Origin of the sequence: Vibrio sp. Evd11 (assembly GCF_900382755.1) — a bacterium.
GTDB classification, from domain to species: Bacteria; Pseudomonadota; Gammaproteobacteria; order Enterobacterales; family Vibrionaceae; genus Vibrio; species Vibrio lentus.
This window is the reverse complement of the sequence record NZ_OSDX01000012.1, coordinates 1-57671: the sequence shown is the minus strand read 5'-3', so window position 1 is coordinate 57671 and position 57671 is coordinate 1. Positions and strand designations below refer to the sequence as shown.

Annotated in this window: 43 protein-coding genes, 2 other RNA genes, 3 pseudogenes and 1 riboswitch (1 of these 49 running past the window's edge); of the genes and pseudogenes, 21 read left to right on the top strand and 27 right to left on the bottom strand. The window is 44.3% G+C overall.

Annotated features, from left to right (window positions below; all coding sequences use genetic code 11):
* Both argA and ED652_RS07600 read left to right on the top strand, forming a co-directional pair.
* Window positions 1-1093, top strand: partial view of an amino-acid N-acetyltransferase gene (gene argA / locus ED652_RS07610; RefSeq protein ID WP_122054156.1) — the 3' portion only. 245 nt of this gene lie to the left of the window's left edge; the window shows 1093 of its 1338 coding nt (coding positions 246-1338); its start codon lies off the left edge, out of view; the stop codon is at window positions 1091-1093.
* Window positions 1094-1375: 282 nt separating this feature from the next.
* Window positions 1376-1567: a hypothetical protein gene (locus ED652_RS07600; protein ID WP_004735192.1), complete on the top strand. Its 192-nt coding sequence runs from the start codon at window positions 1376-1378 to the stop codon at window positions 1565-1567.
* 79 nt (window positions 1568-1646) lie between these two features.
* Here ED652_RS07600 and recD read toward each other — a convergent pair whose 3' ends face one another.
* The 5 genes from recD to ED652_RS07580 form a co-directional block, all read right to left on the bottom strand.
* Window positions 1647-3824 (bottom strand): exodeoxyribonuclease V subunit alpha, encoded by a 2178-nt coding sequence (recD, locus tag ED652_RS07595; RefSeq protein WP_122054154.1) that lies wholly within the window; start codon window positions 3822-3824, stop codon window positions 1647-1649.
* On the bottom strand, window positions 3824-7498 hold the full coding sequence (recB, locus tag ED652_RS07590) for an exodeoxyribonuclease V subunit beta (RefSeq protein ID WP_122054152.1): 3675 nt from the start codon (window positions 7496-7498) through the stop codon (window positions 3824-3826). Before recB ends, recD begins: the two co-directional genes overlap by 1 nt.
* 241 nt (window positions 7499-7739) lie before the next feature.
* Window positions 7740-7901 carry a hypothetical protein gene (locus ED652_RS23730; protein ID WP_162929927.1) on the bottom strand — a complete coding sequence of 54 codons (162 nt, stop codon included), beginning with the start codon at window positions 7899-7901 and terminating at the stop codon, window positions 7740-7742.
* 6 nt (window positions 7902-7907) lie between these two features.
* Window positions 7908-11381, bottom strand: coding sequence for an exodeoxyribonuclease V subunit gamma (gene recC / locus ED652_RS07585; RefSeq protein ID WP_122054150.1), 3474 nt, complete (start codon window positions 11379-11381; stop codon window positions 7908-7910).
* 127 nt (window positions 11382-11508) lie between these two features.
* Complete coding sequence (locus tag ED652_RS07580; protein ID WP_065104980.1) at window positions 11509-12504, bottom strand: TDT family transporter; 996 nt, start codon at window positions 12502-12504, stop codon at window positions 11509-11511.
* Window positions 12505-12665: 161 nt separating this feature from the next.
* Between ED652_RS07580 and ED652_RS07575 the strand changes: the two genes are divergently transcribed.
* The 5 genes from ED652_RS07575 to ED652_RS07555 all read left to right on the top strand — a co-directional run bounded on the left by ED652_RS07575 (window position 12666) and on the right by ED652_RS07555 (window position 16927).
* Window positions 12666-13562: a LysR family transcriptional regulator gene (locus ED652_RS07575; protein ID WP_017110226.1), complete on the top strand. Its 897-nt coding sequence runs from the start codon at window positions 12666-12668 to the stop codon at window positions 13560-13562.
* 88 nt (window positions 13563-13650) lie between these two features.
* On the top strand, window positions 13651-13944 hold the full coding sequence (locus tag ED652_RS07570; protein WP_004735185.1) for a YebG family protein: 294 nt from the start codon (window positions 13651-13653) through the stop codon (window positions 13942-13944).
* 155 nt (window positions 13945-14099) lie between these two features.
* Window positions 14100-14184, top strand: a riboswitch (Fluoride riboswitch).
* A 194-nt stretch (window positions 14185-14378) separates the two neighbouring features.
* Window positions 14379-15071 carry an iron-sulfur cluster assembly scaffold protein gene (locus tag ED652_RS07565; RefSeq protein ID WP_065206889.1) on the top strand — a complete coding sequence of 231 codons (693 nt, stop codon included), beginning with the start codon at window positions 14379-14381 and terminating at the stop codon, window positions 15069-15071.
* A gap of 24 nt (window positions 15072-15095) precedes the next feature.
* Window positions 15096-16085 carry a GGGtGRT protein gene (locus ED652_RS07560; protein WP_017110228.1) on the top strand — a complete coding sequence of 330 codons (990 nt, stop codon included), beginning with the start codon at window positions 15096-15098 and terminating at the stop codon, window positions 16083-16085.
* 200 nt (window positions 16086-16285) lie between these two features.
* The gene (locus tag ED652_RS07555; RefSeq protein WP_017110229.1) at window positions 16286-16927 is read left to right on the top strand and encodes a MarC family protein; all 642 of its coding nucleotides are present in this window, start codon (window positions 16286-16288) and stop codon (window positions 16925-16927) included.
* A gap of 135 nt (window positions 16928-17062) precedes the next feature.
* On the opposite strand, the gene ED652_RS07550 is transcribed toward ED652_RS07555, so the two are convergent.
* Complete coding sequence (locus ED652_RS07550) at window positions 17063-19057, bottom strand: bifunctional UDP-sugar hydrolase/5'-nucleotidase (RefSeq protein ID WP_122054148.1); 1995 nt, start codon at window positions 19055-19057, stop codon at window positions 17063-17065.
* A gap of 504 nt (window positions 19058-19561) precedes the next feature.
* Between ED652_RS07550 and dapD the strand changes: the two genes are divergently transcribed.
* A complete protein-coding gene (gene dapD / locus ED652_RS07545; RefSeq protein ID WP_122054147.1) occupies window positions 19562-20593 on the top strand; it encodes a 2,3,4,5-tetrahydropyridine-2,6-dicarboxylate N-succinyltransferase in 1032 nt (343 codons plus the stop codon).
* 84 nt (window positions 20594-20677) lie between these two features.
* Here dapD and ED652_RS07540 read toward each other — a convergent pair.
* Together ED652_RS07540 and purL are read right to left on the bottom strand one after the other, a co-directional pair.
* Window positions 20678-21093 (bottom strand): annotated as a pseudogene (locus tag ED652_RS07540) (DUF3332 family protein).
* A gap of 272 nt (window positions 21094-21365) precedes the next feature.
* Window positions 21366-25280 (bottom strand): phosphoribosylformylglycinamidine synthase, encoded by a 3915-nt coding sequence (gene purL, locus ED652_RS07535; RefSeq protein WP_122054145.1) that lies wholly within the window; start codon window positions 25278-25280, stop codon window positions 21366-21368.
* A 329-nt stretch (window positions 25281-25609) separates the two neighbouring features.
* Here purL and mltF point away from each other — a divergent pair, with 329 nt between their 5' ends.
* On the top strand, window positions 25610-27178 hold the full coding sequence (gene mltF, locus ED652_RS07530; protein ID WP_122054143.1) for a membrane-bound lytic murein transglycosylase MltF: 1569 nt from the start codon (window positions 25610-25612) through the stop codon (window positions 27176-27178).
* A 303-nt stretch (window positions 27179-27481) separates the two neighbouring features.
* Entirely contained in the window at window positions 27482-27616 is a 135-nt protein-coding gene (locus ED652_RS24095) for a hypothetical protein (protein ID WP_017106613.1), read from the top strand.
* A 58-nt stretch (window positions 27617-27674) separates the two neighbouring features.
* Here ED652_RS24095 and tadA read toward each other — a convergent pair whose 3' ends face one another.
* The 7 genes from tadA to ED652_RS07495 all read right to left on the bottom strand — a co-directional run bounded on the left by tadA (window position 27675) and on the right by ED652_RS07495 (window position 34670).
* A complete protein-coding gene (tadA, locus tag ED652_RS07525) occupies window positions 27675-28295 on the bottom strand; it encodes a tRNA adenosine(34) deaminase TadA (protein WP_122054141.1) in 621 nt (206 codons plus the stop codon).
* An 81-nt stretch (window positions 28296-28376) separates the two neighbouring features.
* Window positions 28377-29666 (bottom strand): hemolysin family protein, encoded by a 1290-nt coding sequence (locus tag ED652_RS07520; protein ID WP_122054139.1) that lies wholly within the window; start codon window positions 29664-29666, stop codon window positions 28377-28379.
* Window positions 29667-29914: 248 nt separating this feature from the next.
* Window positions 29915-31477 carry an AbgT family transporter gene (locus ED652_RS07515; protein WP_050052903.1) on the bottom strand — a complete coding sequence of 521 codons (1563 nt, stop codon included), beginning with the start codon at window positions 31475-31477 and terminating at the stop codon, window positions 29915-29917.
* 297 nt (window positions 31478-31774) lie between these two features.
* Window positions 31775-32224 carry a prepilin-type N-terminal cleavage/methylation domain-containing protein gene (locus tag ED652_RS07510; RefSeq protein WP_122054137.1) on the bottom strand — a complete coding sequence of 150 codons (450 nt, stop codon included), beginning with the start codon at window positions 32222-32224 and terminating at the stop codon, window positions 31775-31777.
* Window positions 32214-33554: a hypothetical protein gene (locus ED652_RS07505; protein WP_122054135.1), complete on the bottom strand. Its 1341-nt coding sequence runs from the start codon at window positions 33552-33554 to the stop codon at window positions 32214-32216. The genes ED652_RS07510 and ED652_RS07505 overlap by 11 nt, the downstream gene beginning before the upstream one ends.
* Window positions 33551-34183: a PilW family protein gene (locus tag ED652_RS07500; protein WP_122054133.1), complete on the bottom strand. Its 633-nt coding sequence runs from the start codon at window positions 34181-34183 to the stop codon at window positions 33551-33553. The genes ED652_RS07505 and ED652_RS07500 overlap by 4 nt, the downstream gene beginning before the upstream one ends.
* Entirely contained in the window at window positions 34164-34670 is a 507-nt protein-coding gene (locus tag ED652_RS07495; protein WP_122054131.1) for a GspH/FimT family pseudopilin, read from the bottom strand. Before ED652_RS07495 ends, ED652_RS07500 begins: the two co-directional genes overlap by 20 nt.
* Window positions 34671-34721: 51 nt before the next feature.
* On the opposite strand from ED652_RS07495, the gene ED652_RS07490 reads away from it, so the two are divergent.
* On the top strand, window positions 34722-35204 hold the full coding sequence (locus ED652_RS07490; RefSeq protein ID WP_301951206.1) for a type IV pilin protein: 483 nt from the start codon (window positions 34722-34724) through the stop codon (window positions 35202-35204).
* Window positions 35205-35342: 138 nt separating this feature from the next.
* Here the strand turns inward: ED652_RS07490 and dnaJ are convergent, their stop codons facing one another.
* The 4 genes from dnaJ to grpE form a co-directional block, all read right to left on the bottom strand.
* Window positions 35343-36491 carry a molecular chaperone DnaJ gene (gene dnaJ / locus ED652_RS07485; protein ID WP_017106604.1) on the bottom strand — a complete coding sequence of 383 codons (1149 nt, stop codon included), beginning with the start codon at window positions 36489-36491 and terminating at the stop codon, window positions 35343-35345.
* Window positions 36492-36780: 289 nt separating this feature from the next.
* Window positions 36781-38694, bottom strand: coding sequence for a molecular chaperone DnaK (dnaK, locus tag ED652_RS07480; RefSeq protein WP_009848331.1), 1914 nt, complete (start codon window positions 38692-38694; stop codon window positions 36781-36783).
* A gap of 443 nt (window positions 38695-39137) precedes the next feature.
* Entirely contained in the window at window positions 39138-40412 is a 1275-nt protein-coding gene (locus ED652_RS07475; protein WP_017106603.1) for a dicarboxylate/amino acid:cation symporter, read from the bottom strand.
* 392 nt (window positions 40413-40804) lie between these two features.
* Window positions 40805-41386: a nucleotide exchange factor GrpE gene (gene grpE / locus ED652_RS07470; protein WP_065104990.1), complete on the bottom strand. Its 582-nt coding sequence runs from the start codon at window positions 41384-41386 to the stop codon at window positions 40805-40807.
* Between the two features lie 143 nt (window positions 41387-41529).
* Here grpE and nadK point away from each other — a divergent pair, with 143 nt between their 5' ends.
* The 3 genes from nadK to bamE all read left to right on the top strand — a co-directional run bounded on the left by nadK (window position 41530) and on the right by bamE (window position 44900).
* On the top strand, window positions 41530-42414 hold the full coding sequence (gene nadK / locus ED652_RS07465; RefSeq protein WP_017106601.1) for an NAD(+) kinase: 885 nt from the start codon (window positions 41530-41532) through the stop codon (window positions 42412-42414).
* 294 nt (window positions 42415-42708) lie between these two features.
* Window positions 42709-44373 carry a DNA repair protein RecN gene (recN, locus tag ED652_RS07460; RefSeq protein WP_017106600.1) on the top strand — a complete coding sequence of 555 codons (1665 nt, stop codon included), beginning with the start codon at window positions 42709-42711 and terminating at the stop codon, window positions 44371-44373.
* A 167-nt stretch (window positions 44374-44540) separates the two neighbouring features.
* Window positions 44541-44900, top strand: a complete 360-nt coding sequence (gene bamE / locus ED652_RS07455; protein WP_009848326.1) for an outer membrane protein assembly factor BamE — start codon at window positions 44541-44543, stop codon at window positions 44898-44900.
* A gap of 164 nt (window positions 44901-45064) precedes the next feature.
* On the opposite strand, the gene ED652_RS07450 is transcribed toward bamE, so the two are convergent.
* Entirely contained in the window at window positions 45065-45376 is a 312-nt protein-coding gene (locus tag ED652_RS07450; protein WP_004735158.1) for an RnfH family protein, read from the bottom strand.
* A 3-nt stretch (window positions 45377-45379) separates the two neighbouring features.
* Entirely contained in the window at window positions 45380-45808 is a 429-nt protein-coding gene (locus tag ED652_RS07445) for an SRPBCC family protein (RefSeq protein WP_004735157.1), read from the bottom strand.
* Window positions 45809-45927: 119 nt separating this feature from the next.
* Here ED652_RS07445 and smpB point away from each other — a divergent pair, with 119 nt between their 5' ends.
* The 3 genes from smpB (at window position 45928) to ssrA (ED652_RS07430) (ending at window position 47414) form a co-directional block, all read left to right on the top strand.
* Window positions 45928-46413 (top strand): SsrA-binding protein SmpB, encoded by a 486-nt coding sequence (gene smpB, locus ED652_RS07440; protein WP_122054127.1) that lies wholly within the window; start codon window positions 45928-45930, stop codon window positions 46411-46413.
* A 66-nt stretch (window positions 46414-46479) separates the two neighbouring features.
* Window positions 46480-46836: a transfer-messenger RNA gene (ssrA, locus tag ED652_RS07435) on the top strand.
* A gap of 211 nt (window positions 46837-47047) precedes the next feature.
* Window positions 47048-47414, top strand: a transfer-messenger RNA (tmRNA) gene (ssrA, locus tag ED652_RS07430).
* Between the two features lie 419 nt (window positions 47415-47833).
* Here the strand turns inward: ssrA (ED652_RS07430) and ED652_RS07425 are convergent.
* A complete protein-coding gene (locus ED652_RS07425; protein ID WP_162929928.1) occupies window positions 47834-48961 on the bottom strand; it encodes a hypothetical protein in 1128 nt (375 codons plus the stop codon).
* 66 nt (window positions 48962-49027) lie between these two features.
* Here ED652_RS07425 and ED652_RS07420 point away from each other — a divergent pair.
* The 4 genes from ED652_RS07420 to ED652_RS07400 all read left to right on the top strand — a co-directional run bounded on the left by ED652_RS07420 (window position 49028) and on the right by ED652_RS07400 (window position 53652).
* Window positions 49028-50178, top strand: a protein-coding gene (locus tag ED652_RS07420; protein ID WP_122054123.1) for an IS3 family transposase whose coding sequence is annotated in 2 segments (ribosomal slippage) — window positions 49028-49271 and window positions 49271-50178 — 1152 coding nt in all. Because the reading frame shifts where the segments join, the coding sequence is not laid out codon by codon here.
* Between the two features lie 721 nt (window positions 50179-50899).
* Window positions 50900-51685 (top strand): metallophosphoesterase, encoded by a 786-nt coding sequence (locus tag ED652_RS07410; protein ID WP_122054122.1) that lies wholly within the window; start codon window positions 50900-50902, stop codon window positions 51683-51685.
* A gap of 120 nt (window positions 51686-51805) precedes the next feature.
* Window positions 51806-53167, top strand: coding sequence for a type II toxin-antitoxin system HipA family toxin (locus ED652_RS07405; protein WP_122054120.1), 1362 nt, complete (start codon window positions 51806-51808; stop codon window positions 53165-53167).
* A complete protein-coding gene (locus ED652_RS07400) occupies window positions 53164-53652 on the top strand; it encodes a helix-turn-helix transcriptional regulator (RefSeq protein WP_122054118.1) in 489 nt (162 codons plus the stop codon). The genes ED652_RS07405 and ED652_RS07400 overlap by 4 nt, the downstream gene beginning before the upstream one ends.
* A 450-nt stretch (window positions 53653-54102) precedes the next feature.
* Here the strand turns inward: ED652_RS07400 and ED652_RS07395 are convergent.
* The 5 genes and pseudogenes from ED652_RS07395 to ED652_RS07375 form a co-directional block, all read right to left on the bottom strand.
* Window positions 54103-54399: pseudogene (locus ED652_RS07395) on the bottom strand (transposase); the annotation flags it as partial.
* 27 nt (window positions 54400-54426) lie between these two features.
* The gene (locus ED652_RS07390; protein WP_122054116.1) at window positions 54427-55977 is read right to left on the bottom strand and encodes an IS66 family transposase; all 1551 of its coding nucleotides are present in this window, start codon (window positions 55975-55977) and stop codon (window positions 54427-54429) included.
* Window positions 55978-56062: 85 nt separating this feature from the next.
* Window positions 56063-56407: an IS66 family insertion sequence element accessory protein TnpB gene (gene tnpB, locus ED652_RS07385; protein ID WP_122054114.1), complete on the bottom strand. Its 345-nt coding sequence runs from the start codon at window positions 56405-56407 to the stop codon at window positions 56063-56065.
* Window positions 56404-56703 (bottom strand): hypothetical protein, encoded by a 300-nt coding sequence (locus tag ED652_RS07380; RefSeq protein ID WP_122054112.1) that lies wholly within the window; start codon window positions 56701-56703, stop codon window positions 56404-56406. The genes tnpB and ED652_RS07380 overlap by 4 nt, the downstream gene beginning before the upstream one ends.
* Window positions 56704-56780: 77 nt before the next feature.
* Window positions 56781-57671, bottom strand: a pseudogene (locus ED652_RS07375) (IS66 family transposase); the annotation flags it as partial.

The following is a 57671-nucleotide window of genomic DNA, read 5'->3' as shown; positions in this document are numbered from 1 at the left end:
CAAGAATATTAGAGTCACCGATGAATACTCTCTGGGTGTTGCTATGCAGGCAGCCGGCCAGCTACAACTCGCCATAACAGCCCGCCTTTCAATGAGCTTGAACAACACCCCAATGGCAGGTACTCAACTCAATGTGATGAGTGGTAACTTCATTACCGCTCAACCGCTAGGTGTCGATGATGGTACCGATTATTGCCACAGTGGGCGCATTCGTCGAATCGATATCGAAGGGATTAATCGCACACTTGACCAAGGTTCCATCGTCCTTCTTGGGCCTATAGCTAGCTCCGTGACTGGCGAAAGCTTTAATCTGCTTTCTGAAGAAGTCGCAACTCAGGTTGCTATTCGTTTAAAGGCCGACAAGCTGATTGGTTTCTGCTCCGAACAAGGGGTAACAGATGAAAGCGGCAATGTACTCGCCGAACTCTTCCCTAAAGACGCCAAACAAATTCTAGAACGCTTAACGGAATCTCAAAAACCAGCCGAAGACATGAGCACAGGAACACTGCGCTTCTTGAAAGGTGCGATCTCAGCTTGTCGGGCCGGAGTCCCTCGTTGCCACCTAATCAGCTACAAAGTCGACGGCGCATTAATCCAAGAGCTGTTCTCTTTTGATGGTATTGGCACCCAAGTGGTTATGGCGAGTGCTGAGCAAGTAAGACAAGCTCAGATTGACGATATTGGTGGCATATTTGATCTCATTCGTCCTTTAGAAGAACAAGGCATCTTGGTTCGTCGTTCAAGAGAGCAATTAGAGCAGGAGATCCACCGCTTTACCATTATCGAAAAAGACGGACTGATCATCGGCTGTGCAGCGCTATACGCCTACCCGGAAGATCACATGGCAGAGATGGCCTGTGTTGCAATTCATCCTGATTATCGTGATGGGAATCGTGGCCAGTTATTACTGGATTACATGCGTCACCAATCTAAATCTCGTGATATCGACCAAATCTTTGTCCTGACGACACATAGCCTTCATTGGTTCCGTGAACAGGGCTTTTACGAGATAACAGTTGATGAATTACCGATGGAAAAGCAAGGGCTATACAACTATCAGAGAAACTCAAAGATCCTGGCGCTCAACGTATAAATAAAGTTTTGGAGCACAATCTCACTTCAAAAGAAAAATAATTGCAAATGTAATCGTTTTCTATATGAGATTTATTAACTATGCACTTTAACTCACAAGTAAAATTGTATAGAATTTGGTCGCTTTAACAAAATAACAAATGTTTTTATTGGAATTACCATCTCGGTTGTCATATCACATGCATTGAGGTGGTCACTGCACGGATTGCTATACCCGTTGACGGTCAGCACGCTAACATTAGCTCTGCTCGTTAATATAAACAGCAAAAAGAGCAACATTGATATGAGAACCATTGTTTGTAACTCGCTGCAAAGTTTTTGGGATATGGCTGATAACCAATTCTTAGAAGGGCTAGACGTACACTGCGTGTTCCCTGTTAGCGAGAATCTAAAAGAGTTTATTTTGAATTGCCAAGCAAAATACAAGATAAACCACATATCGTTTACTCGAGCGTTTTTAAGCAAAGAGTCTTAATAACGTTCAAAGCAACCAGGGATGGTTGCTTTGTGTTTATCTAACTTAAATTCAAGTCCTTTCTAGCGGTAATTAACAACTAGTTTGTTAAGCGACTGCCTAAACCACTCACTCGCTCTGTTTTCACCTTAATCCCACGCTTCAACACATTTATGTCGCTGAACATCATCAGTCGTTTCTTGGCACGTGTAATACCGGTATAGATAAGCTCTCGCGTTAGAATAGGGCTGAAATCCGGCGGCAGGATCATTAAGGTCAGATCAAATTCGCTGCCCTGAGATTTGTGTATCGTCATTGCATAAGCCGTTTCATGCTCAGGCACTCGGCTTGGTAGCACAGCTTTCACACTACCATCCGGCAACTCAAAGTAGACCTTCAATCTAGGTACAGAGTCAGAGTGGCTTGAGTCCGCTTCAAGCATACAGATACCAATATCACCATTGTATAACCCCAAGCCATGATCGTTACGCGTTACCATCACTGGTCGCCCGTGATACCAGAGTTCATCATTGTGCGGATTCACCAAGCGTCTTGCAGCAAGTGCCCTTTCGATTCTGTGGTTGAGGCCTTTAACACCAAAGTCACCTTCACGAATGGAACACAGCAATCGACACTGGCTGAACAGATCGAGAACCGATTTCGCTCTCGCTTCTTGAGTTTCTAACTCTTCTAGCGGCACATTCATTCGATTGAGATACGCACCATACTCATTAACCAAAGTTCGCAGCATCAAGTTATAGCTGTCACTCGACAGGGGATGATTTTCGATATCCTCAAACCCTTTCGCAAACACTTGATCGACCTGATTAGCAGAGCCGTTATTGATCGCTTTTGCCAACTGTCCGATACCGGAACGCGCATCGAAGCGGTAACTCTTCTGCAGCATACACAAACTATCTGCAATCGCAGGAGGGTTAACCGATCCTGTTTTGACTTGTCTTGGTTTAGCTATCGCATCAAAGCCTGTCATTTCCGCAATCAAGTTACCTTGCGCGCTGCTGTAACCGGCAGAATTGAATGAACAGATATCACCCAACACGGCGCCTGCCTCTACTGAAGCGAGTTGATCTTTATCGCCAAGCAAAATCAGCCTTGCGTGTTCGGGGAGTGCATCCACCAGCTTATACATCATGGATAAGTCGACCATCGATGCTTCATCCACCACCAAGATATCAAGGTGAAGTGGATTACGTCGATTGTGTCTAAACTCCGCTCGATTAGGAATCGCGCCAAGCAATCTGTGTAAAGTGCTCGATTCCGTTGGTATGTTGGCTTTTACTTCAGGTGCTAAAGGCAGTTGCTCAATCGCTTTACCAATCGACTCTGTTAAACGAGCCGCGGCTTTACCCGTTGGCGCAACTAGCTTAATCGTTGGTGTTTTGCCTTGGTTTAGTGATTGCTCGACCATCGCCGACAATAACTTGGTTACTGTGGTCGTTTTACCGGTACCCGGCCCACCAGAAATCACCGCGAAGCGACGACTTAACGCCACCGCTGCTGCGACCTTTTGCCAGTTCAAGCAAACAGATAAAGGCACCAAGCTGTCTAGAGCATCTAAATCAGTCACTTGTTTGGCTTGAACAATCGCTTGGTCTATCGCGCCCCAATCCAGAACATGTTCATCGACAATATCTAGATGGTCACACACCAGTTGTTGGCGTAATACCTGAGACGTTTGTTGGTTTGCTTCAGCCTTGGCTAAGGCATTAAACAGAAAATGATAACTGCGTGCGAATAACTGGTTGAGCGTTTCAGTGAGCGCTTTTTTCTGCTCCATGTTGAACTCGACTGGCTTACTTAAACGGTTTAACGTTTCAGCCAACACTACTTCATAGTTCCAATAACGCTGTAAGTAGACACGCTGTCCATCAAACATTAGCGGCTTAACACAGTCATTGGTTGTGCCAACGAGGTTAGATGATTGCAGAACAGTCACCCAGTCAATCCCCAACAATTTTTGATTCAGTTGCAATGCCGTCTCACCATACAAACCAATTAGCTGAGCAAGATCTGTCTCTTGAACAAGCTGAGTACAGATATGCCCCTTGCCTAATTCATGGCTCACCACCCCAGCTAGAAAGCCGATCTCTTGAGAGTGACTCGTCGCTTGCTGAGCAATAAAACGAGCAAACTGATAATCCAATTGGCGAATTGAGCCCTTGGCTGCAAGGAACTTGAGTACATCCATGATCTGCTCAGGGATAAGTGAAACTGGCTTTACAGCGTTAACTGTTTCCATTGTCGTGGTCGTTGTCATTATAGAAGCCCCATCTGTCCAGTTTCATTATCATTCAATTGTGCTGAACGTCTGTCTATCACTTTACCGTCAATCAATTGATCCATTTCATCGAGCAAAGCCAATGTAGGTTTAGCCGAGAAAATACCTTGTTGAGATTGGCCGTCCATTCCTCTTAAAAACAAGTAATAAACCCCACCAAAATGCTGCTCATAGCTGTAATCCGCAACGCGGCTGCGTAAGAAACGGTGCAATGCCAACGCATAGATTTGATATTGCAGATCGTAACGGTGGTCGGCCATCGCCGACTTCAGTGCTTCACCATGGTAGACAGCAACGTCATCACCTAGATGATTCGATTTCCAGTCGAGTACATAATATTTACCCTGATGCTCAAACACCAAATCGATGAAGCCTTTCAGCATGCCTTGCACGGTTTGGAAACCTAGGTCGCCCGCTTTAGCCGATAACGGATCGTGATATTGAATGGTTTGATTCAGCTCAGATGCGGCCAACACTTCGATCGGTAGTAAGAATTCCATCTCAACTAAGCGTTGCGTTGAGTCTTTCTCGCTTAGCTTTAAGTTCTTACCATCCAGCGCGGTGTTCAGCACCGTATCGACCAGTTGTTGAAGCACTGGTAACCACTCTAGTTCGTATTGCTCTGACTCTAACAAGTGAGTGATTACTTGCGTGTTATGTTCGCTGGTTGCTGGCTCAGTAAATTCAACATCCTCAAACAAGGTGTGCAAGAAAGTACCAGGGCGAGCGCCACGAGGGAACGTGAATATAGAACGTTCAGGTTCAATCAATTCCGACTCGTCTTGTTCATCAGCCGAGTCAATATCGAAACCAGACACCTCAATCGTCGCATCATGACTTGCACCGTGACTGCCTTGTTTGACTAATCCTGAGTAACTGGTGATACGCCAAGCTCGGTCAATTGAAGCTTTAAGTTCACTGGCATGTAAGTCTTCACTCACTTGTTCTGTTTGCACAAAAACTTGTTCGTGAGCGGTAGGCGTTTCAGACAGTAATACGCTTGAATTCTTACCCTCAATCGCTGCCAAAGCTTGATTCAACTCAGCAATACCTTGCTCCTGTCCATTTTGAACCAAGTAGCCCATCGCACTCAAATGCACACCCGTCGGCTCTTTGGTTGAACGCCCTTTACGTAGCGGAGCCATGCCAATGAAACAACCGTAAACGGCACGAGTAAGCGCCACGTAAATCAAACGTAAGTCTTCCGCCAATCGCTCTTTGTCGGCTTGCGCTAAGGCACTGTCGCTACCCGTAATATCAAGCACTGTGGTATCAGACTCGTGATCGTAGAACTTACCTTCACTCGCTTCACGATAACTCGCCACGAACGGCAGGAATACTAGGTCATATTCCAAACCTTTCGATTTATGAATAGTGACGATTTGAACTAAGTTTCTCTCTGATTCAAGGCGTTGAATGTCGTCTTCACTGCCACCTAAACCATTTTGCGCATCTGATATCGCTTCTGCTAGCCAACGTAACAAGCCATAGTCGCTGTCGAGCTCCTGCCTAGCTTGTTGCAACAGTTCGCCAATGTGCATCAAATCGGTAAGTGAGCGCTCACCATTTTCTTCTTCTAGTAAGCGCTCCGCGAGATGTCGCTTGCTAATAACGCTGCGCAGCATTGGTAGCACGCCACGCTGTAGCCACAACTTACGATATTCTCGGAATTCGTTAACGACGTTTTCCCAAACCACTTCATCGTTGTTGAGCTCATCCAATGAGGCCGCATCCAAAGCAAACAACTCTGAGGCTAAACTGGCGCGCAATGCACGGTCGTTTTCAGGTGTCAGCACCGCTTGTAGTAGGCGTTGAATATCTTGCGCGACCAAGCTGGTGAATACACTGTCTCGGTTAGATAAGTAGACACTAGCGATGCCTTGTTCGGATAGCGCGTTCTTAATCAGGCGACCTTCACTACCGGTTCGAACCAAGACAGCAATATCACCTGCATTCACAGCATGTTGTTTTTTACCGTTATCAAAATAAGCTTGCTCGTTTTGAGAAGCGGTCAGAATGGTTTGAATTTGACTCGCCGTCGCCTCAGCCATTGCCTTGTGATATTCGCCTTTCGGTAAGGGCTTATCTTCTGCATCCTGCAGCCAAAAGGTGAGCGCGTGCTGAGTTTGACCATTCATCACCCATTGGCGTTTGTCGGCCGATGGGCTGGCTGCTACGGGCAAAAATGGAATGTCTTGGTCGTAGATAAACGGGCTATCCGAATTCATAAACACTTGGTTTACCGCGCTGACCATATCAGCACTCGAACGCCAGTTAGTGCCTAACGTGTAGTGAGCACTAACTTGGTTTCTTGCCTTAATGTAGGTAAAGATATCCGCGCCACGGAAGCCATAGATCGCCTGCTTCGGGTCACCGATCATAAACAGGCCACATTGCGGATTATCGAGATAGATTCGGCTAAAAATACTGTATTGCAGCGGATCGGTATCTTGGAATTCATCAATCATCGCCACTGGGTATAAAGTGCGGATTCTCTCCACCAGCAGTGATTGCTCATCCACATCAATTGACGCGGATAACTGAGTCAGCAAATCATCAAACGATAGCCACTGCTTCTGCTGTTTCGCCTTGGCTAACATGGTTCGACAATGAGTAATCGCATGTGCCAACAATGGGGCTTTCAGATCTGCAGGGGAGTTTAAGAAGCTCTCAATAGCCTCGAAAACTACGTGCTGAGGTGCAGTGCCTTTTGGTGTTTTCTCGATTAATGTTGCTTGAGAGAACTTCTCTAATTTGTCTGGGAACTGGTAATCATGAGTGTCGCTCTGCGCCCATGCTGTGACGGCTTCTAACCAAGTCGGCAAAGACTTCTTGGTGTAGCTGCGCTTGTTCACATCTGAACCTGAAATCAAAGCCAAAAAGTCCGCTTCGGATTCGCACCACAACGCCTTAAGTTGCTTAACTTTATCTAGGTTTTGATTGTGCAGAGTTTGCAAGTCACCCGACATCGCATCTACTGTCAATTTCAGCGGAGATCCTGTCAGATAACGATTTACGTCTGCTAATAATGCAGCAGGCGAACCCCAAATATTTCGCACTTCGCCAGCCAGTTGAATTGGCAGCGGGTAAAACTGCTTACGCCAATAGTCAGCTACCACTTGCGCTTTCAGGTGACTTTCATCGGTCACAAATTCATTATCAAAACGGCTTCCAGACTCAAAGGCATTTTGAGTCAACATTCGCTGACAGAAACCGTGAATGGTGTAGACCGCGGCCTCATCCATTTGTCTTTCGGCATTAAGCAAAGTTTTCGCAGCACCAGCATGATCATCAATGGCTTGTAACAAAGGAGCAATCACTGGGTCGTCACTTTGCCCCCGAGCAAACGCAATGCGCGCATCATGGATTCGAGCACGGATACGATCTCGCAGCTCTGCCGTTGCCGCTTCAGTAAAGGTCACAACCAAAATTTGGTCTACGGTTAGCGGCTCTTGGTGTCGAGTGGCTTCAGTCAGCTCACCTTGTGGAGCGGCCGTGCCGTGCCCGAGCAGTAGGCGCAAGTACAAGCCAGCGATGGTAAATGTTTTACCCGTACCCGCTGATGCTTCAATTAAACGCGCGCCATGAAGTGGAAACGTCATGGTATCGAGTGTCTGTGGAGCGATTACCTGAACACTGCTTGTGGTCGTCATGCCTTACTGCCTTCTGATAAATGTGTTGTTACAAATGTGACCTAGCGTGGAAAACGTCATTCAATTTACGTCCTACGCTAATTTGTTAATAGTTAGTGCGATCTCTCTCACGGATCAATTCAGATCGCCTCGCTACTATGCGCCCACGAGTTCAGGAGCGCGTACGAGTTTTGTACTTTACGGCGTTACTTTGAACCACAGAATAATGGTCCCTCTGACCTGTGGCCGTACAGCGAACGCCCTACACTAATAATGATTTACTGGCGGCCACTTTATTTCCTGTACCTTGCTTTTCTTCACTTCGATTCCCTTCACCTTGAAAGCAAGCATCCCAAATGCTGACCAGCGACTCTCTTTCGTCTTCTATTGATTCAGCGCGTACGCCATTGATCTTGTCGATCACAGCCACTTACTCCTGATCTTCCAGATCGGCAGCAGCCAATCTTGCCGCCTGTAGCACAAGCGTTGAATACATACGCGACTCAGTAGCCAGTTCATCATCCCACTTAGACCAAATTCGAGAGATGTAAGTATCTCTGCCCTCGCCCGTAAAGGCGAAGCTATCATTAAAGGTATCAGCCATTTTCTTAAGTGACTTTTCTTCGTCATCGACCCATTTACCACGACTAAAGCCAGCCTCAACGCCAGCCAATGCGGTTTTCGGGAAGTAAGGTAGCGGTGCTGTCATGCCTTGATAAAACAGTCGCACTAATTCAGCCAACAAGCTCTTCGCTTGCTGCGCATCGCCGATAGGCTGTAGCGTTTGGTGAACCACGCCCTCTTTTCTGTCATAGCCAATAATATGGGTCGTTTTTTCGTGCCCCATCACAGCGCAGGATAGATGATCAATCCACGCAGCCAAGTAATCTTGAGAGCGTATTTTGCCGCTACGGAAACGAACTAGACCCGATTGATAGTTTTGAGTTAACCAACCCATCAAGCGAACAGGTTTACCTTCGCCTAACACATCAAATTCGATATTCACTTCGAGATCTTGTTGCGGTGATCCGCTCACAAATCGAATCTCTTTGGCCAAGTCTTCCGCTTGCACACGGTTGGTTTCAAATTCGATATCACCAAAGGCGCCAACCGGTAATCGGCCCTGTGCTTTTTGCTCAGAGACAAACAATCGAACGGCTTCGTCTGCGCCTTCAGGGTGGTCCAGTAACACTTGCAGCAAAGCATCCTTAAGTTGGAAACTCTCTAAACCATTAAGTACAAATGGCTCATCATCTTCCATCACAGGAAGTGGCGGCTCAAACACCACTTTTAGACGGCGATTAAAGAAGTACTGCACTGGCAAACGCCAAAAACGCTGTAATTCAACCAAATCGAGTTCTAACGGGTACGTCGCCCCCAACAAATAGTCATCTAAGGCGCGATTAAATTCACCACTGCGTTCACCGGAACGGTTAGCCGCAGGAAGCCACTCTTTGGCGTAACTCAGCACATGGCTTGCATCACCTTGAATAAACGCAGCAGGGCTGAACGGTGTCATGGTGTGTTCAAAGCTGATCGCTTGAGTCAGGTTGATGCCTGAATCATCACTTGGTAAGGCTTGGTCGTCACTCAAACAGTAGTTCTGTTGGCAGTATTCAATCAACTCTGAAACCAATACCGACGGCACTCGCTCAGTATTATCTTGAATCGAACGGCCGACATAGCTGATGTATAAACACTCTTGCGCCGACAACATCGCCTCTAAGAATAGGTAGCGGTCATCATCACGACGAGAACGATCACCCGGACGAGTGCGCCCGTTCATCAAATCAAAACCTTCTGGCGGCATTGAGCGAGGGTAAACACCATCATTCATGCCTAATAGACAAACGGTTTTGAACGGGATAGAACGCATCGGCATCAGGGTACAGAAGTTCACTTGCCCCGCTAAGAAACGCTGACTAATACGCGCACCCGATAACTTATTATTGAGATACTGGTAGATAATGCTTGGCGACAGCTCTTGTTCGTACAAGGCATCATCAAGTTGTTCATTCAGTTGCGAAAGTGCATCACGAATCGACTTAAGCACCACCTCGCCTTCCAGCTCAACCGCAAAGAAATCATCAATCATTTGCAGCAAGGTTTCACGCCACATATCGATAGATTGGGTTTCAGTTAAGCGTTGACGGTAATGGGCAATACGATCGATAAAGTGCGCTAACTTACCTGCAAGTTCGGCGTTAATGCCTTGAACTTCGTTATAAGCGGCAATCGGGGAGTGTTCAGTTTCAAATAAACCTGCAGAGTCCGACATCGCATAACCCAATAGCATGCGCTGAATGCCGAATAGCCAAGTATTTTGCTCGGTCGCAGGTAGATCAAATTCTGTCGCCGTTGAAGCATCGACACCCCAACGAATGCCCGCCTCTTCAACCCATTGCTTAGCTTGCTCGAATTGAAACTCGTCAATACCAAAGCGTGCCATCATCGCAGGAATTTCTAACAGCTCTAGCAACTCAGACGCTAGACAACGCGTGTTCGGTATCGCGACCAATTGCATGAAAGCGGTCAGAATTGGGCTTTCTTGGTCTGCGGTTCTATCAGAGATCGAGTAAGGGATATAACGCTCACCCGGAGCATTACCAAATACCGCCTGAATCGCTGGGCTATAAGCATTAATGTCAGACACCATTACGATGATATCGCGTGGTTTCAGTGTCGGGTCGGCATCAAACATCGCCAACAACTGATCATGAAGAACTTCCACCTCGCGCATTGGGCTGTGACAAGCGTGTACAGTTAACGAGCGATCGCCAAGCTCAACCACCTGTTTATGGTTGCTGGAATCCAAAACCTCATCATTGCGATGCTCTTCCAATTCAAGGATATCTCTTTGAATTTGATGCAATAAGCCATCTCGCTCTACATCAATAAAAAATTGATACTCCTCAGTATCTCCCTCAGAGAGCAAAAGTAAGTTATCTCGTCCTAATTTTCCCATCGAAGCTAATAAATTATTTCCAATGGCATTATCAATATGCAGTTCATCATGCACTTCATATTTCCCACCTTCCATTAAGGAAGACGAGCCAGCTGATGAGAGCATATTATTAGACAAAGCGAGCTTTTTACGTTGCTTAGCCTCAAATCTTGCTAAATCTTTGAGGCTTTTGATGTCTCCCCAATAAGGCTTACTTGGGTTAGTAAACATCAGATGCACATCAATCTGCTCACCCAGAGCTTTCAATGCATCCATGTAACGAGGAGGCAACGAAGAAATACCAAACACAAATAAGCGTTTAGGCAGATGTTGCAATTGGCCTTGTTGCTTGGCTAGCGCTTCAATGAAGTCGTGATACAAGTTCCCACGGTGGTATTTTGATTGGCCTTGAGACAAGGTTTGCTCATAGAGTGCTTGCCACAAAATCGGTTGCCAAGGGTGAGCTTGCTGCCCTTCATCATCGACCAACTCAGCAACGGGCTCTCCCGCTTCCCACATCGCCATCCATTCAGGCCGATACACCAAGTAACCATCGAAGATATCGGCAATTTTCTCGGCCAATTGATACAACTTAGAGTCATCTTCGTCGTTTTCAAGATAACGTTGCAGAGGTAAGAAATCAGGGTGGTCAAGCTTAGCCGGTAGCAAACTCATCAACTTCCACGTCATCGCTTCTTTGTTAAAAGCACTGCGTTTAGGTACATCAGGAAGCACTTGGGTAAACATATCCCAAATGAAGGTTGCTGGAAGAGGAAAGTCTATATTTGCTGCTACACCAAACTCTTTGGCGAGTTCCATCTTAAGCCATTGAGACATACCTGGGCTCTGAACCAAGATCTGCTCTTTTTCGAAAGGGTTGGCTAAAGGATCACTTTTGATTAAGTGAACGAGAAGGATTTTTAAAGTATCGACTTTATTGGAATGGTAAACAGTAAACAAAGTGCACTCACGCTAATCTTGCCACAATATAAAGCCAGATTAGCATAAGTGCCGAGTTTGGATTAGGAATATAAGCTTATGAAATACTGAAAACTTAAGGTCCGTTTATCTTTTGAACTATTGCTTCTTACAATCTACTGCCTACCGCACTTAGAACACGGTGAGGTTTGTAATTCATGTAATAACGAACCGCCACATAACCCACTACAAACGTTGCCACAATCAATTCTAGATACGCTAGGTTGAAGACTTGATCCACATAGTGAGTTTCCACACCAACAGTTTGCATCCAAGCCGCCAATTTGAATAACGCCGTTGCACCAATCACGATTGGGAATGTAAACGCCGCATAGCCAGGGCTGAATGGCAGACGAAGTAGTTTGAAAAACGCGATGTAGATAATAAACGTCATCAACACTGCAATGCCAAAGAGTAACCCAATGATCACTGGCGAAGGATTTGCCGTCACCGTTAGGTAGCCAGCTAAAGATAGACTTGCTGGTGCCGCCATAATCGCAATGGTTGGTTTTGCTGCGTCAGGCACTTCATGAGAGAAGATCAAACGGTAGATCATGAGCGGTAGCATTACGGCATAAACCAATAAGCCAAAAACTAAAGTCGCGTGAGCAACAGGTTCTAAGATCGGATTACCTGAAAAAGAAACGTCTGCCACGATAATACCGATTGGTGGCACAAACCAACTTGGCACCATGTGGTGAATCTCAAAGTTTTTAGCTCTGTGGTATAAGAAGCTCACCAAGAACACGACATGTAACGCTACCGAAGCGAGCCACACAGCTTCTTGTAAGAATTGAGAGATTGGAGCCAACGAAGCAGACACCACCATACAACCCATCGCGAATGTGGGTACAACACTACCGACAACAGGATGAGCAAGGTCTTCACGTAATAAGTGGCCATGAATCAAAAATTTCACAGCTAAAACAAGAAGTAATACCGCCGCAATGCCTGCACTGATCCACTGCACCAAACCCGGTGTGTGTAAAGTACCTTGTGCGACTAAAACGCCATCCCAACACCAGCCTAAGCTTGCAATTGCGAGTGCTAACCCTGCCATGGGTGTTGGAGCTCCTGTTAATCTATATTTAATACGTTGAATCATGTCAGCCTCTCTTAAACTTAATTCACTAAACTTGTGAACTCATCAGCTTGTTGAAGCCATAATACGCTTGCGCTTCGTTAAACAATATCCAATTATATATAACAAGTGTTCATTAATACTGAACGATACCTTTCCACCAGCAGCGTAAAACTAGGAACCTGATGGCTAATATTTCAATCAAACAACTCAAAGTGTTTGTCACCATTACCCAACATTCGACGCTTACCGCCGCATCGGAAGCACTATTTTTGTCTAAGGCTGCAGTCAGCATGGCGCTGGGCGAAATGGAGAAACAATTGGGCCACTCTCTATTTGACCGGGTCAACAACCGATTAATTCTCAATCAAGAAGGACAAAAGCTACTTCCTTTGGCTGACGAGATTCTTCACAGAGCCGCAGGCATCGATGTTTTGTTCCGAGATGACCAACCATTAAGTGGCAATTTAAAGGTTGGCGCGAGTGACACTATTGGTAATCAGGTCGCACCGTTTATTCTGTCTGGCTTTCGCGAACTAACTCAGCATCAAGATCAGAGCTTGTTCATTTCAAACAGTGCGCTGATCTGCCAAAAGTTGGTGGATTATGAACTGGATATCGCGTTAATTGAAGGAAAAACACTCCATCCGGAATTGATCTCTAGCCAGTTCAGTAGCGATGAAATGTGTATTATCGTTAGTAATCAACACCCTCTCCTTTCTCAAGACAAAGTTGCATTGCAAGATTTAGAAGGCAGCCACTGGATATTGAGAGAGTCAGGTTCAGGAACTCGCGAGTTTTTCCTGCGTGCTGTTGCACCTCGTATTGAACATTGGTATGAATCCTTTGAACTCAACACCACCGAGGCCATCATCAATTCGGTTTCTGCAGGGCTTGGGCTCGCTTGTTTATCAAGGTTAGCCGCACAACGAGCGATTGATTCCGGCCGAGTAAAAGCACTCGATGTCCCGCTCGACATGAAACGCCGATTCTGGATGCTGGTGCACAAAGACAAATATCAAAGCCCGCTGCTGAAATCTTTCATGGGTTATTGTGAAGACTGGGCTACACATCAAGATTGAGGCCGCATAGTTAGGTCATCAACTGGACTTTTTGCATCAGAAACTGTATAAAAAGCCAGTAAAATTTATCAAACTTAGAGGATTAACCATGGCTGTTATCGTCAAGTACGTGGTCGAACGCAACGGAGAAGAGAAAATGACTTTTACCTCTAAAGCCGAAGCTGACGCATACGACAAAATGCTGGATATGGCTGATGAGCTTTTTGAACTGTTAAGCAAAAGCGATTTAGTTGAAGATGAAGGCAAGCAAGAAGAACTTGCAATGTACCTAGCGAAGAATAAAGAAGAAGTTCTTTACGCACTAGGTGCTAAGCGCAAACCAGCTCCGAAAAAAGAAAAGAAACTTGAAGCTGTTGAAGACGCAGAAGAAGATGCAGCATAACTAGCTGATACCTTTCTAAAAAACGTCAATAATGCCTCTAATAAGAGTCCGTTATTGGCGTTTTTTTATACTTATTGAAATATAATGAAGCTTGTTTATAGTCGAAATCGCTCTAAACATTCGCTTGCACAAAAGTGTGATAAAGATCTAATCTATAGTCATCAGGTGATGGGGTTCCACCTAAGCTTTTGCTTCAACCGCCCGTTCTTTTCGAACAGTGCTAATGACTCCTACAGAATCGAAAACAGGTAATACTGTTGGATGTATCGCTATTCCTCCATTTTGAAATGGACTTAGTCTATCAAGACCAAGCTTCATGACACCTTTGGATTACCGATACTCAAGATCTGTAGTGAATTAGCCGCACCTCTTCCAACACGTCCTGTTTTCTCAACGCCCTAGGTCTTAAATGGCTCTATCAGTGAGAAAACATTATGCACTACTCTTCAGAAATTCAATCAATGTGCCCTATTCAAAGGGGTGATCTTCACACTTCAGCTCCAATTCCAGTTGAAGGCGCTATGGTTAGCCCAAAAGATGTCATCGCTATTTCTGGCTTAAGCCATGGCGTAGGCACTTGTGCACCACAACAAGGTGCTGCCAAACTAACGCTAAACGTAAAAAACGGCATCATCGAAGAAGCGCTAATCGAAACGATTGGTTGTTCAGGCATGACTCAATCAGCCGCGATGGCAGCCGAAATCCTCACAGGAAGAACCATTCTTGAAGCTCTGAATACTGACTTGGTGTGTGACGCTATTAACGTAGCCATGCGCGAAATCTTTCTGCAATTTGTTTACGGTCGAACTCAATCCGCATTCTCTGAAGGCGGCCTAGAAATTGGCGCTGCATTAGAAGACCTAGGTCAAACACAACGTAGCCAAGTAGGTACTAGCTATTCAACCTCAGCGAAAGGCGTTCGTTACCTAGAGCTTGCAGAGGGTTACGTGACCAAGCTTGCACTTGATGACCATAGCGAAGTGATTGGCTACGAATATCTCAACCTCGGCAAAATGATGAAGGCGATTAATCAAGGTATGTCAGCCAATGAAGCAGCAGACCTTGCTATGGGAACCTACGGTCGCTTCGATGAAGCTGTAACTACCATTAACCCACGCCAACAATAATTTTTGCCAATTTAGAGGAAAGATATGATGAACACTCAATTTAATGAATCAGTAACTCGCGTATTGGCAGAAATGAACTTCGACTCTTTGGAGCAAGCGAACCAATACTGTCTATCACACAATGTCGACCCAAAAGCGTTAGTGATGGATACCCAACCTATTGCTTTTGAAAGCGCTGCCGATGCTTATATCCTTGGCTCAGCACTGGCGTTATTTCGTAAAGCCACCAGCGCAGAACAAGCCGCTAATATTATTGGTGAAGGCCTCCAAGCATTCACCAAACCCGGCAGTGTTGCCGAGCAACGCCAAGTCGGTATTGGCCACGGTGCGCTAGCTGCTCGTCTTCTCAATGAAGAGAGCCACTGCTTTGCTTTCCTTGCGGGCCATGAATCTTTTGCTGCTGCAGAAGGTGCGATTAAAATCGCACTCAACGTCAACAAATCACGTCACAACCCATTGAAGGTAATACTCAATGGTCTAGGTAAAGATGCAGCTTACTTAATTTCTCGCATCAATGGTTTTACCTATGTTCGCACTCAATACGATTACCAAACAGGCGAGCTTGTTGAAACAGAACGCCGCCGCTTCTCACAAGGCCCTCGCGGAGAGATCTTGTGTTACGGCGCTGATGATGTACGTGAAGGCGTGGCAATCATGCACAGAGAAGAAGTGGATGTAAGTATTACGGGTAACTCAACTAACCCAACGCGCTTCCAACACCCTGTTGCAGGTATCTACAAAGCAGAACGTACTCGCCAAGGTTTACCTTACTTCTCAGTTGCTTCAGGCGGCGGTACAGGTAGAACATTGCACCCAGATAACGTGGCAGCAGGCCCAGCGTCTTACGGCATGACAGATACCATGGGCAGAATGCATGCTGATGCTCAGTTCGCAGGTAGCTCTTCTGTTCCGGCTCACGTGGCAATGATGGGCTTCATCGGTATGGGTAACAACCCAATGGTCGGTGCGACAGTTGCATTGGCTGTAGCAGTAAGCGAATCTCAAAACGCATAACGACAACGTTGAGCGCCATGCTCTATCCATAGAGTAGAGTCCGTAAACTGAGAAACAAGCAACAACAGACGACCAAAACTCTACACCTATCACTAAAACCAAACAGCCAGCCTTATGCTGGCTGTTTTTTATTCACACTTGCTCTACTATCTATTTCTAACAATTATTTGTATTTAACTGCATCTTTTCAAAGGAATAATATGAAAGAGCTCATCATTCATACCATTACCGTGTTCATGGGCTTTTTTGCCATTATGAACCCTATCGCTAATACGCCAATCTTTCTTGGGTTAACCGGTGATAATGACAGGGAAACGGTTAAATCTATCGCATTCCGATCGGTACTTATCGCCTTCGTTATCGTCAGTACTTTTGCGATTTCTGGCAAACTGATCTTTGATCTCTTTGGTATCACGCTGTACGCACTGCGCATCACAGGCGGCATTCTGGTCTTTTTGATTGGCTTCCACATGCTGCAAGGTGATTCAACACATTCAAAAGCAAAAGAGAAAGTAAACTCAGACGCCCAGCGAGACGCAGCGCTAAGTATCGCAGTATCACCTTTAGCCATGCCAATACTGGCTGGCCCGGGCACCATTGCCACTGCGATGAACTTTGCTAGTACCGAGGGGATTTACGAGACCATCATTACCATCGTGGCATTTGGCCTCCTCTGCACCCTAACCTATGTCTTATTTGTATTCGGCGAACGCTTCGTTAAAGCGGTTGGACCAAGCGCACTGAACGTGATTACTCGAATGATGGGTTTGATACTGGCAGTTATCGGTATGCAGATGCTGATTGAAGGGATAGAGCAGGCTTACAAGGCGCTGTTTGTTTAAGATCAGAACGACGAAGTTCTGATACAAAAATAGCCAGCGATCTGCTGGCTATTTTCTTTTACGGTCAATATAAGGCTTTGTATTTTAAGACTTATATTTACAATACATAACGATCCGATAAGAGCGGTATCAGTATTATTTGTATTCCATCGTTGTTGTTTCAAAGCCTAGTGGTTCTAATACTTTCTTATGCTCAGCCCAAGAAATAAATGATTCGGCATCAGTATTACATACGTCACCTGAACCTTCCGCGCATGGTTTAATACCACCGTCATAGTTGACGCTATATTTCTCGGTACTTCCATCGTATGTCAGGTTATTAACTTTATAAGTTTTAAAACCATTGCCTGAAATGACAATGTCTTGACGATCTGTAGATGTTAATTGAGCATCGCCTAATACATTCCAACCATCACTACCACTTGCATTATAGTTATTAACGATAACAGTGTAGTTATCAACATCGTTCATTGTCGCCCACACTGGATTGTCTTCTGTTCCAGTATTTACCTCAAGAGTTGTCACTGTGCCTGATACACCTTTCACATCTTCTGTAAACGTGTAACGCATGCCTGATACGTAAGGGAACTTGCCAGCATGAGCACCTTCCGCAAGCGTCGGCTCAATTGTGCTGTCAATAAGATTTCGAATCACTTCGCCTTTAACGGTTAAAATAGACAAGTAGTTCGAGAATGGTAATAGTTCTAATGTCGCATTGCCTTCCCTGAAATCACCAGACGCAATATCCGTTCGAACACCACCAGCTCCCACCAAACCAATCTGAACATTTTTACCGGTAACCGTTGTTACCGACGGTTGATTTGCCCAATAAATCATACCTTGAGCAATCATAGGAGCAACATCTGAACCATGCTTATCAGTTCCAGCATCACCAGGACGGCGCTCATGACTGATTTCAGTCGGTGCAGCTGCAACAACATCACCATACGCAGCATCGAGAGCTGGCTTATAAGTTGCGTCGATACGGGTTCTTAAATCAATATCTTCATCTTTTATCGTGATTTTTTCATTATTATCAATAAACGACGTTACATCATCTTTATCAGTACTAATCATTTGATGTTCTCGATGAGAATCGTGATAAAACTCATCATTTGATAATAAAGTATTGTTCCCAACACATGAGATGAGATTGCCGTCTATGTCAAATGATACATCAACGTCTCCGATAGCTTCCGCATATTGGCCAGCTTGAACCACACAAGTATTTTGTACCTTGTCTTTTTGTGGGATCATTTCTGCGTAAATACCATTATTACCTTGATCAAGATCGGTAAAATCACCAAGTAAAGTATGAGAGTGACCGCCAACAATGATATCGATACCCGTTGTATTGGCAGCCAGATCCTTATCGGCAGCATTTCCTATGTGTGAGAGAACAATGATTTTATTCACACCCTTGGTTTTTAAATCATTTATAGTGGCCTGAGTTGCTGTAATTTGGTCACTAAATGTCACATCACCAGTTCCGGTAGCTATCGTTGGCATATCACCCAAGACAACACCGATTACCGCAACAACTTTCTCATCATCACTTGCATCAGAAACAGAGGTAATTGCTCTTTTTTCTGAGCCTTCAAATGCAAACAGTTGATACGGATATAAATTATCTACATTACTTAAAGACTGATCTTTTGATGCATCCATATTATTTGCTAATACAGGAAAACTAACTGTATTGATGAACGATGCGAGCTTGTCGGTATCTAAGTCAAATTCATGGTTCCCAAGTACCATTGCATCTAACCCCATCTGGGACAATAAGTCTGCGTTTGCAGCACCTTCATTTAGCTTAAAGTAAGCGGTGCCTTGCCATGCATCACCACCATGCAAGAATAACAAAGGTTCTTTGTCTGCTTTAGCCCCCGCTTTGATATCGTCAGCGGCTTTCAATAGGCGAGGATAACCACCAAATTCGTTATAAACCTTCTTGCCATCAGCACCCATAGTAAAACTGGATTTTACAGGATCAAAATTTGAGTGAGTGTCATTCACATGTGCTATGCGCAATGTCATATCGGGAGCAATAAAATTGTCGTCATTGTCCGAGCCACAGCCAACTATCGCTACGCCGATAGAGAGCACCAGTAAAGACTTAGTAAAATTCATAGAAGATCCTTTATTAATCGTTTTAATGTCGTTATGGCTGGAAATATACTTATATATCTAAGGGTTTTAGTGATCATTCTCTTAATTACACAGCTGAAAACTTGAGTATTTACTCGGACTGTAAGCACAAACGATAAATCAACAGAACTCGATGAATTATGATAATAAACATGAATTTATAAAGGAAATGTGACTGACTCTATTGATACGGAGAACAAGAAGGGGAGCTATAGAGCTGTATCGGAAATAAAAATGAGGTTGCGCGGTGCAACTCAACCGATCAGCGAAACATTAAGCGCTAACAGTAATATCCGGATAATGAAAACTATCGCTAAAAAGACAAGCAATATCATTTTACAGACTTTATCCCGATACGCCCTTTCATAACGAGGGCGCTCTCTTTATGATGAACGCAATTAAATTAACTTTGCTAACGGCAGCGCTTGTTATTCGAGCAGCTGTTATTGAATAGCAAAATCAAGACTCAACACATGGAGATTCAACATGGCTTACTTTTCACTAGCCTTCGGTACGGCAACCAAAAACCGCGACAATAAAATCATTGAAGCGTTCTTCCCTAACCCACTTCTAAACCCAAGCGATGCTCTAGTAGCGGCTGTTGGTGAGGTTGCAGGTTACACTGAAGGCAACCAAGCTATCGAAATCTCTGCTGCACAAAGCGCAGAACTAGCAAAAGCATTCGCAGCAAACGACGATGCAGCTAACGCATCTTTCGCAGAAAAAGCAGCAGCATCTGAGCAGCCACTTGTTCTTGTTGTTCTTGCGGCTGACGAGAAACCAGCATCAGTTGCTGAAGGCTTCCTAAAGCTACAACTTATCTCTAACCGCCTAGTTCAGCCACACGGCACGGTACTGGACGGCATCTTCGGTCTACTGCACAACATCGCATGGACAAACGAAGGCCCAATCGATCTTCCAGAGCTAACTGAGCGTCAAATCGAAGCTCGCCTTGCTGGTCGCGCTCTATCGGTAGATTGCGTAGACAAGTTCCCTAAAATGGTAGATTACGTGGTACCAACAGGTATTCGTATTGCTGATACTTCTCGTGTTCGTCTTGGCGCACATGTAGGCGAAGGCACAACAGTAATGCACGAAGGTTTCATCAACTTCAATGCAGGTACTACTGGCGTAAGCATGGTTGAAGGTCGTATCTCTGCGGGTGTTGTTGTGGGTAACGGTTCAGACATCGGCGGCGGCGCTTCTATCATGGGCACTCTATCTGGTGGCGGTACTATGGTTATCTCTATCGGCGAAAACTGCCTACTAGGCGCAAACGCTGGTCTTGGTTTCCCAATGGGCGACCGTTGTACGGTTGAGTCTGGTCTTTACGTGACTGCGGGTACTAAGGTTCGTATGCTAGATAAAGAAGGCAACGAAGTAGAAATCATTAAAGCTCGTGACCTTGCTGGCGTTTCTGACCTTCTGTTCCGTCGTAACTCGATCACTGGTCAAATTGAGTGCCTAGCGAACAAGTCTGCTGTTGAACTAAACAGCGAGCTACACAGCAACAACTAATCTATGCGCTAGATGCTAGAAAATACGAAGCCGCTGGGGTTAAATCCAGCGGCTTTTCTTTTTATAGCAGTAAAGCAGGGAAGGTTATACTTTTTCTGCGGCTAGCTGCTCAAGCGCTTGAATAGAGGTTTCTGATACTAACGTACCATCCATGTAGTAGCTGACCTTGTCACCATCACGAACCTCCGTCAGAACAGCCTTCTGGCTATCGTTAACATCAATCATAGTGTCGACTTTACTATCAAAGATATGAGGTGCGCCTGTGAGTGGGTTTTTACCCGCCCAGAATTCGATTGAGTTAAATACAATGTAATCGGCTGCTGTTGTTAGCGCGTAAACTGGCGCAAGCAAGAAGTTGACCCCGGCACGAGCGTAACGGTTATCGACAACCTCTACGTTGAACTTCATTAATTTCCCAGTAACGGCGTTACTACCGACACCCCAGCTAACGACATGACAATCGCTGCCACTGCAACTGCTTTTGTGATTGTTGTTTTCATAGATCCCTCTTATGCCACGATGATTGATTCAGTTTTTGAACGGCCAAATTGAATTGTTCTTGTATGAATACAAGAAATTATGGCCTAACAAATTGATTCCATAACATTTAGCGTAGTGGAGATTTTTAGAACAGCAAACTGCAAACCTAATTTGTTTCGCGTTGGTTCCTAAAATTTGTGTAATAAAAAAGCGCAGACCTTTCGATCTGCGCTTTTAACTTTTTAGCTTTTAGTTAATCCAATCTAGATTAACGCAGCATGTAGGTAAGTAATTAACCCACATTCTTACGTGCGTTTTGGAACATACGCATCCAAGCGCCATTCTCGCCCCAACCTTCTGGAGACCAAGAGTTAGCAACCGTACGGAATACACGCTCTGGGTGCGGCATCATGATAGTCACGCGGCCATCGGTAGTCGTTAGACCTGTGATAGCGTTTGGCGAGCCATTCGGGTTGTTCGGGTATTGCTGCGTTTGGTTACCGTTGTTATCAACGTAACGTAGAGCAACCGTACCTGAGTTTTCAATCGCGTTTAGGTGGTCGTTATCACGTACTTCTACGCGGCCTTCGCCGTGAGAAACAGCGATTGGCATACGAGAACCTTCCATGCCGTTGAAGAATACAGAATCAGACTTCTGAACTTCAACGAGGCTGAAACGAGCTTCAAAACGTTCTGATTCGTTACGAACGAAACGTGGCCAGTACTCTGCACCAGGGATAAGTTCACGCAGGTTAGACAACATCTGACAACCGTTACACACACCTAGAGAGAAAGTATCTTCACGCTTGAAGAAGTTTTCAAATTGGTCACGAGTAGAGTCGTTAAATAGAACCGACTTAGCCCAACCTTCACCAGCGCCCAGTACATCACCGTAAGAGAAGCCACCACATGCCACAAGGCCGTTGTACTCTTCTAGAACCGCTTGACCCGTTAGGATGTCGCTCATGTGAATATCAGTCGCTTCGAAACCTGCGCGGTCGAATGCTGCTGCCATTTCAACGTGAGAGTTAACACCCTGCTCACGTAGAATCGCCATCTTAGGCTTAGCGCCTGTATTGATGAATGGCGCTGCAATGTCTTCGTTTACGTCAAAGCTTAGTTTCACGTTCAGACCTGGGTCTGAATTGTCTTTCTTCGCTTCGTGTTCTTGGTCTGCACAGATTGGGTTATCACGTAGACCTTGCATCTTGTGCGTCGTTTCAGCCCAGATAGTACGTAATTCAGTACGGTTACGTTGGATTACAACGTCTGCGCCTGACTTAATCACTACTTCGTCTGATGCTTCAACTGAACCAACTACGTGTGAACACGCTTCTAGGCCATTGGCTGCAAGAGTAGAAAGAACTGCGTCTAGGTCGTCGTTACGAACTTGGATTACCGCACCCAGTTCTTCGTTGAAGAGTGCTGCTAGCGTATCTTCGCTGTTCTCTGATGCAGATAAAAGCGCTTCAATGTTCGCGTTAACACCACAGTGACCTGCGAACGCCATTTCAGCAAGTGTTACGAATAGACCGCCATCGCCTTTATCGTGGTACGCCACAACTTGGTCGTTTGCTACAAGCGTTTGAACGCCTTCGTAGAAACCTTTTAGTTGTGCTGCATTGTCTACGTCTGCTGGCTTGTCACCAAGCTGCTTGTAAACTTGCGCTAATGCCGTTGCGCCCATGCGGTTTTGGCCGTTACCTAAGTCGATAAGAACTAGGCTTGTATTACCCTTGTCAGTACGAAGCTGAGGAGTAATCGTCTTACGAACATCTTCAACACGTGCGAACGCAGTGATAACAAGAGATAGCGGAGACGTTACTTCTTTCTGCTCACCATTCTCTTCCCACTTGGTCTTCATCGACATTGAGTCTTTACCCACAGGGATAGTAAGACCCAGTGCCGGACATAGCTCTTCACCCACGGCTTTCACCGCTTCGTAAAGGCCTGCATCTTCACCTGGGTGACCTGCTGGAGACATCCAGTTAGCTGACAGTTTAATGTGTTTGATATCGCCGATGTTGGTCGCAGCGATGTTAGTAATTGCTTCACCAACCGCTAGACGAGCCGAGGCACCAAAGTCTAGAAGTGCTACTGGCGTACGCTCACCAAGAGACATTGCCTCACCGTGGTAAGAGTCATAACTTGCTGCTGTTACAGCGCAGTTAGCAACAGGAACCTGCCATGGGCCAACCATTTGGTCACGAGCCACAAGGCCAGTTACCGAGCGGTCACCGATAGTGATAAGGAATGTTTTCTCTGCCACTGTTGGTAGGCGAAGAATACGGTCAACCGCTTCGTTTAGTTCGATACCAGAACGGTCAATCGCAGGATTGTTTGCTTTTAGCGTCTTCGCGTCACGGTGCATCTTAGGTGTTTTACCTAAAAGGATGTCCATTGGCATATCGATTGGCGTGTTGTCGAAGTGTGAATCTTCTAATTTAAGATCACGTTCTTCTGTTGCTTTACCAACCACCGCGTAAGGTGCGCGTTCACGTTTACAAATCGCATCGAATGTTGCCATGTCTTTATCAGCAACCGCCATAACGTAACGCTCTTGAGATTCGTTACACCAGATCTCAAGTGGGCTCATGCCCGGCTCATCGTTTGGCACGTCACGTAGATTAAAGATACCGCCACGCTCGCCATCGTCGACTAGCTCAGGAAGAGCATTCGAGATACCGCCTGCGCCCACATCGTGGATAAATGCGATTGGGTTCGCATCACCAAGCTGCCAACAACGGTCGATAACTTCCTGACAACGACGTTCCATCTCTGGGTTTTCACGTTGTACAGAAGCAAAATCTAAGTCTTCAGAAGAAGAACCAGAATCCATTGAAGATGCAGCACCGCCACCAAGGCCGATGTTCATTGCTGGACCGCCAAGAACGATTAGGCTTGCACCTATTGGGATCTCTTTCTTCTGAACATGATCATCACGAATGTTACCTAGACCACCAGCCAGCATGATTGGCTTGTGGTAACCACGTACTTCTTCACCTGCGTGAGAGTTTACTTTCTCTTCGTAAGTACGGAAGTAACCTAGTAGGTTTGGACGACCAAATTCGTTGTTGAATGCTGCACCACCAAGAGGGCCTTCAAGCATGATATCCAAAGCAGTAACGATACGGCTCGGCTTACCAAAGTCAGTTTCCCAAGGTTGAACGAAGTTCGGGATCTTAAGGTTCGATACAGAGAAAGCAACCAGACCCGCTTTTGGCTTACCACCAATACCTGTCGCGCCTTCATCGCGGATTTCACCGCCTGAACCTGTTGATGCGCCCGGCCATGGAGAGATTGCCGTTGGGTGGTTGTGTGTTTCAACTTTCATCAAGATGTGTGTTTTCTCTTGGTGGTAGTTGTACTGACGAGTTTCTGGATCTGGGAAGAAACGACCGACTTCAGAACCTGTCATTACCGCTGCGTTATCTTTATAAGCAGACAGAACGTGTTCTGGTGTCGTTTCAAAGGTGTTCTTAATCATCTTGAACAATGATTTTTCTTGCTTAACGCCATCGATAGTCCAATCAGCGTTAAAGATCTTGTGACGACAGTGCTCTGAGTTCGCTTGTGCAAACATCATTAGCTCGATGTCAGTCGGGTTACGACCTAGCTTTTCAGTGAAGCTTTCAAGAAGGTAATCAATTTCATCTTCTGCTAGCGCAAGACCTAGGGTAACGTTTGCTTTTTCAAGCGCTTTACGTCCGCCAGTTAATAGGTCAACTTCCGCATAAGGAGCAGGCTCAGCAACTGTGAACAGTGCTGCTGCCGATTCGAAGTCAGTGAAAACCACTTCCATCATACGGTCGTGCAGGATTGCTTTCAGCTCAACAAGTTGAAGCTCTGAAAGTTCAGAAGAAGTTTCAATGTAGAAAGCGGTACCGCGCTCTAGACGTGACACTTTAGCCAGTCCACAGTTGTGTGCGATATCAGTTGATTTTGAAGACCAAGGCGAGATAGTGCCTGGACGTGGCGTTGCAAGCAGCAGTAAACCTTCAGGTTCATGCTCTTCAATCGTTGGACCGTAAGTCAGTAGCTTTTCTAGCTTCTCAACTTCAGACGCATCTAGGTCTGCCGTTAAATCAGCAAAGTGGGCAAACTCAGCGTAAATACCTGTTACAGGTAAGCTTAATTCACGACAAAGCTCTAAAAGCTTGTTAACACGAAACTCAGATAGAGCTGGGGAGCCACGCAAAATTCTCATGTGCTTAGGTCTCTTATGCAGTTGATTAAGGTGATATTGGAATAAATTCAGTGGGTTATAGGAACAACCTAACTGTTTTCTTCGAAGCTATTCCCGAAGGTTAACAAACCTATGCCGATTCCACCTCTTCAATGCGAGCGCATTATAAAGCATTTCTTTTTGTGACGTAACACCAAAAGCAACCGTTTGCGTTATTTTTTTCATCTAACGATATAAATGACAGTTTTGCTGCATTTATCAGCACTTTTACAACTGTTTAAATAAACCTGCTTTGCCAGCCTTGCGGGGTTTGGTATAAAGGGGCTTCCACTTTTCGAGATTTCATTTTGATGCCTAAATTTACGCTCATCTTTTCGTCTAAATTCCTTCTGCTCGTTATCGCTCTGTTAGGGCTAACGGGATGCCAGATTGAATCTGAACCTAAAAGTGTCCTTGAGCAGATACGAGATCGCGGCGTTCTTCGTGTCGGCACCCTGAATAACCAACTCTCTTATTACATTGGTCCCGATGGCCCTGCTGGCTTAGATTACGAGTTAGCTCGTGAGTTTGCGCAGGAGCTTGGTGTAAAGCTTGAGGTTAAACCTGCATACCGTTTATCCGGTCTCTTTCCTGCCCTAAAGAAAGGCGAGATCGATCTTATCGCGACCGGATTAACGCAAAACAATAACCTGACACGAGCTTACCGCGCCGCGCCCGCTTATTACTATGTAAGCCAACAAGTCGTGTACAAAAAAGGCCAGTGGCGACCAAGAAACCTCGGTCAACTGATCAAGTTTGAAAACGAGCGTCAGGCCGAATTTGTAAAAGCACAATCTGAATCAGAAGAAACGGCATCAAATGAAACACTAACGCCGTCTTTGGTTGTGGTGAAAGACTCACACTTTGAACCAACACTAAAACAGCTACAGAACACACACGATGACTTTATCTACGATGCGGTCGGTAATGCAGATATCAATGACCTGCTAAAAGAAGTGTCGACTGGCGAACGCTTGTTTACGGTAGCGGACTCGATTGAGCTGTCACTCGCACAGCGTTTGTACCCAGACGTGGCTTTGGCTTTTGAACTCACTGAAGACCAACCTATCTCTTGGTACTTAGAGCGTTCAGAAGATGAAAGCCTGTATGCATTGCTGATTGAGTTCTTCGGTAACCTAAAACAATCTGGTGAACTGGCTTCACTGGAAGAGAAGTACATCGGTCACATTGGTACCTTTGACTACGTTGATACTCGTGCCTTTATCCGCGCATTGGATAGCAAGCTACCAAAATGGTCACCACTGTTTCAGAAATACTCACAAGAATTTGATTGGCGCTTGATTGCTGCTTTGGCATACCAAGAGTCACACTGGAACCCAGTCGCACGTTCTCCTACTGGTGTTCGAGGGATGATGATGTTGACGCTACCAACCGCGAAAAGCGTAGGTGTTACTAATCGTCTTGACCCGAAACAGTCGGTACAAGGTGGTGTTGAATACTTACGTCGTATCGTGAATCGAGTTCCTGACTCTATTACTCAACATGAAAAGATCTGGTTTGCCCTCGCATCATACAACGTAGGTTACGGTCACATGATGGATGCACGTCGCTTAACCAAAGCACAAGGCGGTGATCCTGACGCTTGGGGTGATGTGAAAGACAGGCTGCCTCTTCTAAAGCAGAAGAAGTACTACAGTAAAACTCGTTACGGTTATGCTCGTGGTGATGAAGCAAGGAATTACGTTGAGAACATTCGCCGTTATTACCAAAGCATTATTGGCCATGTGAACAAGCGAAATCAAGAGGAAGAAGCGAGCCTTGAAGGATTGGTGGTTATCCCACCTTTAGAGATCTCGGGCGCTGAATCGACAATCAGTGCGGCTGAATCCGCTATGAACGACGCTGAGTCTTCCAAATAAATAAAAAAGAGCAATGCTATATAGCGTTGCTCTTTTTTTTATACATGAGCCACTGGTTCGCATTGAGAGGCTAAACAAACAAAGTGACCGTTAAAGTTAAGGTGTCATATTGCAGTAACAATCGAACTTTATAACGACATACCATAAGCGCCATGATGTTCTGTTGTATTCAGACACTGGCCATCGCGATAGCTACTCAAAAAGTATCGCTAAATTCGCGACAGAGCTCATAAACAAACAACCACTATAATTAAAACTGAAGTCATAATTACAAAGCCAGACGACAAATAGGAAATCGTTGAAATGATGAAGAACAAACTGAAATCGAAGCGCCTTGATAAGACCGTTGCTGCAAACCGTCGTAAGCGTATGCTTTCAAATAATAAGAAAAAGATCATTTGGCGCAACCGTGCTTTCATGCAGATACTTTCTGAGTAAATACACCGAGTAAGTTTTCTGCGGCACTCTTGCGATAGAGGGTGCCGAAAGCTGGCTTCTATCTTTTGTTAGTTGCCTTATTCTTGTTACTTGCCTTCTCAGCTTCTAAACGCTGCTCTTCTTGTAAACGCTCAAGCTTTCGCTTCTCTTTTATCTCTTTTCTACGACGTTTAAAAAACGCCTGTAGTTGCTCACGGCACTCTACTTCTAACAGACCATGCTCAACATCGGCATAGTGGTATGAGGCTTGGCTTTCAAAGAGGTTCAATACCGTACCCGCAGCGCCTGCTTTCAAGTCAGGTGCACCAAAGACAATGCGCTTTACTCGGCTGTGTAACAAGGCTCCAGCGCACATAGGACACGGTTCAAGCGTGACGTATAAGGTGGTATCAAGTAAGCGATAGTTTTCCAAAGCTTGGCCCGCTTTACGCAAGGTTTCGATTTCTGCATGTGCCGTGGCATCGTGGCTGCCAATCGAACGGTTCCAACCTTCAGAAATAATCTCACCCTCTTTTACCAACACAGCACCCACGGGAACCTCTCCCTCATTCTCAGCTTGCTTGGCCACCTCAATGGCACGTCGCATGAAGATTTCATCTTGAGGGGTGAATTGATGGTCTGACAAAGGGAACTCCAGAAAACAAAGGATAAGAACAAAAAAAGGTATGCGGAGAAGCATACCTAATCTTAGTGATTATGAACAATAAAGAGATAACGAACAACAAGCGCGGACTTGTTCGTTGAATATCTAGCGGCTTATCTAACTAACAGCATCGCCCAACTCATTGACTATTTTTTTCGCTTTAACACTCACGATACGGTTGTTCTCGACCGAGATGATTTCAAACTGCCATTGCTGACAATCAACGACTTCTCCCGTATCGGGTAAACGCCCAATCAGCCAAGTGACAAGGCCATTCAATGTTTGGAAGCCTTCGCTTTCCCCTTCTAACTCTGACAGCTCTAAGCGGTTCTTGAGCTCACTGATAGGGATTAAACCATCCACCAGCAACCCATCTTCAACTTGCTCTGTCCATAGGTCATTCGGATTATTGGATAGCTCACCTGCAATCGCTTCAAGAATATCGTAATGAGTCACAAGGCCTTGCACATCGCCATATTCATCAACGATGAACGCCATCTCTGTACCCGACTCTTTAAAGTAGCTAAGTAAACGCAACGCCTTCATAGACTCCGGAACATATATCGGAGACTTAGACAGCCCCATGATCACTTGAATACTTAAATTACCCGCCTGATTCAACAAAGCTTTGGCCGACACCGTACCAACCACCTTATTGAGGTGATCTTGGCATAATGGAAACACACTGTGCTTTGACGAACGTAATTTTTTGAATATGTGCTCAACGGGTTGGTCAATATCCAGAAAGTCGACGTCTCGGCGTGGCGTCATCAACGAACTCACAAGGCGATCATCAAGCTGTAAGATATTGCGAATCATCTCTTGCTCGCCACGCTCTATCACACCAGATTCAGAGCCTTCTTTCACGAGTGCATGAATATCGTCTTCAGTCACACTGTCTTCTTCGCCACCACGTCCCATTAACTTAAGAATACCTTCGGTTGATGCAGACAACGCAAACACAAACGGCGTCGCGATTTTAGATAACCAGAAGATAGGCAGCGCCACTAACACGGCGATGTTTTCAGCTTGGGATTGAGCAAAACGCTTTGGCACCAACTCACCCACAACAATCGCGAAGTAAGTAATACCGACAACAACTACCGCAGTAGACAATATATTCGCTTGGGTTGGGTCGAATCCCCACAGCTCAAGTTGAACGGCCAATGGCGCAGATAGCGTCGCCTCGCCCACAATACCGCTAAGTAGGCCGATTACCGTAATACCGATTTGGATTGTAGAGAGGAAGCGGGTTGGGTTTTCTTTGAGCTCAAGAGCAATCTGAGCGGAGCGATGTTTTTCGGCTAAGCGTTTCAGCCGACTATTTTTTGCTGCTACCAATGCAATCTCTGACATGGCAAACAGACCATTTAAAACAATTAACCCTACTAAAAGCAGAATCTTCATGTGGATTGGATTTCCTAATTTTACCGGCCAACAATTAGCCGTAATCCGGAGTATAAGCTGAGTGCCTTTATTTTGAATATAAAAAGTTTTGGATATAGAAAGTTTGGGATATAAAAAGTCTTGGCTATAAAAATCTTGGATACAAATAAAAGTGGAAAACGATAGCAAAAAAAGCCCGCACATTTCGGTGCGGGCTTCGATGATTTTATCTTACTAAGTTTGGCTTTTAGTACTTAGCTTTACTTATATTACATAGTGTAAGTGTAAGGAGCTTGGATACCTAGTGGGATACCAAGAGCCCAGTAAGCTAGCAAGAAGATTGACCAACCGATTAGCATAGCAATCGAGAATGGCATCATTAGAGAAGCTAGAGTACCGATACCTGTCGACTTAACGTAACGTTGACAGTAAACAACAACCAGTGGGAAGAACACCATTAGTGGAGAGATGATGTTAGACACTGAATCGCCTACACGGTAAGCCGCTTGAGATAGCTCAGGAGAGATACCCACAACCATTAGCATAGGAACTAGGATAGGACCAATCAGTGCCCATTTAGCAGAAGCAGAACCTACAAGCAGGTTAACTGCAGCCGTTAGTAGAATCATACCAACAACCGTTGCTTCACCAGGAAGGTCCATCGCTTTCAAGCCTTCAGCACCGTAAAGTGCCAGCATAGTACCGATGTTTGATTGAGCGAATGCAGATAGGAACTGAGCACAGAAGAACGACATTACAATGTATGCGCCCATTGTTGCCATCGTCTCAGACATTGCTTTGATAACATCATTACTATTCTTGAAAGTACCCGCTACACGGCCGTAGACGATACCCGGAATAATAAACAGGATGAAGATCAGAGGAACGATAGACTTCATTACTGGTGCAGAGAACGCTGTTAGCTCACCTTCAGGCGAACGAAGTGCTGAGTTTTCAGGCACCAAAGCTGCGATAAGTAGACCAATACCTGCAACCATTGCCCAACCAGCAAATTTGAATGCTTTAGATTCAATCGCTGTAAAGGTACCTAGATCAGGTGCTTGTTCTGCATCTTCATCAACAGGAGTGTTAGCAAGGCGAGGCTCGATGATCTTCTCTGTTACGTACCAACCGATAGCAACGATTAGAACTGAAGATAGGCCCGTAAAGAAGATGTTCGCTAGAGGGTTAACCACATATGCAGGGTCAAGAACGTTTGCCGCTGTTTGAGTGAAACCTGCTAGTAGCGGGTCAATACCAGAAGGAATGAAGTTCGCAGAGAAACCACCTGATACACCAGCAAACGCTGCTGCAATACCTGCTAGAGGGTGACGACCCGCTGCGTGGAAGATGATACCGCCAAGAGGGATTACTAGAACGTAACCTGCATCAGCTGCTGTGTGAGACACGATAGCAACCAAGATTAGCATTGGCGTTAATAGCTTAGCTGGCGTGAAGTTAAGCATCTTCTTAAGGCCAGTCGTAATGAAGCCTGAAGAGTCAGCAACGCCAACACCTAGCATAGCAACAAGTACGATGCCTAGCGGTGCAAAACCTGTGAATGTGGTAACCATATTCGCTAGGAAGCTAGCAAGCGCTTCACCAGTTAGTAGGTTGTTAACTTCTAGAGCAGCACCCGTTTGAGGGTTGATTAGGTCGAATGAAAGATTCGACAAAAGTGCAGATGCTACCCATACGATAACTAGAGCCCAGAAGAACAGAATTGCTGGGTCTGGAATTTTGTTGCCGGCGCGTTCAATGAAGTTTAGAAAGCGGTCCATCCCACTGATCTTCTCAGTCGATGGTGCTTTTTTTACGGCTTGGTTACTCATGGTAACTCCATATGTGATGTTGTTTGTTTAGGCCTAATATAAGTTTTGACCACGGCCTATTGGTGCAGCACATATTCTATTAAAGTCGCTATAAAAAAGCACAAGATTCCACCTTATTTTCCATAAATGGAGACATATTTTGCAAAAATGCCATGCAACTGCAACAATATAAAAACACAAAAAACACCATTCCATATACAGCCATTTAACTAGTACGCAAACAATGTCCGAGAAATGAAAAGTGTCGGTAAAAGGAGTGTCGTGTGCCTTGGCATGCAGTAAACGTTTGCTTAGGGATCAGTCAAACTCACTGTATTTGGAGAGCATAGTTTCAAGGTAAATACTTTGTAATTTGTTCATACGATCTTGCCATGCAACAGTCACCGTAATGTTTTTCAAAGCGCCAGACAAAGCACCGTTGGCATTTGTCACTTCACATGTCATAGCATAAGCAGAGCCAGATAAGCCGGACAAGGGAACTGAACTTGCCGTGTTCAGACAGTAACTCGCTTGATTGAGTTCCTCAAAAGGGATCAACCCGACCGCCCCACTCACATCCGAGACACGAGTTCGATAGTATTCCATCTGCCTTTCAGCAAAATGCAGAGCCTCCACACTGTGAAGCGCAAAGTCCGATTTTTGTTCAGCATAAACCTGTAATTTAACCAACCCTAACGAAGCAACCCCGATGAGCAAAAAAGAGATAAGCACCTCTATCAAACTGAAACCTTGGTGTTTAGAAGTCATTCCATGATCCTCGCTTCCATTGATAAATCGAAGGCGGATCACTCGGATTAGACTCTGAACGAAAATCCAAATCCATATCCCCCACAATCGTTGTCACACCAAGTGGCGAATCGAAGATAAGGCCACCTGAAGGTAAACCAGAAGCAAACTGAATCCCGACACTTTTTTTCAGGACGGTAGCGTCATCGATGTCTTTGATAAAAGGTGCAAATACATTGGGAGTGACAAGCGCTTTCCAGAAGTCATCTATACGAGTTTTAACATGACTCTTTTGATAATCGACCAAATGATAGATCACACCGTTGTAAGTCATGGCACCATTTAACGCGAGCACACCATCTTGAATCACCAGAAGTTGAGATTGATTGTTGGCGGCAGCAACCGCTGAATTGATATGGCAATTTCCCTCAACCCACAATCCTTTGGTTTGCCCTAAAGTAAAATGGTCCATAATTTCGGTGCCGCACTCTGTCGCATTCAGTATCTGCACGCGCTTAAAAAGATCAGTGTCTTGCGATAAGTCGACAATGTTTTGATCCGTTTTCGCGATACCAAAGAAAGTATAAAACGGGTTCATATTTGGATCGGGATTAAAGTCTTTTTGGAAGGGCGGAGGATTCGCTCCTTGAGAGGAATCAGGCGCATAGATTGAGTTGCGACTTCCTGAATTGCCTTTGGAGATCTCCGTTTTATATTCGCTATCACACACACCATCAAAACCAGAAAACGGACCATCCGCACTTGGGTCGAGCACTTCTAAGCCTAACGCCTGTCCTGAATCACCATGTGTTGAATCGTATTGGTAAGTAAAAAGGTCGGCAAAAGTAACACTAACACACTCATATTCATTACCGCTGATCGGTTCTTCTTTTACTGTAGGCTTCAGGCTCAATGTACCGATGATCTCAATCGGCCCTGTTGATTGAATTGCCCCACTTCCTAGCTGAGAGCTCTCACGAATAGTTTTAGACAGCAACTGTGTATCGGTTGTAGATGCAATAATATAAGCGATAGAACTCGCACTATCCGAAACCTCTATTTGCGGTTCATTATCATAAGGAGAACACCAATCAGAAAAGTCGGCAGGTCTTGCACTGATATCTTTGATATCTAAAACGGTTTTATCGAGCTCACGTAGATAGGAATAAGTACACTCTAAACCACCTTCCGAACGCCAGTGATTTTGCCTTCCTTGCACCTCATTTTGAGCTACTTTAATTTGATGGAATACACTGCGATACATGCCTAATGTCACCACTAAAGCACCAATTAACAGCACTGACGTAATCAATAGAGTCACCACACCACGCTGCTTTCTAAACATCATCATTGCCAGTTCCTCTGTTTGACAGAAACCGAAACCGATTTGGAAACACCTGCGGTTGGAATTGACGCTGTAATATTAATATCAGTAAGCGTGCTCTTAATAGAATTTAGCTCCAATACCTGAGACGTAATATTGAGTTCATCTACGTCGATGAGGCTGTCATCAAATAGCGAATAACAACCCGTGACTTCATTGAACGAAAGGAGGTCGGCAGATACAAGTGTGCCTTTTTCACAAACTTGTAGCCTAGTTCCACTCTTGCGGTAAACGATATGTCGATGATCTTTATCGCTACTCGACCCTTCTCGGAAATAAACAAAACCCACCGCAACGCCGCCACTCACTTGAATGGTGTGACTCGCGCCAGATAACTTTATTGAGTAACCATTAGAGCCATCGTAGCCCGCTCGTTGGATATCTTCTTTCATCACCTGCATGGTGCTGGTTAGATTTTGCAGCAGTAATAGCTCGATGCCGTTATCTTTTGCGATTCTCTGCCCCGTAATAAACACACTGCCAATAATAGAAATCGCAAACACGCCAATCACAGAGGCCACCATCAATTCAATCAGTGATGTACCTTGTTGCTTGTTAGGCGCTGCCGCTATTGGTTTAACACGCATCATAGCCATACTGCGCGTTCGACTCGCCGCACACCTTAATGCGCCCTGGAGGGCTAGATAATTTGATCAAAAGCCGATCGGTTGAAACCGTATTAGGCGCTAGATAAAGAGTCCCTCGAGAAGGTCTTCCACGAACGCTCTCAAAGGTGATTCTGTCTCCGGTGTAGTTATGAGAAAACGAAAGGTCACGAAAGGGTTCGCCCGACAACTGCAGTAAAGTTTCACCTGACAAGTCTTCGGTCGGTTTTAACCAAACAGTCCAATATCCTGTTGATTGCACTTCATTCTTTTCCATCGAGAAATGAACCCAAAGATCTTGATTCCTTTTTACTGACTCTGACTTAGCCTGAATAAGAAAACCATTTAACTCGCTAGCCAACCTCTGCATCTTCACGGTTTGCGTTACTGAACTAAAACTCGGGGCAGCCGTGGCGATCAGTATCGATAACACCGATACCGTTATTAACAGCTCTAATAAAGTAAACCCGCGAGTCATTTCCCAAATTCCTATGTAATCTGATGCGTAACCGCATTTAATCTTGCGCCGATGCTACCACCAGAGAAAAATAGACAGAGATATGAAAGGAAACTACTCGCGATGATTCGAAGAAATATATGCAACAACAACAACTTAAGCATTAAAGGAATGACATTGATCGAATTATTGATCGCTGTCGCCATCGTGGGGATACTCGGCGCCATTGCGTACCCAAGTTATACGAGCCATGTAATTAAAGCGCATCGAGTCACTGCAATGGCCGACATGACCAAGATTCAACTGGAGATGGAGACCCTCTATACAGGAAACTACGCGTCGGCCGCTGATAGTATTATTTCCGGAGGGACATGTTTATTTTGCGATACCGACACTAGTCGATACACATTAGCAATTTCAGCCAGTAGCACCACCTATTCGATTCAAGCGGAACCACTTTCGCAGCAGGTAAATGATGAATGTTTAGACTCGAATACCGATAAGTTAGAATTGTACCACTCGGGTGTTTCGGAGCCCGAAGCGTGTTGGAAGTGACAAGAGCAACCACCAAAGAGCTCTAGAATTTATCTGATAAATCTCGACTCTTTCTTCTCTGAGCTTCTTTTCTCTGATCTACAGATACAAAAAAGCCTGCACACTGGCAGGCTTTAAGATTTTCAAATTACTATCTAATTACTTAGTTAGGTCATCGAAGAAGTTTTTAACACCGCTGAAGAAACCTTCAGACTTTGGCTTATGCTTGCTCGCCGCTTCGCCACAACATGTCTCTTCGAAATCGCGAAGAAGTTGTTTTTGACGAGAACTTAGCTTAACTGGTGTTTCAACCACTAGCTTAACGATTAGATCACCCACACCGCCGCCACGAACACCTTTCACGCCTTTGCCACGCATACGGAACATACGGCCCGTCTGTGTCTCTTCAGGCACTTTAAGGTTTACACGACCATCCAGTGTTGGAACTTCAACTTCACCGCCTAGCGCTGCCATTGTGAAGCTAACTGGCACTTCGCAGTAAAGATTGTTGCCGTCACGCTCAAAGATGTTGTGCTCTTTTACGTGTACTTGTACATACAAGTCGCCAGCTGGAGCGCCGTGCTCTCCTGCTTCGCCTTCGCCAGATAGACGAATGCGATCACCAGTATCAACACCTGCTGGGATCTTAACGTTAAGCGTTTTCGTCTTCTGTTTGCGACCTTGACCATGACATGAGTTACATGGGTCTTTGATGATCTTGCCTTTACCGTTACAAGTAGGACAAGTCTGTTGAACCGCAAAGAAACCTTGGCGCATTTGTACCTGGCCGTGGCCATGACAAGTACCACACGTTTGTGCAGAAGAACCCGCTTTCGCGCCGCTACCATCACAAATATCACATTCAACAAGTGTTGGTACTTCAATTTCTTTAGATACACCACGAACGGCTTCTTCTAGAGAAAGCTCCATGTTGTAACGTAAATCAGAACCACGTTGTGCACGCGCTTGACCGCCACCACGACGACCGCCGCCAAAGATATCGCCAAACACATCACCGAAGATATCGCCGAAGTCACCTTGGCCACCGCCGCCGTAACCGCCGCCGCCACCCATGCCACCTTGTTCAAAAGCTGCATGGCCGTATTGGTCGTAAGCTGCTTTCTTTTGAGCATCGGTTAGGATCTCGTACGCTACTTTTACTTCTTTAAATTTGTCTGCTGCGCTGTCATCACCCTGATTACGGTCCGGGTGGAATTTCATCGCTAAGCGTTTGTACGCTTTTTTAATATCACGCTCTGATGCATCGCGGCTTACGCCTAATACTTCGTAAAAATCACGTTTTGACATGTTCTAGGTCACCAAATAATTGCTACTACCGAATGATCACTTCAGTAGTCTGTGTATCAATCTAGATAAAAGTTCTGCCGGCTGAAGCACCGAATAAAGCTATTATCTAGATCGACAAGTCTAAATACAAATTTACGGGCGTGAGAGTTACCTCTGACGCCCGTATCTTTAGAAATCGAAAAACGATTTTTTCTAAGCTAAAACACGTTAGTTCAAGGAGAAGGCACGGAGCTTACAAGTGCAAGTGAGTACCTTCGACGCAGAAATCACGTGTTATAGCGACGAAAAATTATTTTTTGTCTTCTTTAACTTCTTCAAACTCTGCGTCTACTACATCGTCGTCTTGCTTAGGTTGTTCACCAGCATCAGCACCAGCTTGTTCAGCTTGAGCTTTCTGTTGAGCAATTTCCATTAGCTTTTGAGCTGCTTGCATAAGTTCTTGAACTTTAGCGTCGATAGCTTCTTTGTCGTCACCAGACTTAACTGATTCTAGAGCTTCGATAGCTGCTTCGATTTTAGCTTTCTCGTCTGCAGGTAGAGCTTCACCAGCTTCTTCTACTTGCTTCTTAGTGCCGTGAATCATTTGGTCAGCTTGGTTACGTGCAGTTACTAGCTCTTCGAACTTCTTGTCAGCTTCTTTGTTAGCTTCTGCTTCTTGAACCATTGCTTCGATCTCTTCCTCAGACAAACCGCCTGATGCTTGGATAGTGATCTTCTGCTCTTTACCTGTCGCTTTATCTTTAGCAGATACGTTCAGGATACCATCAGCATCTAGGTCGAATGTTACTTCAACTTGTGGCATGCCACGTGGTGCTGGTTGGATACCTTCTAGGTTGAACTGACCAAGAGACTTGTTGTAAGTCGCTTGCTTACGCTCACCTTGAAGAACGTGGATAGTTACTGCGCTTTGGTTGTCTTCAGCTGTAGAGAACACTTGATCCGCTTTAGTAGGGATAGTTGTGTTTTTCTCGATAAGCTTAGTCATTACGCCGCCCATCGTTTCGATACCGAAAGATAGAGGAGTAACGTCTAGAAGAAGAACGTCTTTAACTTCACCAGCTAGTACACCACCTTGAACAGCAGCACCCATTGCAACAGCTTCGTCAGGGTTCACGTCTTTACGTGGCTCTTTACCGAAGAATTCAGTTACTTTAGCTTGAACCATAGGCATACGAGTCTGACCACCAACTAGGATAACGTCAGTGATTTCGCCTACAGATAGGTCAGCATCTGCTAGAGCAACTTTTAGTGGCTCAAGAGAACGTTGAACTAGGTCTTCAACTAGAGACTCAAGCTTCGCACGAGTCACTTTGATGTTCATGTGCTTAGGACCAGTCGCATCAGCAGTAACGTAAGGTAGGTTTACGTCAGTTTGAGTAGTAGAAGAAAGCTCAATTTTCGCTTTTTCTGCTGCTTCTTTAACACGCTGCATTGCTAGTGGATCAGCTTTAAGGTCGATACCTTGCTCTTTCTTGAACTCATCTACTAGGTAGTTGATCATGCGGTTATCGAAATCTTCACCACCAAGGTGAGTATCACCGTTAGTTGAAAGAACTTCGAAAGTCTTCTCGCCTTCTACTTCATCGATTTCAATGATAGAGATATCGAATGTACCACCACCAAGGTCGTATACAGCGATAGTGCGATCACCACCTTGCTTGTCTAGGCCGTAAGCCAGAGCAGCAGCAGTAGGTTCGTTGATGATACGTTTAACATCTAGACCAGCGATACGGCCAGCATCTTTAGTTGCTTGACGTTGAGCATCGTTGAAGTAAGCAGGAACAGTTACTACTGCGCCAGTTACTTCTTCGCCTAGGAAGTCTTCAGCTGTTTTCTTCATTTTCTTAAGAACTTCAGCAGATACTTGAGGAGCAGCCATTTTTTGGCCTTGCGCTTCAACCCATGCATCACCGTTATCAGCTTTAACAATGTTAAAAGGCATGATTTCGATATCGCGTTGAACTTCTTCATCTTCAAAACGACGACCGATTAGACGCTTAATCGCGTATAGCGTGTTTTGAGGGTTAGTAACAGCTTGACGTTTCGCAGGTTGACCAACTAGCGTCTCGCCTTCAGTGTATGCGATTACCGATGCTGTTGTGCGTTCGCCTTCAGCATTTTCTAATACGCGTGGTTTGTCACCGTCAAGAACAGCAACACAAGAGTTAGTAGTACCTAAATCAATACCAATGATTCGACCCATCAGGCTTTCTCCGAATAAATTCTATTTAGTTTTTTGCTATACCCACTATGTGGGGGGTAGTAATCAGGGATTCAACCCTAATACACAAAATTTAAATGCAAATGTATTTTGCTTTCGTATGCACCATAGATAAGGGCTCACGAAGCCTTTTCAAGGGGGATACTGGATTTTTTCACATTTATTTTAATAAAAGGAATGATTAGACACGAATACATATCATTACCTCCATAACTGGGTTTATCAACTTTCGATTACCCGTTGCTATAGCAAAGTTCTGTTTCTGAAAGAAGACTAATCAGACGGATTTCCCTCACAAAGCCATTCACTCTCAGCTAAAGCAGATAAAGTGCTCTCCTCCCCCAATAAAAAACGGAGCCACTTAGGCTCCGTTTATCTATTCAGGATTTCCACTTAGATTTCATCTATAGAAGAAAAGTCTCTGATTATGCTTCTGCTTTCTTTAGCTCAGCTTCTTCGTTAGCTTCAACGCCGATTTCGTTTTCAGATTTCGCTACGATAGTGTTAACCGCAGTATCACCAACAACGTTAGAAGAAGTACAGAACATGTCACAGATACGGTCAACAGCAGCAACAATCGCTAGACCTTCTGGTGGCAAACCTAGTTGGTGTAATAGAACACCGACCATTACAACACCACCGCCAGGAACACCACCAGCACCGATAGACAGTAGCAAGATAGTTAGACCTAGAGTGAAGATGTCAGCAGTGTTGATTGGCTGACCAAATGCGTTTGCTACGAACATAGTTGCTAGTGCGATGTAGATAGATACACCAGACATGTTCATTGTTGCACCTAGTGGTACACCAAAACCTGCGACTGACTTAGATACGTTCAGTTTATCCGTTAGAGTGCGCATTGTTACTGGAATCGTCGCGTTCGAACTTGCCGTCGATAGTGAGAATAGAACTTGCTCACGAGTTGCACGTAGGAACTGCTTTGGAGAAATACCAGTGAATGAACCAACCATCATTGGGTAGAAGAAGAAAATCCAGAACACAAGCATTGCCACAACAAGCGCTACATAGCCAGCAACTGACATTAGCGTGTTTGCATCAAGTGTTGCACCTAGTTGAATCATCAGAGCAAATACACCATATGGCGCAAGGCTCATTACTAGGCCGATAAGCTTCATCATGATTTCGTTAGCCATCTTGAATGTCTTGATAGCTGGGCCACCACGAGAATCAAGAGCTTGGATAGCAAGACCAGTCAGAATAGCCATGAAGATGATTTGCAGCATGTCGCCACTTGCAAAGGCTTCTACAGGGTTGCTAGGAACGATATTAACAACAAGAGAGAAGATATCTGGCGTTTCAGTTGTTGTAAGCGCAATTGTCTCAGAAACTGTACCCGCTAGATTCGCACCAGCACCCGGTTGGAAAATAAGACCAATCGTTAGAGCTGCTGAAATCGCGATGATGGTGTTAATAATGTAAAGACCAAAGGTTTTACCACCAAGGCGACCAAATGAACGAATATCTTTTAGCTCAACGATACCGCAAACAATAGATACGTATACAAGAGGTACTACAAGCAACTTGATAAGTGATACGAACATACCACCAGCACCTTCAGCTGCGCCGAGTAGGTACGTATCAAAAATAGCAATGCCGCTGAATAGGTACTGAATAGCAGTACCAATAATTAGGCCAGCAAACAAGCCTACAAAAATCTTACTTGAGAGCGATTTGTCCATCGTTCTTCTCCAGTTTGTTGTGTTTAAAATTTGTACTTTTATAGTTATATATGCGACCAGAATCGCTATATTGCAGTGGATTTTACATACAAAGATAACAATTAAAAGCATTTATTTACAAAAACATTACAAGTGTGACATCGAAACATTTCTTCAATTACAACCAGTTTCATAATATAAAACTCTAAATCATTGTTCTGGATAAAATAAAAAGAACGACATTCTTAATGCCATATTGGTGACTATTTACGTGGACTCTCAAGTTACAGGCATAAAAAAAGAGAGGCCTATGCCTCTCTTTCCATTTCACGTTAACCAGTGAATTATTTTGTCGCCGCTATTTTGTTACTTCACAATTGCCATTATCAACTGCTTAGCAAACGGCCACTCAATTACTTAGCAACCATTACCATTGCAGGGCGAATAACACGGCCGTTAAGCTCGTAGCCTTTCTGCATAACAAACATTACAGTGTTTGATTCGTGGTCTGGGCTTTCTTGAATAGACATTGCTTGGTGGTATTCAGGGTTGAATGCTTCACCTTCAGGGTTGATCTCTGTAAGACCAAATTTAGCTACTGTGTCTACGAACGTTTTGTGAGTTAGTTCAACACCTTCAAGAATCGGCTTAACCGCTTCGTTCTCAGCATCTGCAGCTTGTACTGCACGCTCTAGGTTATCGATAACAGGTAGTAGGCCTTCAGCAAATTTGTTTAGCGCGTATTTACGTGCTTTATCCACTTCTTGCTCAGTACGACGACGCATATTCTCAACTTCAGCTTTAGCGCGTAGTACAGAATCTTGCTGCTCTTTCACTTTAGATTCGCTAGATAGCAGTGCAGCTTCTAGTTGAGCGATTTTTGCTTCTTGCTCATCAACAGACTCTTCATTCAGCTCAGCTTCTTCAACTTTCTCAGCTTCAGCAATGATTTGATCTAGCTCTTCTTCCGTTACTTTGTTTTCTTCGTTGCTCATGATCTCTCCAGAATTCGTTTTCAATGCAAGTGACAGGTGTGTTTGCACCCCAAATTGATATAAAACACTCGCATAGACGTTCAACTTGCCTTTATTATGGGGATGAAGAATTTTGATTCAAGCCTAATTCGTTTGGAAACGTTATGAAAAAGCCATTTGAAGTCATCGCCATTATTGGTAAACCCCGAGATCAGCAAGCAATTCAGACTCATAGAGAACTCTATCAGTGGTTAAGTGCTGAGGGTTATCAAGTATTTGTTGATGACAGACTCGCTACTATTTTAGACGATATCCCCAAAGAACATTTTTCTAGCCTAATTGAACTAGGAAAACGTGCCGATCTCGCCATTGTTGTCGGTGGCGACGGCAATATGCTGGGTGCCGCTCGTATTTTGTCGCGTTTCGATATTTCAGTCATCGGTGTTAACCGAGGCAATTTAGGTTTTTTGACAGACCTAAATCCTGAAAACTTCCAAACCTCACTCACCGATGTACTTAAAGGTGAGTTTATGGAAGAAGAGCGATTCCTACTCGAAACAGAGATACATCGTCATGGCCAAATAAAAAGTCACAATGCTGCACTTAATGAAGCCGTGCTTCACCCTGGCCAAGTTGCGCACATGATCGAGTTTGAAGTGTATATCGATGACAGCTTCGCCTTTTCACAGCGTTCTGATGGCTTGATCGTATCGACCCCAACGGGTTCAACGGCCTACTCGCTTTCAGGCGGTGGTCCTATTCTGTCATCAAGCTTAAATGCAATTTCATTAGTACCGATGTTCCCGCATACACTTTCAAGCCGACCATTAGTGGTGGATGGAAAGCGTCGTATCAAGCTGATCGTATCGCCTGATAACCGCGGCACTCAAGAAGTCAGCTGCGATGGTCAAATCTCGCTACCAGTTTCCCCTGGCGATGAGATCCACATTTACCAAAGCCCGAATGTACTCAAGCTGATCCACCCTAAAGATTACAATTACTACCATGTTCTACGTAATAAACTAGGTTGGTCGAGTAAGCTGTTCTAAGAGAATAAACGCTCCAGTGGAAACCGAAAATTTGAAAGGCTGACGACATTCGTCAGCCTTTTTTATTGCCAGTAAAAAGCCCGTCGACTCTAGCTTCTCTTCAATTCCTTATACCGTCATTCCCAAGAGGGAGGAACGACTGAGTTGGGAATCTATAGCGGTTTCAGTGATCTACAGACAACCTCAATTCTGAGATCGGTCACAAAAAATTTTCACCTGTCGACTTTACTGTATAAAGAAACAGTATATACTGAGCTTATATACAGTATTGTTCAGTTATACAGGTAAATAAAAATGCTGGCTCATCTAAGTGTTAATAATTTCGCTATTGTTAAGTCTTTACAGCTAGAACTCTCTAAAGGCATGACAACAATCACCGGTGAAACTGGTGCGGGTAAATCTATCGCTATCGATGCTTTAGGCTTATGTCTTGGGGGAAGATCCGATGCAGGAATGGTTCGACAAGGTGAAGAGAAAACCGAAGTCAGTGCCGCTTTTTTACTTGAGAACAATCTGCATGCTACCCGCTGGTTAGAAGACAATGAACTGCTTGATGGCAGTGAGTGCATCCTGCGCAGAACCATCTCAAAAGAAGGTCGTTCTCGTGCGTTCATCAACGGCAGTCCTGTTCCTCTTTCACAGTTAAAATCGCTTGGGCAGCTATTGATCAACATTCACGGTCAACACGCACACCATCAATTGATGAAGAGTGACTATCAAATGGCGATGCTTGATCAATACGCAGGTCACTTGAACCTATTGAAATCGACACGTAATGCCTACCAATCATGGCGACAAGCGGATAACCATTTAAAAGAGTTACGTGAAAATAGCCAGCAAAACCAAGCTCAAAAACAACTTCTTGAATATCAAATCAAAGAGTTAAATGAGCTGTCTATTGGGGAGGAAGAATATGAAGACCTCGAACAAGAGCATAAGCGCCTCTCCAATAGCGGAGAACTGGCCACAACCTGCCAACAAGCTATCGAGCTTATTTATGAAGGCGAAGAAGTTAATGCGCTTGGTATTCTGCAATCGGCCAATAACTCCTTAATTCAGTTAGCAGAGCTAGATGAAAGATTGGCTGAATTACCGAATTTACTTTCTGAAGCCATTATTCAGATCGAAGAGACCAACAACGAGTTAAGAACATACCTAGACAGCATTGATGTTGATCCCGGTCGTATGGCTTATGTTGAAGAGCGCTTTTCAAAAGTGATGTCGATGTCTCGTAAACACCACGTGTTACCTGAAGAGCTTTATAAGCACCATCAAGACTTATTACAACAAGTTGAAGCGCTGGATTGCTCTGATGAAAAGTTGGAAGAATTAGCAAACGAGGTCGAAAACCAATACCAGTCGTTCGTGGCTAAATCAGAAAAGCTTCATAAGTCTCGAACTCGTTACGCAAAAGAGCTCAACAAGCTGATCACGCAAAGCATGCATGAACTGAGTATGGAAAAAGCGCAGTTTGCCATTGAAGTGAACAACACCAACACACATCCTTCTCCATTGGGTATGGATAACGTGACCTTCATTGTTTCGACTAACCCAGGTCAACCAATGCAGCCAATTGCTAAAGTGGCCTCTGGTGGTGAGTTATCACGAATCTCACTGGCGATTCAGGTGATCACCGCGCAAAAAGTAGATACACCAAGCCTGATTTTCGATGAAGTGGATGTGGGTATCAGTGGACCAACCGCTGCGGTTGTCGGAAAAATGCTGCGTAAGCTGGGCGAATCGACACAGGTTATGTGTGTGACGCACTTACCTCAAGTGGCAGGTTGTGGACATCAACAGCTGTTTGTAGCGAAGAACACGAAATCAGGTAAAACTGAGACTCAAATGCACACGCTTGATGAACAACAACGCGTTTCAGAGCTTGCTCGACTGCTTGGTGGCAGCCAGATTACCGAATCGACACTGGCCAACGCAAAAGAGTTATTAATCGCAGCATAGGTTACATATTCGGCAACTTTCTGATAATTTACCGAAAATTCTTGGCAATTTTGCAACTTAATTCAAAATTGCCAGTCATAACAAGCTCAAAGCGCAAGGAGCTTTTTACTTCTTGCTGGAGCTTGTTTATTATCAGGCAGTATTTTAGCGAAGAAAGATCTCAAACTATGCGAATTAAAAAGTGGTTAGTTGCAGTTCCACTTGCACTAACAATGTTGACCGGTTGCTCTCTACTAGAGAAGTTGGTTTATCGAATTGACATCAATCAGGGTAACTATGTCGAACAAGAAGCTGTTGACCAGCTCAAGTTTGGCATGACAAAAACACAAGTTCGTTACGTTATGGGCTCACCTATGCTTATCGAAAATGGCTACCCAGATACGTGGTACTACATTTACCACCACCAAAAAGGCCATAACGACCCTATTCAGAAAAACCTTGTCGTGAACTTTGATGCCACTGGTACTCTAGTGACGATCAATGGTGACTTTGAAGCCAGTGATGAGTTCTTCGAAAGCCTTCGCTAGCTTTCCAGTCAACAAAGCTCTCAGTCGACAAAGCAAGAATTGCAAAAGCCTGCTCACGAGCAGGCTTTTTAATATCCGCTAACAAATTAAGTGCGTTGTCTAACCAACAAGCACAAAAAAGCTCGCCAAGATAGCGAGCTCTTTTTAGTCAAACTTGTGTGGCATTACGATTTAGCAGCGGCCGCTTTTGCTTGTTCAGCACGCTTACGGCGAATCTCTTTTGGATCGGCTAACAGTGCTCGGTAGATTTCGATACGATCTTTATCGCGAACAGTCGCATCTAGCTTAACGTTACGGCTGAATACGCCAACCTTGTTTTTCGCTAAGTCGATCTCTGGATACAACTCCAAAACACCAGACTGCGCAATAATCTCTTCAACGGTCGCGTTCTTGTTCACCACCAAGGTAAACACACGCTGTTCGTGCGGAAGTGCAAACACAACCTCTACGTGGATCATATCTGATTCAATAGTCATGGCTTAGTAAACCTGTTTCGCGCGTTGAGTAAAAGCACTGACCATATTGCTCGTCAGCTCATTGAAAACTTTACCAAATGCCATTTCAATCATTCGGCTAGAGAATTCAAACTCTAACTTAAGCTCAACCTTACACGCTTGCTCATCGAGCGGAGTAAAGTACCAACCACCCTGCAGCTTTTTAAACGGGCCGTCCACCAACTCCATCAAGATCTCAGCACCATCCGCTAAACGGTTAGAGGTAGTAAATGTTTTGCTGATCCCCGCTTTAGAGACATCAACCGAAGCCACCATAGTTGAATCTGAAGATTCGATCACACGTGAACCAGAACACCCTGGCAAAAACTCATGATAACGAGCAACATCATTGACCAAGCTGAACATCTGGTCGGCACTAAACGACACTAATGCTGAACGAGTAACCTTTGGCATATAGACTCCTGTTAAAGACAGCGTTACATTAACACAAACTGCAATTTTAATTGTATTGGGCCAGAGCGCAAATAAAAAGGATTCCCCAACTAGGGTGCAATCCGTATAATGAGGCCATTATGGCAAAGAATAAATCAAAATCAAAAGCCGGTAGCAATACCATTGCGCTTAATAAGAAAGCTCGCCACGAATATTTCATCGATGATGAGATAGAAGCGGGGCTTGAGCTACAAGGTTGGGAAGTAAAATCCCTACGTGAAGGCAAAACCAATATCGCAGAAAGCTACGTCTACATCCGAGACGGCGAAGCATTCATCAGTGGTATGACGATCACTCCGCTAACTCAAGCGAGTACTCATATCGTGGCGAACCCAACACGCATCCGTAAACTACTAATGTCGAGAAAAGAACTCGATAACCTTATCGGTCGTATTAACCGTGAAGGCATGACACTTGTCGCAACCGCGCTTTACTGGTCTCGCTCTTGGGCGAAGATTAAAGTTGGCGTAGCGAAAGGTAAGAAGCTGCACGATAAACGTACTTATATGAAAGAAAAAGATTGGGCGAGAGATAAAGCTCGAATTATGAAGAGTAATTTGCGTTAATTTTAATCACTTAAACGCACAGTGCTAGACAGGTTAAGCTTTTCTGGTACTATGCAAATAACACTTGGGGCTGATTTAGGATTCGACAGGAATTTTGAAGTCTGAGGTGCATGCCGTGGGGCGGTTGGCCACGTTAAAAGCCGCAAAAAAATAGTCGCAAACGACGAAAACTACGCACTAGCAGCTTAATAACCTGCTCAGAGCTCTCTTACCCTAGCTTCCGCTCGTAAGACGGGGACCAATAAGAGATCAAACCCAAACTAGCTAGCGTGGCTTCTCCCACCTGAGAGGAAAAGCGCGAATTATAATTCAGGTTAGCCTTTAACTAGCGTGTCGATTCGCAGGTTGCTGGTGAAATTAAAGATCGACTAAGCATGTAGTACCAATGATGAATGATTTTTGGACGCGGGTTCAACTCTACCATCAAGTCTTAATTTTAGTGTCTTTTTATGAAAAGCCTTACTGAGTAAGGGTTCAACGACAGTTTATCTGGTAATCGTATTTTTCATAAAACATTGCATAAATTCTTGGTTATGATTATATTATTCATAACTTTATTAAGCGAATAAGTCGTTTTATGAACCTCAGATTCATAAAATGCACCGTATAAATTGCGAATCGATTTATACACAACGGGGGTGATTTAGGATTCGACAGGAATTTTGAAGTCTGAGGTGCATGCCGTGGGGCGGTTGGCCACGTTAAAAGCCGCAAAAAAATAGTCGCAAACGACGAAAACTACGCACTAGCAGCTTAATAACCTGCTGAGAGCCTCTTTGCCCTAGCTTCCGCTTGTAAGACGGGGAACAACAAAGAGTCAAACCCAAACGAGCTAGATCGGATTCTCCCGCCTGAGAGATGAAGTTCGAAATATAATTCAGGATAGTCATTTACTAGCGTGTCGGTTCGCAGGTACTTGGTGAATTTAAAGATCGACTAAGCATGTAGTACCAATGATGAATGATTTTTGGACGGGGGTTCAACTCCCCCCACCTCCACATTCGAGAAGCCGTATATTCAGTGAATATACGGCTTTTCTTTTATCTAGAACTTTAGTTTTCTAAACCTTTAGTCGCTTATTGAATCGACCAAGATTTCTTACACACTTTTTCAGTTCTCTTTCAATACTTGCATTAAAAATATATTAAGAATCGATGACGATAACTATCGGCTGAAAATCTAGCTACAACACAATGGCGCACTTCTATGTTAGAAAGTGCCACGGTGAAAAATTCAATCTGAGAAGCTTTTGGACAAAAACGTTTTAGTGCCAATAAACTAAAACGTTAGTTTGAGATTAGAAAAAGTATCTTTAACCTCGAATTTTAAGCCTATTTTAAACAAGGCTATTTCTTCGGGTACTTCTGAAGCTTGCGCTTCATAAGGTTTGGTGTGACTTTTTCATGGTGGTAGACATATATTAAACTAACTCCATTTTCTTTACACAATCGAGCTTTACGGGCATCACGTTCCAAGTTCTTTTCGTAAGCATCTTGACCACAAAAAATTCAACTGAATCAGTGTGCTGTTTTCCTTGATACTCTATCGCTAATCGTAGTTCTGGTAGGTATACATCAAGCCTTTGCTTGCCAAGCCAAGTTGGTGAGGCTTCTCGAAGAATACGTTGCTCGGTCATTAAATCCTTGGTGAATAGGAAAACTTTGTTCTCATTTACCCACTTTTGTCTGCCAAGTGCTTGTTCAAGATTATCACAAATCCAACTCCAACCAGATTCGTACTTCTTTCGTTCAGCAAACGCTTCATAGGAATAATGCAACGATGGAGAAGGTTCTCCATATCGAATTATGCTTTCTTCAACACCTTGTTCTTTAATTACGCACAAATGACAAATGTCTTTTAATCTAGGCAAGCTTACTAACTCTGAAAGCATGAATCGTTCACTGTGGTAACTATCATGGTTAGAAGCTTTTTTAGGGTTAGAAAGTAACTCTTCATGAAACCCTTTCGTGCATGAACACAAATACCTTTTACCGTCACTTTGGTTTACAAACGTCATTTCATTGTGAGCACAACCAAACAAGTCGTAGTCACACAGGTACAAACCTTCAGGTGACAATGTTTCCTCAAGCAAAGAAAGGCAGTTGATTGAAAGCTTACTTTTGACGTCTAGTCGAGGCAAGTGAACACGTAGATCTGAATAGGTGTAGTTAATTTGCTTTTTTAGCTTTTTTGCAAAAGTTGGTTCAAAAATTTGATTATCGAAGCAATTAAAAACTGGTACATATTCGAACACGCCATCTTCAAGATTTCTTTTTACTTTTATAGTTATAGATAGATTCAAAGCAAGTTCAAAGTCTTCAATGGAAGCCAGAGAGTGCCCATATAGAAGTGACGTTTTATTTTCAATGGAGCATTCAGCATCAACAAACAAATTATTGATAATCCTATCATCACCACTCGCTTGATTAGAAAGGCACTTCTTAAACGAGTACAATAAGCAGTCGGCAAATGAAGTATATGTTTTCTTCTCTAAACTTTTAGCAATTTCATTTTCTAGGCTTTGCTGGCTTAACGTTATGTTTATCACGAACTGATCCGCACCAGCAGTTTTGGACATCGAGTTAAGTGAGTACAATCACTAACGAGGTGAACCATGACAAGCAAGAAAAAACGTATTATCCAATCCCCTGAATTTAAAGCAGAAGCCCTGAAGCTAGCAGAGAAAGTGGGAGTAGCTGCGGCAGCGAGGCAACTGTCATTACACGAATCCCAGATCTATGGTTGGCGTAAGGCAGTTAAGAGCGACACCAGCACCAGTCAGCGAGAAAAAGATCTAGCCGCTGAAGTGGCCAAACTCAAAAGACAATTGGCTGAGCAAGCTGAAGAGCTAGATATCGTAAAAAAGGCCGCCACCTACTTCGCGAAAAACCTAAAGTAGATTGCTACGAATTTATGCTCGAACACCTGCTGTGCTTCAGTGTTATCCGCATGGCTAAGGTGTTCTGCGTTTCACGAAGTGGGTTTTATTACTGGATTAAGCATCGCCACAAGACCGCCCAGCGCGAGGTAACTCGCCAAGAGTTTGATACAAAGGTCAAAGAAGCTTTTGACAATAGCAAAGGCCGTGATGGCTCAAGGCGCATCCAAAAAGAGCTGGCTGAGAACGGTGATAACCGTAATATTAAAACCATTGCCGCCAGTATGAAGCGACAGGATTTAACACCGAAAGCGGCACGTAAGTTTAAGTGTACGACGGACAGCAAACATAAACTGCCAGTGGCACCGAACCTGCTGGCTCAGGATTTTAACGCTGAGGCTCCGAATCAAAAGTGGGCGGGAGACATCACCTATGTGGCGACAAGTGAAGGCTGGCTGTATTTAGCGGTAATCATTGACCTTTATTCAAGGCAAGTAGTCGGTTGGTCTATGGATACCAGAATGACGGCAACTCTGGTTTGCGATGCGTTATCAATGGCCTTGTTCCGCCGAGGTTTCCCTGAGCAGGTTATCGTTCATAGTGACCGAGGTAGTCAGTACTGCTCAAAAGATTATCGAGACATCATCACCGCTTATAATCTAAAGCAAAGTATGAGTAGGAAAGGAAACTGCTGGGACAATGCTTGTGTTGAGAGCTTCTTCCATTCAATGAAAGTTGAAGCGATCCAGTATGAGCCGATCATGACGCGAGACGAGATGCGCCAAACAATCTTTGAATACATAGAGGTTGATTATAATCGGACAAGAAGGCACAGTGCTCTTGGGTATCTAAGCCCAGTTAACTTTGAAAATCAAAATGTCGCTTAATGAAGTGTCCAGTCTGGCTGGAGCAGATCATCTCAGTACACACCACCTACACTGAGCTTTCGTAATGACCAATATCGTCATCGCAACCAGCGGAATTTCAACCTTCACCGCTCCGACTCATGGCAATCAACAACGAAAGCTATCCAGCCAGCAACTGTACCAAAACGTTCCGCTCAATTTGAGTGCATCATGTGTCAATGCCAGTGGCAAGTTACGCTACCTAGTACACCAATCTGCCCTCAATGCCATAGCCACCTATACGCTAGCGAGGTCTCTTCAAGATAAGCACCACATCAATCGTTCATTTTATTCTTCTGTTCATTTTTTATGAACAAACCAAAAAAATGAACACAACCAAATACTATTCTTAGTTTTTGATTCTCAAGACTAGCACTCTGAAAATATATAATGAGTAGTTAAAGTTACATAAGCAAACTAAAACCTACACAATGAGTAGTAAAAGTGTCATTATCACCAACTACTTCTCACAACTAATCACCGATGAGGTTCCTCTTTTGTGTGCTCTGACTCTGGCATCAATACACCACATACCCTAAATCAATTTCATCACACAAAATGCAGATAATGAGATGAGATTGATTTAAAACATAAAGATTGGCTATTTTTCATCCTCAACACATACGGAAATAGCTACCCCTTAATCAGCAGGAGGTATACTGTACGCAATGACCACATTTACAAACTAAGCCAGTTGGAGAAATTGAAATTTTACGCAGTATCTGATTTGCACTTGGATTTACACGGCATCCATCGAAGCTTCTGGCATAACTTCGATAATGACGCTGTTTTGATTATCGCTGGTGATACCGCCAATGCACTCACTGGTATTGCGTATGTAAAAAATGTTCTTTGCTCTTACTTTAAAGCCGTAATCCTCGTTGCAGGGAATCACGAGTGGTACAGTAATAAAAACAAGTCCTATCGTTCTGGCTCTCTGCGCAGACAAGTTTCAATAAGCTCCACAGACAACATTAATACTCAAACATACTCCCCGATATCAAAACTTAAAGCACACAGTGATACGATTGCGAATTTGTTTTTTCTGGATAATGAGTCAATTGATTTGGATGGGCGTACCATTTATGGCGGCACTCTTTGGTTTCCTATCAACACATATTCTCCTGAACTAATAGATGCGTACTCAGAACTGATGAATGATACGAAGTACATCAGCAATCAAGTGATTGAAGAGCAACACAAAGCATTCATTAACAACTTTCCAGGGAAAGTTGACATAGCAATATCTCATCACCTTCCATCAAAAGAAGCTTTTGCTGTCGAACAAAGTGCCAACAGCGATTATGCCCCGTACTACCATGCTAGTTTGAGCGACGAGCTAATCTCTATAGCACGATACTGGATTGCAGGTCATCAACATGATCCAGTAGAAAAGAGCATTGCTGGCAGCACCACTTTCATTTGTAATCCAAAAGGCTCAATCCCACTCAAGTCAGGAGGCTTGAAGATCAAGGCATACTACCTATAGCTCGATAACTGGAAGCCTACACAGGCTTCACGACCAATTAATGCGTAAAAAAATACACATTAATTGATAAAATCAAGCCTTATGAGTATTATATTACTCATAGATAGAATGGAGTCCTCAATGGAAGAATTAAACATACAAGCTTTTATCAAGGGTGAATGGCTAGACATTGCTGTCATTTCATTTCCGAAAAGTGAACAGAACAACTTCCGAGTGACTGAACTCAATTACCTCGGAAACTACGCATTAGAACATCACGAAAAAGATGACCTACATGCAGTATCAATGAACCTGGCCGTATCTTTTTTCTTTGACGATATGGGAAGACCTGGATGGCTAACTTTTCTTGATGACATCATGCCAAGTGGAGCAAGTAGACGCTATTGGGTCAAACATCTAGACATTGAAGATCTTTCAATTGATGAACAAGACTATGTTTTATTAAAGTTTGGCACAATGTCCCCTATTGGTAACTTACGAGTAAAAGACTCTCTACCAGAACGCTACGAAGAGTCCGATACCCTCTACTTTTCTTTAGATGATGTAAAAAACCGCGCAAGTGATTTTTTAGATTATGCTCAACAAAGAGGGGCGGCGGCTGGCGGTGCAACAGGTGCAGGTGGCGAAGCACCGAAACTAGTGTTGCGTTGTTCTAGAGGAGATACAAAGCAAAATAAGATATGGATCGATCCTTATCAAGATGATAACACCAACCAAGATTTACACTATTTAGTCAAGTATCCTAGAGGCTCAAGAAGCGCTATTGACTGTAATATCCTTCGAGCTGAGTTCTATTATTATCACGAACTCACCGATATGGGTTTTGATACGATCCCAACCAAAAATATGCGATTAGAAGAAGGATTAAACTACCCTTCTTTATGGTTGCCGAGGTTTGATATTCGTTTTAACGAAGAGCAGCATATTGAAAAATTCGGAATGGAATCTGTTTACTCCATTCTTGATAAAGGTGCAGGAGTAACTCTAGAGCATGAAGCTACTATTAGAGCGTTAATAGAAAAAATCACTCATAGCCATACGGTACAAAATCAGGGGTATGATTTTGATGTTCAAAGCTTTGTTATCGAGTGGATTAAGAGAGACTTACTCAACATTCTATTTGGCAATAGCGATAATCATGGTCGAAACACCTCATTCTTAAAAGGTGATGGTTGTATTAAGTTAGCCCCTATATACGATTTTGCCCCAATGAAAGCCGATCCTGAAGGTATTCCACGAACGACAAAATGGAAAGCCCCACTAGAAGTTGGAGGCACTTACAATTTTATCGGCATTGCAGAATCGCTGTCTGACCTTGTACCGAGTGAGTTGTTGCTTAGCGAGCTAAAAGATACCGCAAAAAAGTGTATTGATCTTAAAAAAAGACTGGTAAAGCGAGGTGTCCCAGAGCAGATCGTAGAAATGCCAGCTATTGGATTAAATCATATCCCTGAAAAGTTGGAAAAATGGGGGCTATTATGAGCAATAATAACAAGTCATCTAAAGAGTCTATAAATGACGTAGTTCATCGCCTACGAAATAATCGCAAACAGCTCTCTAGCTCCTACGGCACAACCAGCAATGACAGCGTAAGACCTGATACTATTCGCCTCAGAGTACGACCTTCACAAAGAGCCTCAAAAAAGACTCCAACACCAAAAGCGATCGAACGTACCAAGATAGTAAATCAAATAGTTAAACAACTGTTATTTGGCGATTTAACTCAAGGTCAAGCTCTAAAAGAACTTCGAATCAATGTGTTGGGTTTAAAGCAAGATGTTTACGCAAAGCTCGTTGATGTGTCTCGAAAAACACTATCTGATATAGAAAATGATCGTGGTAATTACAAAACAGACATATTGAACAAAGTTTTCAAACCTTTTGGTCTAAGAGTTGGCCTAATACCGTCCTCAACAAGTATGCTAAACTCATTACTCAACAACGATAAATCACCTGTTGATGAGTAACAGTTACAACGAGTTTTAAGACCATTTTGCTATGATTGGTATAAATTTTAATAGCAAAAGGTTATATAAGGACGGGGGTTCAGTTCCTTTTGCAGTAGGAAATTGATGTAACATTTGATGCTACACCAAATTGGTAACACCAAGCTAATCACCTGAATTTTAAAACATTGATACATTGGTTCAACTCCCGCCAGCCCAAACGTTTGGAAACAACGTATTATCAATTAGTTAGCGCTTTTTGGTAATGCGCTTTTTTTTATTAGTGCCTCACAAAAGTGCCACAGCTGTGACACTCATAGGAAACATTCTTATTGTGGTGCAGGTAGCGCTAAATTCTCCACAAACTCTAGTGCCAAAGCATCCCTATCACCAAAGTATTTACCTGCCTTTTCAGCAATCCATACCTCATGGAAATGCGTATGCGCCCCATGAACCCACGGGGCGATGTTGTTAATGTTTGAAGTTCCAAGGTAGGAGCGCATCGATATCAGGCTCAACTTTCGCGAGCTCTTTCATGCACTTGACCATGTAGTCGTAGAGGATAAGGCCGTTGGCTTTCGCAGTCTCGACGATGCTGTAAAGCATCGCGCTCGCATCGGCACCATTTGGTGTGTTCGAGAATAACCAATTTTTTCTGCCAATGACCAGCGGTTTAATGGCGCGTTCAGCACGATTATTATCGATAGATAAATGACCGTCATCAATATAGCGGATGAGCTTGGGCCATTGGCCGAGCGTATACTTAATGTAAGCGTCTAATTAAGCAGTGAGGCCTTACTCGGTCTCATTGATGTCAGAGTTCCATGGCATAAGATCGGTAAGATCATCTTGAGGTGAACGCGTTGGAAGCACTTTGAACAAGTGCGCGAAGTAGTAATATGGGTTGATGTTATTCGCTCGACACGTCATTACTAAGCTATATAAGTTAGCACTCGCAGTGGCACCTTCAACGGACGTGGAGAACATCCAGTTTTTACGACCCGTAGTAAACGGGCGGATATCTCGCTCAGTCACATTATTATCTATGCTGATATCACCATCTTCGAGATAAGTGAGCAGCTTAGGCCATTGGTTGACGGTGTAATTAATGGCTCCGCCGAGCTGACTTTTGGGCAGCACTTTTTCTTGGCTTTCAAGCAACCACTGATGGAACTTATCTAAGATTGGTTTCGATTTTTGTTGGCGTAGTTGCTGCCTTTCAACAGTATTTAACCCCTTGGCTTCTTGCTCGACACCATATAGCTTGGCGATGAAGTTGATGGCCTTTGCAATACGGCCTGACTTCTTCTTTGGTTGTGCTTTTTGCGCATCAGTAAACTTACGTCGGGCGTGAGCTAAACAACCAGCTTGGATAACATTGTTTAAACCGCTGTAGGCTTGATAACCATCGGTGAGCAAGTAGCCCGAGTAACCACCTAAAAAATCTTTAACGCATTGCCCAGCGCGGCTTGGCTGATAGTCGTAAATTACTACTGGCTGTTTAACGAACTCACCACTGCGATAGACCCACATGTAAGATTTGCTTTGTGCTGTTCTATCTTTTTCTCGCAGCACTTGAACGGTGGTTTCATCGGCGCAGATGAGCTTTTCATTCAGTAAATGGGCTTTCATCGCTTCAATGATGACATTCACTTTGTTGCCCAGTTGAACGCACCAGTTCGCCAGTGTACCTCGGCTTAGCTCGATATCAGAACGCTTTAAAATTTCGACCTGACGGTAAAGCGGCAGTGCATCCACATATTTTGCGGTAACAACCGCGGCGAACGCTTCAGGGCTGCCCATGCTTTTTGGGATCATATTAGCAGGCTTAGGGGCGGTAATGATTTTACTGCTGGTTTGTGTTTTTTCGCAGTGTCGGCAAGCGTATTTGGTGCGCTTATGGCGTATAACGCTGACCTTTTGAGGGATGATTTTTAGCTCTTCCGAGACGTCGGTTCCGCACTCATGTAATGGTTCATTGCAACAGTCGCAGTAAGGTGCATTGAGTGTGTGTTGTAGCACTTCTCGCTCTAGCTCTTGAGGCAGAGGTTTTCGGCCTTTCTTATGATGCTTCGGTGCAGGTTTAGGCAAGGCATTTTGTTGCTCAGCTTCATTGAAGGTACCTTTGGGTTCTTTTTCACTTTTGGCAGAGAAGCGCTTAGATTTACTGAGATTAAGCTGTTCGATGAGTAACTGCATTTTGTTTTCTAGCTCAACGACTTCTTCTGCTTGAGTTTGAACGGTTTTCTCTAATGTCGCTATCGCATTATCTTTAGATTGGTTTTCCTCCTGAAGTTTGAGCAGCATCGCTTTGAGTTGTTCAACATCATCAGGAAGTTCGGTCATGTTAGGGCTCTTAATTCAATATTTTCACCTAGTCTGACAGCGAAAAAAGATCATTCAAGCCCAGTATGATGATCAACATTCTAGCTCACACTTCTCGCCCATAGAGAGGCTGATGTGCTTTCGGATTTTCAAGTTTTAACCCAGAGAGCAGCCAGTTGAGTTGTTGGGTAGAGATGTGGATATGACCAGACGCCGTAGGCCTTGGCCACTTGAAGCGGCCTTTTTCTAAGCGGCGATAATAGAGCCAAAAACCATTGGTATCCCAGAACAAGATTTTGATTTTATCTCGTCCTCGGTTGCAGAAGATGAACCATGCGCTACTCAATGGATCCATTTCTAGCACATCGGCCACAACGAGAGAGAGGCCATCAATCGACTTTCTCATGTCGGTAATACCTGAGACAAGATAGACAGCGCCACTTGGGATCATTGCAGCGCCTTAAGCCATGTTTGAATCTGAACCAATGAAAGTGACGTTGGCAACTCGGCTCGGAGTCCGTTAGGCAAGTGGACGACAACCATTTCCCCACTGAAAGATGGGAGGTCATTCATGACCACTTGGTGAGCTACTTGTTCATCGTCGGTTTGCTTGAGCTTTTTCAGCCAGTAGTGAAAAGTGGCGTAGTTGATGTCGTGCTCTTTACAAAAATGTGGAATGGAAAGGCCGCTTTCTTGTTGCTTGAAAACAATGGCCGTCCAATGTTGGTGCTTTTCTGATTGTGTCATAGTTCCTCCATTAGGCTGGCGAAACTATGACAAAGGCTTGCTGAAATTAGAATGTGTGGTTAATTAGATGCTTACTACTTAATCGCTTTACCCAGTGGGCTAGACGCTATAACTTGTTGAGTGGTCATCCACTCGTATAACTCATCCAGTATCGGTTTTGCATGCTGTTGACGTTCTGCTTTTCGTGTCTCGACAGATGCACCTTTTAAGCGGGATTCTATCCCATAGAGCTTCTGGATTTTAGCCAGCGCTTTATCTGCTTTGCCTGACTTGCCTTTACCTTGAAGCTTCTTAGCATCCATGAACTTACGTCGTGCATGCGCCAAGCAGCCAACATTGGTTACCTGGTGAAGACCATCATAGGCACCATAGCCATCGGTTTGCAGATAACCACTGTAATCCCCCAAGAAGGCAACAGGGCATGCCCTCGCGCGACTGTTTTGATAGTCGTACAAGGCGATATTCTTTACATTCAGCAGTGCAGCGTCGGGCGAGTCTGCGCCCGAGCAGTAGAGCCACATATAACACTGTTTATCTTCTTTGAGGACATTGAGCGGCGTTTCATCCGCCTGAACCACCACTTGCTCTAGCAGGTGCTCTTTCAAGGCCGCATACAGCGGTGTGAACTTCTCACTGACTTGGATAACCCACCTTGCCATGGTAGTTCGCGATAGCTCAATACCCGACTGAGTAAACAGCGACTCTTGGCGGTAAAGTGGCATTGCGTATTGATATTTACCAAGGATGATATTGGCCAAGGATGATATTGGCCAGCAAGCTTTCTGTGGCAAAGCTTTTAGGGATGATGCCCTGAGGCGCTGGCTTTTGAACGATACGGCTATTGTCTTCCGTTTGCTCGCACTGACGACAAGCATATTTAGGACGAACATATTCCAGCACTTTAAGCACAGCTGGTGAGAACTCAAGTTTCTCACTGCGGTCTTCACCGATTTTATGCAGACTATGTT

Excerpts from the sequence above, each read along its gene's own strand:
- recD (WP_122054154.1), bottom strand. The coding sequence starts at position 3,824 with ATGACAACGACCACGACAATGGAAACAGTTAACGCTGTAAAGCCAGTT.
- ED652_RS07490 (WP_301951206.1), top strand. The coding sequence starts at position 34,722 with ATGCTACCACCAGAGAAAAATAGACAGAGATATGAAAGGAAACTACTC.
- bamE (WP_009848326.1), top strand. The coding sequence starts at position 44,541 with ATGCGAATTAAAAAGTGGTTAGTTGCAGTTCCACTTGCACTAACAATG.
- ED652_RS07565 (WP_065206889.1), top strand. The coding sequence starts at position 14,379 with ATGCACTACTCTTCAGAAATTCAATCAATGTGCCCTATTCAAAGGGGT.
- dnaJ (WP_017106604.1), bottom strand. The coding sequence starts at position 36,491 with ATGTCAAAACGTGATTTTTACGAAGTATTAGGCGTAAGCCGCGATGCA.
- recB (WP_122054152.1), bottom strand. The coding sequence starts at position 7,498 with ATGACGACCACAAGCAGTGTTCAGGTAATCGCTCCACAGACACTCGAT.
- ED652_RS07510 (WP_122054137.1), bottom strand. The coding sequence starts at position 32,224 with ATGACTTCTAAACACCAAGGTTTCAGTTTGATAGAGGTGCTTATCTCT.
- tadA (WP_122054141.1), bottom strand. The coding sequence starts at position 28,295 with ATGCTTCTCCGCATACCTTTTTTTGTTCTTATCCTTTGTTTTCTGGAG.
- ED652_RS07550 (WP_122054148.1), bottom strand. The coding sequence starts at position 19,057 with ATGAATTTTACTAAGTCTTTACTGGTGCTCTCTATCGGCGTAGCGATA.
- ED652_RS07500 (WP_122054133.1), bottom strand. The coding sequence starts at position 34,183 with ATGGCTATGATGCGTGTTAAACCAATAGCGGCAGCGCCTAACAAGCAA.
- recN (WP_017106600.1), top strand. The coding sequence starts at position 42,709 with ATGCTGGCTCATCTAAGTGTTAATAATTTCGCTATTGTTAAGTCTTTA.
- purL (WP_122054145.1), bottom strand. The coding sequence starts at position 25,280 with ATGAGAATTTTGCGTGGCTCCCCAGCTCTATCTGAGTTTCGTGTTAAC.
- ED652_RS07400 (WP_122054118.1), top strand. The coding sequence starts at position 53,164 with ATGAGCAATAATAACAAGTCATCTAAAGAGTCTATAAATGACGTAGTT.
- ED652_RS24095 (WP_017106613.1), top strand. The coding sequence starts at position 27,482 with ATGATGAAGAACAAACTGAAATCGAAGCGCCTTGATAAGACCGTTGCT.
- ED652_RS07450 (WP_004735158.1), bottom strand. The coding sequence starts at position 45,376 with ATGACTATTGAATCAGATATGATCCACGTAGAGGTTGTGTTTGCACTT.
- ED652_RS07580 (WP_065104980.1), bottom strand. The coding sequence starts at position 12,504 with ATGATTCAACGTATTAAATATAGATTAACAGGAGCTCCAACACCCATG.
- ED652_RS07495 (WP_122054131.1), bottom strand. The coding sequence starts at position 34,670 with ATGACTCGCGGGTTTACTTTATTAGAGCTGTTAATAACGGTATCGGTG.
- grpE (WP_065104990.1), bottom strand. The coding sequence starts at position 41,386 with ATGAGCAACGAAGAAAACAAAGTAACGGAAGAAGAGCTAGATCAAATC.
- ED652_RS07515 (WP_050052903.1), bottom strand. The coding sequence starts at position 31,477 with ATGAGTAACCAAGCCGTAAAAAAAGCACCATCGACTGAGAAGATCAGT.
- ED652_RS07405 (WP_122054120.1), top strand. The coding sequence starts at position 51,806 with ATGGAAGAATTAAACATACAAGCTTTTATCAAGGGTGAATGGCTAGAC.
- ED652_RS07520 (WP_122054139.1), bottom strand. The coding sequence starts at position 29,666 with ATGAAGATTCTGCTTTTAGTAGGGTTAATTGTTTTAAATGGTCTGTTT.
- nadK (WP_017106601.1), top strand. The coding sequence starts at position 41,530 with ATGAAAAAGCCATTTGAAGTCATCGCCATTATTGGTAAACCCCGAGAT.
- ED652_RS07560 (WP_017110228.1), top strand. The coding sequence starts at position 15,096 with ATGATGAACACTCAATTTAATGAATCAGTAACTCGCGTATTGGCAGAA.
- smpB (WP_122054127.1), top strand. The coding sequence starts at position 45,928 with ATGGCAAAGAATAAATCAAAATCAAAAGCCGGTAGCAATACCATTGCG.
- ED652_RS07445 (WP_004735157.1), bottom strand. The coding sequence starts at position 45,808 with ATGCCAAAGGTTACTCGTTCAGCATTAGTGTCGTTTAGTGCCGACCAG.
- ED652_RS07570 (WP_004735185.1), top strand. The coding sequence starts at position 13,651 with ATGGCTGTTATCGTCAAGTACGTGGTCGAACGCAACGGAGAAGAGAAA.
- dapD (WP_122054147.1), top strand. The coding sequence starts at position 19,562 with ATGGCTTACTTTTCACTAGCCTTCGGTACGGCAACCAAAAACCGCGAC.
- ED652_RS07600 (WP_004735192.1), top strand. The coding sequence starts at position 1,376 with ATGAGAACCATTGTTTGTAACTCGCTGCAAAGTTTTTGGGATATGGCT.
- ED652_RS07505 (WP_122054135.1), bottom strand. The coding sequence starts at position 33,554 with ATGATGATGTTTAGAAAGCAGCGTGGTGTGGTGACTCTATTGATTACG.
- ED652_RS07475 (WP_017106603.1), bottom strand. The coding sequence starts at position 40,412 with ATGGACAAATCGCTCTCAAGTAAGATTTTTGTAGGCTTGTTTGCTGGC.
- ED652_RS07555 (WP_017110229.1), top strand. The coding sequence starts at position 16,286 with ATGAAAGAGCTCATCATTCATACCATTACCGTGTTCATGGGCTTTTTT.
- mltF (WP_122054143.1), top strand. The coding sequence starts at position 25,610 with ATGCCTAAATTTACGCTCATCTTTTCGTCTAAATTCCTTCTGCTCGTT.
- ED652_RS07390 (WP_122054116.1), bottom strand. The coding sequence starts at position 55,977 with ATGACCGAACTTCCTGATGATGTTGAACAACTCAAAGCGATGCTGCTC.
- dnaK (WP_009848331.1), bottom strand. The coding sequence starts at position 38,694 with ATGGGTCGAATCATTGGTATTGATTTAGGTACTACTAACTCTTGTGTT.
- ED652_RS07575 (WP_017110226.1), top strand. The coding sequence starts at position 12,666 with ATGGCTAATATTTCAATCAAACAACTCAAAGTGTTTGTCACCATTACC.
- ED652_RS07380 (WP_122054112.1), bottom strand. The coding sequence starts at position 56,703 with ATGACACAATCAGAAAAGCACCAACATTGGACGGCCATTGTTTTCAAG.
- tnpB (WP_122054114.1), bottom strand. The coding sequence starts at position 56,407 with ATGATCCCAAGTGGCGCTGTCTATCTTGTCTCAGGTATTACCGACATG.